The organism is Pseudomonas sp. CFBP 13602 (genome assembly GCF_014842725.1).
Lineage (GTDB): Bacteria > Pseudomonadota > Gammaproteobacteria > Pseudomonadales > Pseudomonadaceae > Aquipseudomonas > Aquipseudomonas baltica.
The window spans coordinates 173014-230079 of the sequence record NZ_JACYVT010000002.1; the positions used below are offsets into that span (position 1 = coordinate 173014).

A 57066-nucleotide genomic window follows, 5' to 3' on the forward strand; every position below is an offset into this window, starting at 1 on the left:
AACAGGGCCTGCCCGAGGATCGCCTGCTGTGGTGGACGGGTGACGAAAACCTGGTGAGCGTCGAGGGTGGCCGCAAGGCAACCGTCACCTTCACCATGAACAACAGCGAGATGAACGCCATTCGCCTGGCCAAGCTGACCGACGAGAACACCGACGCCGACTTCCTCGAGTACAGCCTGTACGGCCTGCCGCTGCAGACCCAGCAGACCTTCATGATCATGGTGATGATCCCGATCGGCGTGCTGGTGATTCTGATCCTGCGCAACCTGATCGGCATCCAGACGCTGGGCACCTTCACTCCAGTGTTGATCGCCCTGGCGTTCCGCGAAACCCAGCTGGGCTTCGGCATCATCCTGTTCACGGTGATCACCGCGCTGGGGCTGTCGCTGCGCTCCTACCTGGAACACCTGAAGCTGCAGATGCTGCCCAGGCTGTCCGTGGTGCTCACTTTCGTCGTGGTGCTGATTGCCGCGATCAGCCTGTTCAGCCACAAGCTGGGCCTGGAGCGCGGGCTGTCGGTGGCGCTGTTCCCGATGGTGATCCTGACCATGACCATCGAGCGCCTGTCGATCACCTGGGAAGAACGCGGCAGCGGGCATGCCTTGAAGGTCGCGGTGGGCACGCTGTTCGCCGCCTCCCTGGCGCATATCCTGATGAGCGTGCCGGAGCTGGTGTACTTCGTGTTCACCTTCCCGGCGATCCTGCTGATCCTGGTGGGCTTCATGCTCGCCATGGGCCGCTACCGCGGCTACCGGCTGACCGAACTGGTGCGTTTCAAGGCCTTTCTCAAGCAGGCCGACTCCTGATGTTCGGCCTGTGGAAAACCTGGAAAGCGCTGGAGGCCCGCGGCATCATGGGCATCAACCGGCGTAACGCCGACTATGTGCTCAAGTACAACCGGCGCAGCCTGTACCCCATCGTCGACGACAAGATCATCACCAAGGAGCGCGCCATTGCGGCGGGTATCCATGTGCCCGAGATGTTCGGAGTGATCTCCACGGAAAAACAGATCGATCGCCTCGACGAGATCATCGGCGGGCGCAGTGACTTTGTGGTCAAGCCGGCCCAGGGCGCTGGCGGTGACGGCATCCTGGTGGTCGCCGACCGCTTCGAGGAGCGCTTTCGCACCGTGTCGGGCAAGATCATCAGCCGCGAAGACATCGAGCACCAGATTTCCAGCATCCTCACCGGCCTCTATTCGCTGGGCGGGCACCGTGACCGCGCGCTGATCGAATACCGGGTGATCCCCGACCAGATCTTCAAGAGCATCAGCTATGAAGGCGTACCGGACATCCGCATCATCGTGCTGATGGGCTACCCGGTAATGGCCATGTTGCGCTTGCCGACCCGGCAGTCGGGCGGCAAGGCCAACCTGCACCAGGGCGCCATCGGCGTCGGCGTCGACCTGGCCACGGGCGTGACCTTGCGCGGCACCTGGCTGAACAACATCATCAGCAAGCACCCTGACACCACCAACGCCGTGGACGGTGTGCAGTTGCCCAACTGGGACGGCTTCATGCGCCTGGCCGCCGGCTGCTTCGAATTGTGCGGGCTGGGCTACATCGGCGTCGACATGGTCCTGGACCAGGAGAAAGGCCCGCTGATCCTGGAGCTCAACGCCCGCCCCGGGCTGAACATCCAGATTGCCAACGACTGCGGCCTGACCCTGCGCACCCAGGCCGTGGAAAAACACCTGGAAGCGCTGGCGGCCGAAGGCCTCGTGGAAACCGTCGAAGAGCGCACGCGCTTCGTCCAGGCACTGTTCGGTCATGTGCCCGCAGCAGTGACCTGAGCGCGGACGCCACGCCACCCGCACACGCGGCGCCCGGCTGCATTACAATCCCAGCCCCGCTACTGGCCACCGACCTATCATGCCAACCTGCTCGCTTCACGCCCTGCCCTACCTGGCCGACCCGGCGCCCTATTTCGCTGCGGTTCGCCACGCGCCTGGCGCGGTGCTGCTCGACAGCGCGCAGCCGATCGCCCAGCGCGGCCGCTTCGACCTGATCAGCGCCTGGCCGTTGCAGACCCTCGGCGTCCAGGCCGGTGAGTCCGGCCAACAGTACCTGCAACGGGCCCGTGTCGCGCTGGCCGAATTGGGCCAGGCGCAATTGCCCGACGGCTGCGAGCTGCCCTTCGCCGGAGGGCTGATCGGCTACCTGAGCTACGATTTCGGCCGCAGGCTGGAGACCCTGCCAGCGCCCAACCACGACGACCTCGACCTGCCGCACGCCAGCCTGGGCCTCTACGCCTGGGCGCTGATCAGCGACCATCGCCGGCAGACCAGCGAATTGATGTTCCATCCCGCGCTGGATGCAGGCGAACGGCAACGCTTGATCGACCTGTTCGCCCAACCGGCCGCGCTCGAAGCCCCGGCCTTCCGGCTGCACGCCTCGATGACACCGGACCGAACCGCGGAGCAGTACCGGCGTGCATTCGAAAAGGTGCAGGCCTACATCCAGGCCGGAGACTGCTATCAGGTCAATCTGACCCAGCGTTTTCGTGCCGCCTGCGCAGGCGACCCGTGGGCCGCTTATCAGGCCGTGCGCGCTGCCTGCTCTACGCCGTTTTCCGGCTACCTGCAGTTGGCTGGCGGCGCAGCCTTGCTGAGCTTTTCGCCAGAGCGTTTCATCAAGGTCACGGCTGGTCATGTCGAAACCCGGCCGATCAAGGGCACCCGCCCGCGCAGCCTCGACCGCGAAGAAGACGCGCGCCAGGGTCGCGAGCTGCTGGCCAGTGCCAAGGACCGCTCGGAGAACCTGATGATCGTCGACCTGCTGCGCAATGACCTGGGCCGAAGCTGCCGGATCGGCTCGGTGCGGGTGCCGCAGCTGTTCGCCCTGGAGAGCTATCCGAACGTTCATCACCTAGTCAGCGCCGTGACCGGTGAGTTGGCCGCGGACAAGGACTGTCTGGACCTGCTCGCCGGCAGTTTTCCCGGTGGCTCGATCACCGGCGCGCCGAAGATCCGCGCCATGCAGATCATCGACGAAGTAGAGCCAACCCAACGCGCCATCTACTGTGGTTCGTTGCTGTACCTGGATGTGCGCGGTGAAATGGACAGCTCCATCGCCATCCGTACCTTGCTGGTCAAGGACGGCCAGGTCTGCTGCTGGGGCGGTGGCGCGATCGTGGCCGACTCGCAGTGGCAGGCCGAATACGAAGAGTCGATCTTCAAGGTGAGCGTGCTGCTGGATACCCTCGCGGGGCTCTGAACCGGGTCATGTCGCCCGGTGTTTTTTTGTTACCATTGCGCCACATAGAGCGCCAAGCGCCACTTTGACCAGGAAGCCGCCTGATGAGCCAACCCTTCGATGTCGCCGACATGGCGACGACCTACGCGACCAAGTCCCCGCAGGACATTCTCAAGCTCGCCTTCGCCCACTTCGGCGACGACCTCTGGATTTCCTTCAGTGGTGCCGAAGACGTGGTGCTGGTGGACATGGCCTGGAAACTGAACAAGAACGTCAAGGTGTTCAGCCTGGACACCGGCCGCCTGCACCCGGAAACCTATCGCTTCATCGAGCGGGTACGCGATCACTACCAGATCACCATTGAACTGGTCTCGCCGGACAACGCGCTGCTGGACCCTTTCGTCAAGCAAAAGGGACTGTTCAGCTTTTATCGCGATGGTCATGGCGAGTGCTGTGGTATCCGCAAGATCGAGCCGCTGCGGCGCAAGCTGTCCACCGTCAGCGCCTGGGCCACCGGCCAGCGGCGCGATCAGAGCCCAGGCACCCGTAGCCAGGTAGCGGCGGTGGAAGTGGACGGCGCGTTTTCGACGGCCGAGCGCACGCTGTACAAGTTCAACCCCTTGGCGCAGATGAGCAGCGAAGAGGTGTGGGGCTACATCCGCATGCTCGAGCTGCCCTTCAATAGCCTGCACGAGCGCGGCTTCATCAGTATCGGCTGCGAGCCCTGCACGCGGCCGGTGCTGCCCAACCAGCACGAGCGCGAGGGGCGCTGGTGGTGGGAGGAAGCCACGCAAAAGGAATGCGGGCTGCACGCGGGCAATCTGATCGCCAAGACCTGAGCCACGCGACGCCGCTCGGGCATGGCATGCCTGGGAACGGCGACGCAATCAATGCTCGGGCAACTCGACACCTTCGAACAAGGCTTCCAGTTCCTGCTTGTTGTGGCACTGGATGGCCTTGGCCATGACCTCGCGGGTGAGGTGCGGCGCGAACTTCTCGATGAAGTCGCACATGAAGCCGCGCAGAAAGGTGCCACGGCGGAAGCCGATGCGGGTCACGCTGGATTCGAACAGGTGATCGGCGTCGAGCACCACCAGGTCGTTGTCGAGCTTGGTATCGACCGCCATCTTGGCCACGATGCCCACACCCAGGCCCAGTCGAACATAGGTCTTGATGACGTCGGCATCGGCGGCGGTGAACACTACCTTCGGCGCCAGGCCACGCCGCGAGAACGCTTCGTCGAGCTTGGAGCGACCGGTGAAACCGAACACGTAGGTGACGATCGGGTACTCGGCCAGCGCCTCGAGCGTCAGCTTCGGCACCTTGGTCAGCGGATGCCCCTGGGGCACCGCAATGCAGCGGTTCCAGCGGTAGCACGGCATCATGATCAGGTCGCCGAACGAGTCCAGCCCTTCGGTGGCAATGGCGAAGTCGACGGTACCGTCGGCGGCCATTTCGGCAATCTGCATCGGCGAGCCCTGATGCATGTGCAGGGCCACATCCGGGTACTGCTTGATGAAGCTGCTGATCACCGTCGGCAATGCATAACGGGCCTGGGTGTGGGTGGTGGCGATGGAGAGCGTGCCCTTCTTCTCGTTGGAGAACTCCTGGGCGATCTGCTTGATGCTTTCCACCTTGCGCAGGATCTCGCCGGCGGTGGTGATGATGCGTTCACCAGCCGGGGTGACGCGGGTCAGGTGTTTGCCACTGCGTGCGAAGACTTCAACACCCAATTCGTCTTCCAGCAGGCGGATCTGCTTGCTGATACCTGGCTGCGAGGTATACAGGCTTTGCGCCGTGGCGGAGACGTTGAGGTCATGATGCGCTACCTCCCAGATGTAGCGCAGTTGCTGAAGCTTCATATGAATCCCTCACACAGGAAAAACCGCCAGTCATCGGCGACGGGTTATAACTATATTAAAGGTTGTAACAATAAATCTAGAACTTTTTATTAAATTTGTAGGAAAAATAACCAACCCAGACTCATCCTCTGGGTCGGCTGCGGTGCTCGGTCAGGGGCACCATGTAGACCGGCACCGGGGACAGCTGCAGCACGCGGGCCGCAGTGCGTCCCAGGGGAACGTCAACCGTGGCACCGTGGCTGTGACTGCCGAATACCAGCAAGTCCACCGCCAGTCGCTGGGCCTGGTCGAGGATGACCTCGGCTGGATCCCCTTGCCTCACGCGCACGGCGCGGATCAAGGCCAGGCCTGGCTCGTCGTCGCCCAGGTCGCTGCGCAGGCTCTGCAGGACCTTCTCCTCGATCCCGGCCATGACGGTATTGAGCCCTTGATTGTGCAGGCGGTCGAGCGTGGACTCGTCCAGGTAACTTTGCAGCACCGATTCGGCGATCAGGCCCATCGGCTCCACGGCATGAATGACATACAGCTGCGCGTTGAAACTGCGCGCCAGGGCTACGGCGTGCTGCATGACGAACGGGGCATATACCCCCAGGTCAGTGGCGTACAGCATGGAGCGGATCATGCGACCTCCGAAGTGGCCAATGCGACAGGCATACTTGAGCGTAGCAGTGCCGCCCGCCGTGCACCGGTCGTCGGCGCATGGCAATGGCACAAATCCGTTGTCTGCATGCGCTCTAACGCGCTAAGGTTCGACTCCCCCGCCGCTCATAATCATGCTGTGCCTCGCCGTGCGGGGTTCGCTGGCGGCCGGCACCCGTGACCTGACGAGTAACACGATGGCTGACCTACCGATCGACGACCTTAACGTCGCTTCCAACGAAACCCTCATCACCCCTGCGCAGCTGAAGCGGGAAATCCCGCTCAGTGCCGCCGCGCACACCACCGTGGCCGCTGGCCGTGAAGTGGTGCGCGATATTCTCGATGGGCGTGACCATCGCCTGTTCGTGGTCATCGGCCCGTGCTCGATCCACGACATCGATGCAGCGCACGAATATGCGCGCCGGCTCAAGGCGCTGGCCGCCGAAGTCTCGGACACCCTGTACCTGGTCATGCGCGTGTATTTCGAAAAACCGCGCACCACGGTGGGCTGGAAAGGCCTGATCAACGATCCTTACCTGGACGACTCGTTCAAGATCCAGGACGGTCTGCACATCGGTCGGAAACTGCTGCTGGATCTGGCCGAAATGGGCCTGCCTACCGCGACCGAGGCGTTGGACCCGATTTCGCCGCAGTACCTGCAGGACCTGATCAGCTGGTCGGCCATCGGCGCGCGCACCACCGAATCGCAAACCCACCGTGAAATGGCTTCGGGCCTGTCCTCGGCAGTGGGCTTCAAGAACGGTACCGACGGCGGCCTGACCGTGGCCATCAACGCGTTGCAGTCGGTGTCCAGTGCGCATCGGTTTCTGGGCATCAACCAGGAAGGTGGCGTATCCATCGTCACCACCAAGGGCAATGCCTACGGCCACGTGGTGCTGCGCGGCGGCAACGGCAAGCCCAACTACGACTCGGTCAGCGTGGCGGTGTGCGAGCAGGCGCTGGAAAAAGCAGGCATCAAGGCCAACATCATGGTCGACTGCAGCCACGCCAACTCCAACAAGGACCCAGCACTGCAACCGCTGGTGATGGAGAACGTGGCCAATCAGATCCTGGAAGGCAACCAGTCGATCATCGGCCTGATGGTGGAAAGCCATTTGAATTGGGGCAGTCAGTCGATTCCCAAGGACTTGGGCGACCTGCAGTACGGCGTATCGGTCACCGACGCGTGCATCGACTGGGCCAGCACTGAAAAGACACTGCGCAGCATGCACGCCAAACTCAAGGATGTGTTGCCCAAGCGTAGCCGCTGAAGCCAAGGGCCGGGTCAATAGCTTCCACTGACCCGGCCTTGCGGCCTGCAGATGCAGCCTGGCTTTCTACAGCTTGGCCGCACGGCGCTGGTGGCGTTCCATGTAGCGCTCGACATAGGAGCACGACGGGATCACCGTGTAGCCATGGCTCTCGGCGTAGTCCAGAGCCTGCTCGGTAAGTGCCGCAGCGATGCCCCGGCCGCGCAAGGCATTGGGTACAAAGGTGCGGTAGATGTCCAGGGTCTGTTTGCCCAGGTCCATGTAGGTGAGGTACGCACGGTGGCCGTCGATATTGATTTCGAACTGGTGACCGGCCTGGTCGTGGTGGATCGAAAGCGCCTCGCTCATCGCGTTTCCTCGCGGGTCTTGGATTTAGACCTCTACCTTACCGCTCTTTGTACAACGAAGAAACAGTTGCGCAGGCCTGTGCTGATTTTGTCATCAAACGCAATCGTGATGCCTGCAACGGCAGCAAACAACATCAGCGTGCAGCCGAGTTGATTGTCTTCGCCGCAACTCATTTTCGACTTCCTGGCCACCCCTCAACTGCGTGCGGCCGAAGACATTTAAACCCTGCCTTAGTTCATGCATCAGGCAATTACGCGATGCACTTGCGCACGCCCCTAGGTTGCGCCCAACCAGCGCTAGACCGTGGTTTGCGGCTTACGTTCCGCACCTCGGGCATGGGTGGATTTTTTTTCATCTCTTGCGCTGCGTCCGTTTACTTACTACAAGTAATGAGTAGTATGTACGGCGGCTAGTTTCTCATTCATGAGAAATGGCTACTTAAAAGAATGTCCTTCGAAGGGGAACACAATGAACAATGCTCTGAAATTCTCTGCACTGGCCCTGGCCGCCGTTCTGGCTACCGGTTGCAGCAGCGCAACCAAAGAAACCGAAGCTCGCCTGACCGCTACCGAAGACGCCGCTGCGCGCTCGCAAGCCCGTGCCGACGAAGCCTACCGCAAGGCTGACGAAGCGCTGACCGCCGCTCAGAAAGCCCAGCAGACTGCCGACGAAGCCAACGAGCGCGCTCTGCGCATGCTCGACAAGGCCAGCCGCAAGTAACAGCCTTTTCCGAGGCTGTAAAAAAACCGACCCACTGGGTCGGTTTTTTTATGGGCGCAGCAACAGCCGACTAGGGTGCGGGCGGGCTGCCGGGCGCGCTGCTGATCATCGGGACACCCGCCCCGGCAATTTCGACCGGCAGGCCGTCTTCGGCGGCGACCACATCACGGACCACGTCCCAGTTCATCTTGATGTCCGGGGCGAAGTCGCGACGGTTGAGCAACGCATTGATGACGGCGGTGTGCCTGTCCAGGGTCACCGGATCACCCTTGTCGGTCAGTTGCGCGTGGGCTTCCAGGTACACCTTGCCGCCGCTCATGCCGAACTTGTAGGACTCGTTCATGATGCGCACGCCAGTTCCAACCGGCACCATGCTGGCCAGCTCCAGCACGTTGTCGTTGTACATGCGGAAGCAGCCATGACTGGTGCGCATGCCGATGCCGAACTGCTTGTTCGAGCCGTGAATCAGGTAGCCCGGCAGGCCGAGGGTGAATTTGAAAGGCCCCAGCGGGTTGTCCGGGCCAGCAGGCACCACATTGGGTAGCGGATCACCGTCTGCAGCATGCTCGGCCTTGATCGAGGCCGGCGGCGTCCAGGTCGGATTCGGGGTCTTGGCGATGATCTTGGTGTGCGCGATGGGCGAGCCCCACCCTTCCCGGCCAATCCCCAGCGGGTAGGTACGCACGACGTCCTCGCCCTTGGGGTAATAGTAGAGGCGGTACTCGGCCAGGTTGATGACGATGCCCTCGCGCGGACCCGGCGGCAAAATGAAGCGAGTCGGCAGGACAATCTGTGTACCGGCACCCGGCAGCCAGGGGTCGACGCCAGGATTGGCGGCGACCATTTCCAGATAGCCGAGGTCATTGGCCGTCGCGATGTCGGCGAAGGTGTCCTCGTACTTGGCGGTGATGGTCTGCACCTGGCCGATGATGTCTTCACCCGCAGGTGGCAACGGGAATTCCAGCGCCATGGCCGGCGTCGCTGCGAATGCGGCGGCCAGCAACAGGCTGCGGGTGAGGACGGAAAGGCTCGGCGGCATCCAGGAAATCCTTGGTCGAACTGAACGGGACAATGCCCCGATTGTACGCGCAGTTGCCGGGCGCGTGTAGACGGGGGCCGTCAGGACGCCGATCAGGGGATCGACTGCAGCTCGGGCCATACCGGTCGTGTGCCCTTGCGCTGGGCGAACAGGATGGCCCTGCACAGTTTGCACAGCCGTTGGTCACGAAAGATCAGCTTGTGCACTTCCAGCCAGCGCGGCTGGGCCGGGAGCAAGGTTCCACACAGGGTGCGGTCCACCGAACCGCCCAGTTCCAGCTGACGCGCAGCCAGGTGCACGCGACTTTCCTGGCAGGCGAACAGGTCCAGCTGATCGTCGGGCTCGATCAATTGATAGGCAAACAGGGACCAGGCGGGACGCGGCATCGGGGGCTCCAAACAGGGGGCGCCACATTAGCCGAAAGCCCGCGCGCAGAAAAGCGTCAAAGCAAGGGTTTGAGCGTCGGCCAGACGTTTTCCAGCAGTTTGCCCTGGGCGCCAGCCGTGGGATGCACGCCGTCGGCCTGCATCAGTGTCGGCACCCCGCCGACCCCTTCGAGCAGAAATGGCACCAAGGCCACTTTTTTCTCTTCTGCCAGCGTGTGATAGACCTGGGCGAACGACTGGGTGTAACGCGCGCCGTAGTTGGGCGGCAACTGCATGCCCAGCAACAGGACCTCGGCGCCGGCCTTGCGGGAGACCTCGATCATCGACGCAAGATTCTGTTGCAATTGCGTTACGGGCATCCCGCGCAGGCCATCGTTGCCACCCAGCTCGAGCACGACCAGGTCCGGCTTGTGCGCTGCAAGCAGCGCGGGCAGCCGCGCCGAGCCATTGGCCGAGGTGTCGCCAGTGATCGAAGCGTTGACCACCTTGTCGCTGAAACCCTGCTGTTCCAGGCGCTGCTCGAGCAGCGCGACCCAGCCGGCACGGGTATCCAGGCCGAAAGCCGCGCTGATACTATCGCCAACGATCAGTACCGTACCTGCCGCTGCACTCTGGGCGGCCAACATCAGGCCCAGGCCAGCACTCATCAACCACATTCGCATCGGGACTCTCCATGGGCGCAAGCATTCTTACAGCGCGGAACCTTAGCAAAGTGGTCACCAGCGCGGAAGGTGAACTGACCATTCTGCACGAACTCTCGCTGGAATTGGCCAAAGGCGACAGCCTGGCCATCGTCGGCGCATCGGGTTCGGGCAAGTCTACCCTGCTCGGCCTGCTGGCCGGCCTCGACCTGCCCAGTGCGGGCAGCGTGACCCTGGCCGGCCAGGACCTGGGCACCCTCGACGAAGACCAGCGCGCGCGGGTACGAGCCGAACACGTCGGTTTCGTGTTTCAGTCGTTCCAACTGCTCGACAGCCTCAATGCCCTGGAGAACGTGATGCTGCCGCTGGAGCTCGACGGCCGCAAGGATGCCCGAGAACATGCGCGCACGTTGCTCGAACGGGTCGGCCTGGGCCAGCGTCTGACCCACTCGCCCCGCCAGCTCTCGGGCGGCGAACAACAGCGTGTCGCCATCGCCCGCGCATTCGCGGCCGAACCGGACGTGCTGTTCGCCGACGAGCCCACCGGCAATCTCGACAGCCATACCGGCGAGCGCATCAGCGACCTGCTGTTCGAGCTCAACAAGGAACGCGGTACCACCTTGGTGCTGGTAACCCACGACGAACGCCTGGCGCATCGCTGCAACCGCCTGATCCGCCTCGATGCCGGGCGCCTCGTCGCGCCCCTGGAGCCCTGATGGCCGGCCTGCCGATGTTGCGACTGGTGGCCCTTGCCGCCCGTCAGCTGTTGCGTGATGCGCGTTCCGGCGAGCTGCGCGTGCTGTTCTTCGCCTTGCTGGTGGCGGTTGCTGCCAGTACCGCAATCGGCTACTTCGGAGCACGCCTCAACGGCGCGATGCAGTTGCGCGCCACCGAGTTTCTCGGCGCAGACCTGATCCTGCAGGGCAGCAGCCCGGCGCGTCAGGAGCAGATCGATGCAGGCATCAACGCTGGCCTGGATCATGCGCGGGTGGTGGAATTCGCCAGCGTGATTGCCGCCGACAGTGGTATCCAGCTGTCCAGCGTCAAGGCGGTCGATGAGGCTTACCCCTTGCGCGGCGAGCTCAAGAGCGCAGCGCAGCCGTATGGCGAGGAAACCGCCGGGGACGGGCCCAAGCCCGGCGAGGCGTGGGCCGAGTCACGGCTGCTGGCCGCGCTGAACCTGAAAGTGGGCGATACCCTGGATGTAGGCAGCAAGACCTTGCGCCTGGCACGGGTGCTGACTTACGAGCCGGACCGTGCCGGCAATTTCTACAGCCTCACGCCCCGAGTGATGATCAACCTGCAGGACCTGGCTGCGACCAATGTAGTGCAACCGGGCAGCCGGGTGACTTACCGCGAACTGTGGCGCGGCGCCCCCGAACGGTTGGCCGGTTATCAGAAGCAGCTGGAGCCGGGACTCGAACCCAACCAGCGCCTGCGTGATGCCAGGGACAGCAACCAGCAGATCGGCGGCGCCCTGGGCAAGGCCGAGCGCTACCTGAACATGGCGAGCCTGGTGGCAGTGCTGTTGGCCGGTGTGGCAGTGGCCATGTCGGCCAGCCGCTTCGCCGCGCGACGTTTCGATGCCAGCGCCCTGCTGCGCTGCCTCGGCCTGTTGCGGCGTGAGGTGATGCTGATGTTCTGCGTGCAGCTGGCCCTGCTGGGGCTGCTGGCGTGCCTGAGCGGCGCGCTGATCGGCTGGCTGGCGCAGCTGGTGCTGTTCCAGATGCTGCACGGACTGCTGCCAGCCGTGGTACCGGCCGGAGGGCTGTTTCCTGCGCTGGCCGGCATCGGCACCGGGCTGGTGGCGCTGGCCGGTTTCGCCCTGCCGCCCCTGGCGGCCTTGGGCGCGGTGCCGCCCTTGCGCGTGCTGCGTCGTGATTTGCTGCCAGTGCCGCCAAGCACCTGGCTGGTGTATGGCACCGCGCTGCTGGCGTTGGGCTTGATCATGTGGCGGTTGAGCCTGGACCTGGTGCTGACGTTCGCCCTGCTCGCCGGCGGCCTGTTGGCGGCGCTGATCCTGGGTGGTCTGTTGTTGCTGGCTTTGAAAAGCCTGCGCCGCCTGCTGGCGCGTTCACCCCTGCCATGGCGCCTGGGGCTCGGGCAACTGCTGCGCCATCCCCTGGCGGCTGCCGGACAGGCGTTGGCCTTCGGCCTGATCCTGCTGGCAATGACACTGATCGCACTGCTGCGCGGCGAGCTGCTGGACAACTGGCAGAACCAGCTACCCGAAGACGCGCCGAACTATTTCGCCCTGAACATCCTGCCGGACGAGCGCGATGCCTTTGCCGGCCACCTGCAGCAGGCCGGCGCACGCTCGGCGCCGCTGTACCCGGTCATGCCGGGGCGTCTGGTCGACATCAACGATGCACCAGTGCAGGAGCTGGTCGAAAAAGACTCGCGCGGTGAACGCGCGGTGCAGCGGGACCTGAGCCTGACCTGGGCCGAGCACCTGCCCAATGGCAACCGGATAACCGCCGGGCAATGGTGGAATGCGGCCCAGCGCTCTGACGTACCTGGCGTGTCGGTCGAAGAAGGGGTGGCGCAGAGTCTGCATCTCAAGCTTGGCGACCGTCTGACGTTCAATATCGGCGGCTCCAACCGCGATGCCGTGGTAACCAGCCTGCGCACGGTGGACTGGAACAACTTCCAGCCCAACTTCTTCATGATCTTCCAGCCTGGCACGTTCGACGACCTGCCGACCACCTACCTGACCAGCTTCTATATTGCGCCTGGTCATGATTCACAGGTGGTCGAACTGTCCAGGGCATTCCCGGCGGCCACCATTCTGGGGGTCGAGGCGCTGCTGGAACAGCTGCGCAGCATCCTCGCCCAGGTCACCCTGGCGGTGGAGTACGTGCTGCTGTTCGTGCTGGCAGCGGGCATGGCGGTGCTGTTTTCCGGGCTGCAGGCCACGCTGGACGAACGCATCCGCCAAGGCGCGCTACTCCGTGCGCTGGGTGCCGAGCGCAAGCTGCTGGTCAAGGCGCGGCGCATCGAGTTCGGACTGCTGGGCGCCGCCAGTGGTGTGCTGGCAGCACTGGGCAGCGAGTTGATCAGCTTCGTGCTGTATCGCTACGCCTTCGATCTGGTCTGGACGCCGCACCCCTGGCTGCTCTGCTTGCCATTGATCGGCGCGCTGCTGGTGGGGGGCGCCGGGGTGTTCGGCACCCGTCGAGCCCTCAACGCAAGCCCGTTGCAGGTGCTCAGGGAAGGCTGAAACGCCGCGGACGATTCAGCGCAGCGTGATGAGCCCCTGCCGGGCGATGCGCACGGCATGGGCAATCACTTCGTGGGCGTCTCGGGCCGACGGTGCCTGGATCACGGCCAGCTCGAAGCTGTTGTCGGGCAGGCTCTTCAAGGCACTGTGCTGGTCGATGAAACGCGCCACGAACGCACCGGGCTTGCCACGGCGACGCGGCCAGCCATCGAGGCTGCGCAGCAGGTTCGGCTGATGCTGGCCAACCAGCAGGATTCGGGGATTGCGCAGGGACGGGCTGGCCGGGATCGGCGCAAGGCAAACGATGGGACGGGGACAGTTCATGATGGTGTTCTCAGCCTCGACCGCTTCATGTGGGAGAGCTGGGCAGCGGTGGGAGGCATCACCGAACCAGCGCTTTAGCGGTATTTCGAGGGCTCGTGAAAACCCCCAGGCGCCCCGCAAGTAGCTGTCTAAATCGGCGCATGAGCGGTAATCCTAGTGAACGGGCAGGCACGAGTCAACCGCCTGACTCGCAGGGCTTGCGACGGATGCGCACCGGATTCAAGCAGGTTTGTAGGAAATCTGGTTTACGTACCAGAGCGCTTCGCCATCGGGGATCTGCACGACAATGTCGTCGCCCTCCTGCTTCTTCAGCAGGGCACGGGCCATGGGTGAGTCGATGGAGATATAGTCATTGCGGCCATAGATCTCGTCATAGCCAACGATGCGGAATGTCTTGCGCGCGCCTTCATCGTTCTCGATCTCGACCCAGGCACCGAAGAATACCCGCCCTTCCTGTTCGGACGAATAATCGACGACCTTGACGTCTTCCAGGCGCTTGCGCAGGTAGCGCACCCGGCGATCGATCTCGCGCAGCAGTTTCTTGTTGTACTGGTAGTCGGCGTTCTCACTGCGATCGCCCAGCGATGCTGCCCAGGCGACCTTCTGCGTAATCTCCGGACGATAGACGCGCCACAGATGATCGAGTTCGGCCCTCAATGCCTCGTGCCCTTCACGGGTAATGATGTTCGTTGCCAACACGGTCTCCAGCCAGGCTCAAAGCCGTAGCCTACAGCAAACGCCCTGCCCTGCCAGTACGCCGGGCGTTCAGCGAGCAGACGCCAGCTTGCGGGCGCCGGGCTCCAGTGAGTCGCGTTCGCGGGCGAATGCCAGGTAGTACTTGTTCACACTGTTGACATAGCTCACCGAGGCCATGCCCATCTGCTCCATGGCGATGCGTTCGGTCTGGAAAAACCATTGATCGGGGTTGAGGCCGCGGCGGCGGGCCTCCTTGCGCATTGCCTGCACCCGTTCAGGGCCCATGTTGTAGGCGGCCAGGGTGAAGGCCATGCGTTCACGTTCGTTGAGCTTGTTGCTGGAAAAGAACTTGCGGCGGATCATCGCCAGGTATTTGGCCCCGGCCTGCACGTTGTTGTCGAGGTTCTGGATGTTGCCCACGCCCACCCGCCGCGCCGCCGAGGGGGTGATCTGCAGCAGGCCGGTCGCGCCGCCACCACCACGGGCGGCCGGATCGAGCTTGGATTCCTTGAAGGCCAGCGCCGCGAGGTTGAGCCAGTCCATGTGCTGCTCGCGGGCGTGCCGCTGAAGCACCGGGCGCAGCTTTTCGAGGCGCTGGCGGTCGCTGCGGGCCAGTGGATAGTGAACCTTGTACAAGCCGCGGTAGACCTTGACGAAGGCGGCATCCTGGTCGCTCGGCGCCTTGTAAGAGGCCAGGAAGCGATCGACGCTGGCGCCCAGCTGCGGTGCGTCGCGGCGCACGTACCAGCTGACCGAGCCCGGTGCGCTGAGCACCACGCGACGGTCTACCCGCAGTCGCGGCATGACCTTGGCCCAACGCTCGGCGATGGGCAGTTCGACTACGGTCAACGGGTAGATCCCGGCTTGAACCATCTCCAGTACGTCTTCTGCGGCCAGGCTTGGGTCGACCCATTCGATGTCGATGGGCGCCAGCTTGCGCAACGCCAGTTTCTGGTTCAAGCGTTCGATTGCAGCGCCTGCGGCGCTGCCGTTGGACAGGGCCAGGGTCTTGCCGGCCAATTGTTCGACCCGTACGTAACGCCGCCCGCCTTTGCCGCCCACCAGCACGAAAGGCACATTGGCGACCACCGCATCGCTGGCCGCGACCTTGCTGGAAGGATGCAGCTCCATCAACTCGCCCGGCGCGACCAGGTCGCCTTCGCCGCGCTGCAGGGCGCCGAGCAGTTGCTCCTTGGCGCGCGGGATGATCTTGAGCTGCAGCGCCTGGCCTTTGCCGGCGTGAGCATTGAGATAACCTTGAAAAGCCTGCAGGCGGTGGTATTCGACGCCAATGGCCTGACCGCGAACCTGACCAGAGCTGTTGCGGCTCTGGTTGACCAGCACGCGCAATACCTTGCTCGACTGGATCTGCGCCAGGTCGCGGACCTTGGCCGGGTGCGCCGCCAGGGGAGGCCCCGCCGGACGAGCGGCGGCAGCCGAGGGCAGCCCGAGGGCCAGACAGAGCATGACAATCAGTGATCTAAGGCCCATGGTTCCCCGGCAATGTCCTGAGCAGCCCCTCACGGACCGCCACAACCTTTTGAAGTTCTTGGCTTTCTTGCCAATCGCCAAGCTCTGGTATGCTTTTCGCCTCCTGCTTCGAGGTAGCACCATGCAACTCATCGATATCGGCGTCAACCTTACCAACAACAGCTTCGCGCAGAAGCACGAGGCGGTCCTGCAGAGGGCCTACGAGGCGGGCGTCTGTCAGCTGGTGCTCACCGGGACCAGCGTCGAAGGCAGCGAACAGGCGCTGCAACTGTGCCAGCGGTGGGATGAGTCGGGCGAGCGGCTGTTCAGCACTGCGGGCATTCATCCACACAGCGCCAGCGAGTGGAACGGCGACAGCGCCGCACGCCTGCGCGACCTGCTGCGCCTGCCGCAGGTGAAGGCCGTAGGCGAATGCGGCCTGGATTTCAATCGAGATTTCTCGCCGCGCCCACAGCAGGAAAAGGTGCTGCAGGAGCATCTGGCCCTGGCCGTGGAGCTGCAGCTGCCGGTATTCCTCCACGAGCGCGACGCCCACCAGCGCCTGCTGGACATTCTCAAGGACTACCGCGACCACCTGCCTGCTGCCGTGGTGCACTGCTTTACCGGCGAGCGCCAGGCGCTGTTCGGCTATCTGGACCTGGACCTGCACATCGGTATCACCGGCTGGATCTGCGACGAGCGTCGCGGCACCCACCTGCACCCGCTGGTGGGCAGCATTCCTGCCGCGCGGTTGATGCTCGAGAGCGATGCCCCGTACCTGCTGCCGCGCACCTTGCGCCCCAAGCCCAAGAGCGGCCGCAACGAGCCGGCCTTCCTCACTGAGGTCCTGCGTGAAGTGGCCCTGCATCGCGGTGAAAGCGTGGCCGAACTGGCGCTGAGCACGACGGCCTGCGCGCGGACGTTTTTCGCCCTGCCTGAAATCCCCAGCGCCGCAGCTGGCCTCTATGGCGCCGATAGCGAAGCTTGATTCGCGGCCAATGCCAGGGCTGACTATTATCGTTCTCAACTGATCCGGACCAGGATAGAGCTGAACAATTCGCCGGTGGCAGGACTCTACAGCTCATGCCATCCAGAAATGGCTCAAGCGACATCGTCTTGTTGATCCAGGTCCCGTTGCACCGCGCCCAGGGAGCATTGAGCCATGAACGACACCACCGCATTGAAGATCGTCAACGACCCGAACAACGGCCTGCGTGTGTCGCGCGCCATTGCCCTGCCATTGCTGGCTCTTTCAGCCTTGATGCTGGTCGATGCCGCCGCCTGTGCCAGCATTGGCGAAGCGGCTATCGGTGTCATTGGCCTGGTCGCCGCGTTCGCTCTAGGCCGCGGCCAGCGTGAACCCAGCCAGGCCGAGCTCAGCCAAAAACTGTCACCGTCTGCCGGCTGATAGCCAGCAGCTCTCCCTCGGGGTTCCACATGGCCGCAGAGGTGTGCCCGTAGCCATCGCGGGCATGCTCGATCAGGGCCTGGTAGCGGCACCAGTCGCCGCTGCGCATTGCAGGCATCGGTTGAATGAACTCGATAGTCCAGGTCAGGCTGCTGCCAGGTGCAGGCTTGCTCAAATAGGGCAGCAATGCAGGCGGCCAGGCGTCGCCCAATACCAGTAACAACGCTTCGGTGATCGGCTCATCGCGATCATGCTCACGCAGCTGCATCCATCCGCCGATCCCGGCGACCGGCGTATTGCTGAATGGCAGCGCGCCGATTCCCCAGCGCATGTCCAGATGGCGAATGTACTCCGGCGTGACCCCAGGCAGGTAGGGCAACGCCGTGGATTGCTCCAGCGTTTTCATGGCCGGCACCGGCACTGCGCTGAGGGTGATCGCCGATTCGCGCGGTAGACCGAAGCTGGCCTGGACCACGGTCATGGTGCGTCCGTTCTGCACTGCCCGCGCCAGCACCGATGTGACCGCACTGCCCTCGCGCAATATTTCCACCTGTAGATCCATGGGGACTTCCAGTTCGGCTGGCCCCACGAACGTGATTGCCATCGAACGCACCGGCCGGCCAGGGACCTGCGCCGCCATGGCCTCGTGCAGCAAAGCGGCCATGAGCCCGCCGTAGCAGGCGCGACCCTGGCTCCATTCGCGAGGTACGGTAACGCTGTGGGGTGGACGTCGTGCGCTTGCCAGCAAGTCGCGAAGGTTCATGGGCCGGCCTTGGGGTGGTTGTCGATGGGCTTGATGGTAGACAGCTCGGCGTCAGCGCGCAGCTTTCATATCGGCCAATTTCCAGTTCAAGCGGTCGTCGAGGCATGCCGCGCTACGAAGTCACGCGCCCAGCCGTACGGCCCAGTTGCCGGCGCAAGCGGGTCAGCGCAGCACGCAATTGCTCGCGCGAAACCGGTCGACCACCATAGCGCTGGGCCATGAAGGCGTAGGCGAAGGTCAGGATGGCCTCGCTTTGCGCGGGCAAATGGACGGCTGCGCGCTCGGCGAAGGCCATGGCGCCCTCGCCGGCATGGCGCACCAGGCCACGACGGCGCAACAGGCGCTCGAACGCTGCGAACTCCTTGAGCTGCGGATCGACCCGCCGGCGCCAGGGCTTGAGCAGCCAGACACTGGCCAGCAGCATGAACGACAGCCCGCCGATCGGCAGCGCCCAGCGTTGCAGGCCCTGGAACCAGCGAGCGAGAAATTCGATCTGGCGCTCGCCCTGGTACTCCAGCACCCAGCGCTGCCATCCGTAGTTGAGGTTGTCCCATTGCAGGCGCAGGTCGTTGAGCCAGGTCAAATGAGGGTAGCGCAGCGGCGAAAAGGGTGAGCCGGCAAGGAATTCCTCGTCGGCCGACAGCGCCTGCTGCAGGCCCTGCTCGACCCGCGCCGGGGCCACCGCCGCAGTGGGATCGGCCCGTTGCCAGCCCGTGCCTGCCTGCCAGTATTCGACCCAGGCATGGGCTTCGAACTGGCGCACGGTCAGGTAATTGCCCGCCGGGTTGAGTTCGCCGCCCTGGTAGCCGGCCACCACCCGCGCGGGCACCCCTGCCACACGCAAGGCATAGACCATGGCCCCGGCGTAGTGGGCGCAGAAGCCGCGCCGGCTGTCGAACATGAATTCGTCGATACTGTCGCGGCCCAGTACTGGCGGATTGAGCGTGTAGTGAAAAGGCAGTTCGCGAAACTGCCGCAGCATTTCATCCACCAGTGCCTGAGGCGTGTCGAAACGGGCACGCAGACCCTGTGCCCACTGGCGCGTGCGCGGATCGCCCTGGGCCGGCAGTTGCAGCGCGGTGCGCAGCGCCGGGGCGGCCAACTGCGGCTCGCGAATCACCTGCGGCCACGACGTCACCGCGTACATCAGTGGCTGGTCGACCGGACGGCGGCGCTGCAGGCGGCCATCGCTCAACTGGCGCACGCCGGGCAGCGCGGTACGTGCCACGTCCAGCGCAAACAACCAGGGCTTGCCGCTGGGCTGCTGGATGATCTGATAATCCAGGGACGGACCCGTCGGCTGCCAATCCGCTGCCAGTTGGGTCTGGATCCACGGCGACTGGCTCCAGGTCCGGCCGTCGTAGACATCCAGGCTCAGGGCACGCCAATAGAGGTCGCGCTTGGCCGGTATGGCGCCGTCGAAGCTGGCACGAAAGGCTACTTCGCCGGACTGGCTGAGACTGGCGACGTCGGCCGGGCTCATGCTTTCCGACAGGCCGGTCACGCCCTGGCCCGGCTTGGGCAGCGGCAGCGACCAGAGCGGTTCCAGGCGTGGGAAGAACACGAACAACAGCAGCATCAGCGGCAGTGCCTGCAACACCAGGCTGCCCGCCAGTTTCAAGGTCGCCATGGGCCGGGCAATCAGCTGGGTCTGCTGCAGACCGATCAGGGCCGCCATTAAGGCCAGCAGCGGCAACACGCTGTAGAGCGCCCAGCCCAGGCTGGCATCGAACAGATAGGCCACTGCCAGACAGAACAAACCGAGGAAAATCACCACGCGGGCGTCGCGGGCAGTCTGCATCTCCAGCAGCTTGAGCAGGAACGCCGCCACCAGCAGCGCGGCGGTGGCCTCCAGGCCCACCCAGGTGCCGCTGGACAGATAGACGCCGGCGGCCACCGCGAGCATCAGCGCCACCTTGATCAGCCGCCCCGGATAGCGCGCACGCATGCGAAACACCTGCACGCGCCACAGCGTGCAACCCAACCACAAGCCCAGCAGCCACAACGGCACGTGCCACCACAGCGGTACCAGTACCAGCGATTGTGCCAGCAGCAGCCAGGTCAGGCTGACGCGCGGAATGGCGACGGGCGTACTCATGGCTGCTCTCCAAACAGCGCCAACGCCCGCAGGCACGCTTCGCGATGAGCATCGCCGCTGTCGGTGTCGAGGCGATTGCCGGGCAGCTGCAAGGCGAACGGTCGCTGCTCGCGGGACAGGGTCAGTACCCAGTAGCAGAGCCGCGACAAGCGCTGTTCGACATCGCCGCCCAGGGCCACGAAATCCAGGCACAGCTCCTGGCCGCGAAGGTCGGCGAAGTCCTTGACCAGCAGTCCTTCACCGCGCGACCAGGCCTTCCAGTGCATGCGCCGCCAGGAATCACCGGGCTGGTATGGCTTGAGGCCTTGGAAATCATCCACGCCCTGGCCGTGCAGACGCTGCGCCTGGTCTTCGATGTCGGCCGATTCGCTGTGCAGCGTTGGCACTTCGCCTTGCAGGGGCTGGGGATACACCAGCACGCGCTGGCCCAGATCGACCCAGGTCCAGGCCATCAGCACTCCCAATGGAAAGCTGGTTTCCACGCGCATGCGCGGTGCTACCAGCCAGCCGCGGCGCTCGGTAGGCAGGCTCAATTCCAGCGCCTGTACATGATCGGGGGCAACGTCGCTGCGTTGCAGTTGCCGGGCATCCCAGCCAACGCCAATGGCCTGGTGCTCCTTGCCGCCGCTTTCCAGGCGCAAGCCAAAGCGTGCCTGCTCGCCGACGAACACCGAAGTGGCGCCGTTGCCACTGACGAGCAACCCACTGAGGTTGCGATAGGTGTGCAGGATGGCCACGACGAACACAGCACCCAGGAGGAACACCAAGGCGTAGGCCAGGCTGTTCTGGTAGTTGATCGCGGCGAGGAATATCAGCAGCAAGACGACGATGTAGCCCGTTCCGCTGCGGCTGGGGACGATGAAGATTCGGCGCTGATCCAGCTCGATGCGCGGCGCCGCTGGCAGCCGACGCACCTGCCAGCGCCGCCAGCGCTCGGCCAGCAGACGCTTCACAGCGCAGGCACCTCCCGCAGCAGCCACTGCACCAGCGCCCCGCCACCTTGTCCGGCGGGGTCGGCGCGCTCGCGCAGGCGATGACTGGCCACCGACGGCAGCACGGCTTGCACGTCCTCGGGAATCACGTAGTCGCGGCCGATCAGCAACGCCCAGGCCTTGGCGGCAGCAAGCAGCGCCAGACTGCCACGCGGCGACAGCCCGTAGGCAAACTGGGGCTGGCTGCGGGTAGCTTCCACCAGGCGCAGTACGTAATCCACCAAAGCGTCGCTGGCGCGTACCGCACGCGCCTGGGCTTGCAGCGCGGCCAACTGCGCATGATCGAGCACCGCGTTCATGCGCGGCAGCAGATCGCGTCGCGCTTCGCCCATCAGCAGGGCTTTCTCTGCGGCCTTGGCCGGATAGCCGAGCGAGAGGCGCATGAGAAAGCGGTCCAGCTGCGATTCGGGCAGCGCGAACGTGCCGCCCTGGGTCGTGGGGTTCTGCGTGGCGATCACGAAAAAGGGCTGAGGCAGTGGCCGGGTGGCGCCTTCGATGGTGACCTGGCCTTCTTCCATCGCTTCGAGCAAGGCACTCTGGCTTTTCGGGGTGGCGCGGTTGATTTCGTCCGCCAGCACCAGTTCGGCGAAGATCGGCCCGGGGTGGAACACGAAGCGCCCGCTGTCCTTGTCGAACACCGAAGTGCCGAGGATGTCGCTGGGCAATAGATCGGAAGTGAACTGGATGCGCTGGAAACTCAGGCCCAGCACCTTGGCCAGGGTGTGGCTCAGGGTAGTCTTGCCCATGCCGGGCAGGTCCTCGATGAGCAGATGACCGTCGGCGATCAGACAGGTCATCGCCAGGCGAACCTGGGTTTCCTTGCCCAGCAAGACTTCGTTGACCGCTTGCAGGCACTCATCCAGTCGACTGCGCATGGCAGACACTCCTTGTCGATACTACGTCTGCAGAACGCGCCCGGCGCCTTGCGGCGACCTTGGGCGACTACCGTACTTCAACGTCCGGCGCGTGACTCACGAATGTAGAACCGCGCCTTCTCGGCCTTGCTGGTGCAACCTTCGAAGGCTTCGAACTGTTGCTGGGTCTTGGCCCCGGTGAGCAGGGACAGGGCCTTGGAATAGCTGACGGTTCCGGCCAGGCCCTCGGCTTTGGCCAGATCGAGTTCATGCCACGCACCATCGAGCTGGGTGGCGCAGCTGTCGCGGTAGGCGGTCTTGCCAGCACAACCACTCAAGGCCAGTGCCACCAGTGGCACACAGATCCAGGCTTTCATCGATGACACCTCGGGAAAAACATCAGGGTAATGCTGGGTCAGACGGTATGCCATCTAAAAAGTGCCGTTGTGTGGGTCCGTTGAGTGGCCTCCAGTGATGCGCGTCCATGTGGGAGCGGGTTCTACCCGCGAAGGCGTCGGTACTGGCACTGCCGGATTCGAATGTAAATCCGGGATTGATGTTGTGAGAGCTGGCGTCTTCGCGGGTAGAACCCGCTCCCACAGAGGGATGAGTGTCTATCAGGAAGTGGCGCGTCAGTCGGGGCTTGCCAGTCGGTAGCCTACGCCAGGCTCGGTGACGATGAAGCGCGGCGCGGCTGGGTCGTCGTCCAGCTTCTGGCGCAGGTGGCCGACGACGATGCGCAGGTAGTGGGTGTCGTCGACATGGGTGGGGCCCCAGATATCCTTGAGCAGCTGCTGCTGGGTGATGACGCGCCCTGGATGGCGCGCCAGTTGTGCCAGCACTGCATATTCCTTGCGGGTCAGGGCCACCGGCGCGTCGTTGAGGATGACTCGGCGCAACGCCAGGTCGACCTGCAGAGGCCCCAATTGCAAGGCAGACTCCAAGGTTTCGCTGCCGCTGGACTGACGCAACAGCGCACGGACTCTGGCGAGGAACTCCTGAATGCCGAAGGGCTTGGTCACGTAGTCGTTGGCGCCACCGTCCAGGGCCTGGACCTTCTGCGCCTCGCTGGCGCGGACCGAAAGCACCAGTACCGGCACGGCACTCCACTGGCGCAATTGCTCGAGCACCTGCTGGCCGTCCATGTCCGGCAGACCGAGGTCCAGCACCACCAGGTCGGGGCGCATCAGCGCGGCCTGGCTCAGGCCCTCGGCGCCAGTGCCCGCTTCGATCACCTTGTAGCCCTGTGATGCCAGGCTGATGCGCAGGAACTTGCGAATCTGCGGCTCGTCGTCGATGACCAGAAGCGTGTTGGCCAGGGCGTTGCTGGCCCCAGAGGTGCTGGAAAGGTTCATGCTCAGGTGTCCGGGTCTGCGCCCGGTTGAGCGCGCAGTGGCAAGCATAAGGCGATGCAGGTGCCTTGGCCATCAATGCCGCTGGTCACTTCGACACGACCGCCATGGGCGCCAACCATGCCCTGACAGATCGCCAGGCCCAGCCCCGTGCCCTGCCCGCCCCGATCACCCCGAGCAGCGGTGTAGAACATGTCGAATATCTTCGCCCGCTCGGCTTCGGGAATGCCGGGGCCCTCGTCGCTGACCGCCAGCACCAGGCTGTCGTCGCGCACGCTGGCCGACACCTGCAGGCGCCCGCCGAGCGGCGAGAACCGAGCGGCATTCTCCAGCACATTGACCAAGGCCTGCTCGATCAGCGCCGCATGCACATGCAGCAAGGGCAGTTGCGCAGGCACCTGCACCTGGACCTGCAACGGCGCCAGGGGTGCGCGCAGCCGAGCCACGGCGCTGGCGACGATATCGCCGGCTGCCACCCAGTCCCGAGCCAGCTTGAGGGCGCCGTGGCCCAGGCGCGTCATGTCCAGCAGGTTCTGAATGTAGCGGTCCAGGCGCTCGGCTTCGTCACGGGTGACTTCGAGCAAGGCCTGGCGATCGTCCGGCGCCAGCGCCGTGCCCAGGGCCAGCAGGCTGTCGATACTGCCGCGCATGGCCGTCAGCGGTGTGCGCAGGTCATGGGACACCGAGGCCAGCAAGGCACTGCGCAACTGTTCGGTTTCACCGTGCAGGCGCGCCGCCTCCAGATCCTGGGCCAGGTTGGCCCGCGCCAGGGCTTGGGCCACCGGCTGCACCAACGCCTCGAGCAAGCGTCGACCATGGCCGTCGAGCCGCCCAGGCTGTCGTTCGCTCACCGCCAGCAGCGCCAGCACCTGCCCTTCCAGGGTCAGCGGCAACCACCACCAGCGCCCGGCGGGCAACGTCGCCGTGCCCAGCCCAGCCGGCTGGGCATGGTTGCCGGCCCACTGCGCGGCGGCCAGTTCGGTGGTCGAGAACTGCGCTGTGCTGCTGTGAGCCACCTTCCAGCCCTGCTCGCCGCGCTCGAGCAGACAGATGTCCAGCCCAGGCCAACCGTGCAAGTGCTGCGCCGCCGCGCTGAACACCGCCTGGCGGTCGGTCGCCGCCGCCAGCAGCCGGGACAGTTCCAGCAGTTGCGCGGTGTGCGCCTGGGTTTCGCGCAGGGCACTGAGCTGCTGACGCTGGCGTGCCGCCAGATTGCCCGTGAGCGCCGCCATCAACAGAAAGAACAGCAGGGTCAAGACGTCTTCCTGACGCTGGATACTCAGGGAAAAGTTGGGCGGAATGAACAGGAAGTCGTACGCCAGGAACGACAGCGCCGCGCAGCTCAGCGCCGGCCCCGGGCTGCTGCGTACCGCCACCAGCAGCACTGCAGCGAGAAATACCAGAGAGATATTGGGCAGGTCCAGCACCTGCGCCACCGCCCAGGCCAGCCCGCTGGCCAGCAGCGTGGCGGTCAGCGCCAGGACATATTCGCGCCAGCGTCCAACGGGCCGTGCACGGCGTGGTTGCGGCGCATGTTCTTGAGTCCGCGCCAGTACGTTGATCTCGATGCCGCTGGGCTGGCGCAGCAAGCGCTCGGCCAGGCCCGCGCCGAAGCGGCGTCGACGCGACTGGCCGACCAGCACCAGATTGGCGCGACGGTCGGCGGCATGCTGCAGCAAGGTCCTGGCCACTTCCGCATCGCGCAGCTCCACCACCTCGCCGCCCAGGCGTTCGGCCATCTGCTGGGCCAGCTGCAGGCGCTGGCGCGCCGCTTCGTCGAGCAGCGCGCCGTTATCCACATGGACCACGGACCAAGGCAGATGGCGGCGACGCGCGACGCGGCTGGCGTGGCGCACCAGGCGCTCGGCCTGCTCGTCGCCGGCAATGCCCACCAGCAGCCGTCCCCGGACGCTGGGAGCCTGCTGGCCGAGGCTGCGATAACCTTCGTGCAGATCGTCGTCGACCTGGGCCGCCGCGGTTTGCATGGCCAGCTCGCGCAGGGCGCTGAGGTTGGTCTGGGTGAAGAACGCGTCGATGGCCGCCCGCGCCTGCTCGGGCACGTACACCTTGCCCTCGCGCAGGCGTTCGAGCAGTTCGCGCGGCGGCAGGTCGATCAGCAGCAGATCGTCGGCTTCCTGCACCACCCAGTCGGGCAGGGTTTCGCGCACCTGCACGCCAGTGATCGTCTGGACCTGGTCATTCAGGCTTTCCAGGTGTTGCACGTTGACCGTGGTGTAGACGTCGATACCGGCGGCGAGCAGCTCCTGCACGTCCTGCCAGCGCTTGGCGTGGCGGCTGCCGGGGGCATTGCTGTGCGCCAGTTCGTCGACCAGCACCAGGGCCGGGCGGGCAGCGAGCACCGCGTCCAGGTCCATTTCCTCCAGCATCACGTCGCGGTACTGGCAACGCAGCAGCGCCTGCTGAGGCAGGCCGACCAGCAGCGCTTCGGTTTCTGCACGACCGTGGGTCTGTACCACCGCGGCCAGTACGGTGATGCCCTGACGCTGACGGGCATGGGCGGCCTGCAGCATGGCGTAGGTCTTGCCGACGCCGGGGGCGGCCCCCAGGAACACTTTCAAACGCCCACGCCCAGCGCTGGGCAAGGCGGCCAGCAAGGCATCGGCGCGGCCGGAATCACTCATGGCGCAGGCTCGTCATCATCGGGACTGCGACGGTAGCCGATCCAGCGCCTGGTTCAAAGCCAGTACGTTGACCACGGCCGGGCCGATGAGGGGAGATTCGGTATGTGCCTGCACCAGCGCGCGCAGGGCTGACTCGGCCAGGCCGCGCTCGCGCGCCACCCGTGGCACCTGGTAGTTCACCGCCGCCGGTGGCAGATGAGGGTCCAGGCCACTGGCCGAGGTGGTCAACAGCGCCAGCGGAACAGGCCCCTGCTGTGCATCGAACTGTTCATCGGCCTGCGCCAGCACGCGCGTGCCCAGCGCGGGATTGCTCGGCGCCAGGTTGCTCGCCCCGCTGGCGAGGGTTGCGTAGTCCGCCGCCGAAGGCCGTGAATGGAACCAGCGCTCGCCCGTGAAGGCCTGCGCGAGCAAGGTCGAGCCACGCACCTCGCCCTGCGCGTCACGCACCAGGCTACCGTTGGCCTGGGCGGAAAACGCCCATTGCCCGACTGCCCATACCAACAGCGGATAGGCCGCGCCAGTGAGCAGGGTCATCGACAGAATCAGGCTCAAGGCCGGACGCAACAAACTGTTCATCTTTCAAGCTCCAGGGTCAGACCAGGTGCAATGCGGTGAGGACGATATCGATGGCCTTGATGCCGATGAAGGGCACCACCAGACCACCCAGGCCATAGATCAGCACGTTGCGCCGCAACAACTGCGCAGCACTGTTGGCCTGCACCCGCACACCGCGCAGGGCCAGGGGGATCAACACGATGATGATCAAGGCGTTGAAAACGATGGCCGAAAGGATCGCGCTCTGCGGACTGGCCAGGTTCATTACGTTGAGCACGCCCAGGGACGGGTACACCGCGGCAAAGAGTGCCGGCAGGATGGCGAAATACTTGGCGACGTCGTTGGCGATGGAAAAGGTGGTCAGCGCGCCGCGGGTCACCAGCAGTTCCTTGCCGATGCGCACGATGTCCAGCAGCTTGGTCGGGTCGCTGTCCAGGTCGACCATGTTGGCCGCCTCGCGTGCGGCCTGGGTACCGTCGTTCATTGCTACGCCGACGTCAGCCTGGGCCAGCGCCGGTGCGTCGTTGGCGCCATCGCCGCACATCGCCACCAGCCGCCCATCGGCCTGTTCCTGGCGAATGCGCGCCAGTTTCTTCTGCGGCGTGGCCTCGGCCAGCACATCGTCGACGCCGGCTTCGGCGGCGATGGCCGCAGCGGTGAGCGGGTTGTCGCCGGTCACCATGACGGTGCGGATGCCCAGCTTGCGCAATTGTTCGAAGCGCTCGCGAATGCCCGGCTTGACCACATCCTTCAAGTGGATCGCCCCCAGCAATTGCTTGTCTCGGCCCACCAGCAAGGGCGTGCCGCCACTTTGCGCGATGCGCTCGATGTGGTCGGCCAGTGCGGCCGGAAGCTGCGCCCTGGACTGGCCGATGTAGGCCAGCAGCGAGTCGACTGCGCCCTTGCGGTAGCACTGCTGGTCGAGGTCGACGCCGGACAGGCGCGTCTGCGCGCTGAACGGCACCGACTGCCAGCGCTCGGCGGGCGGCTCGTCGACGCTGAACAACGGACGGATGAACTCGACCACCGAACGCCCTTCCGCCGTTTCATCGCCCAGCGAAGCCAACAGCGCACCTTCGGCCATTTGCGCATCGCTGACGCCGGGGGCGGCGTACAAAGCGCTGCACCGGCGGTTGCCGAAGGTAATGGTGCCGGTCTTGTCGAGCAGCAGCACATGGACGTCGCCGGCCGCTTCCACCGCGCGCCCGGACTTGGCCACGACGTTGAGCCTCACCAGGCGGTCCATGCCGGCGATGCCGATGGCCGACAGCAGGCCGGCGATGGTGGTCGGAATCAGCGTCACCAGCAGCGCCAGGAGGAACACCAGGGGCAAGCTGTGCCCGGAGAAGCGGGCGAAGGGCTGCAGGGTCACCACCACCAGCAGGAAGACCATGGTCAGGCCGATGAGCAGGATGTCCAGCGCCACTTCGTTGGGGGTCTTCTGGCGCTTCGCACCTTCCACCAGCGCAATCATCCGGTCCAGGGTCGATTCGCCGGGGTCGGTGCTGATCTCGATCAGCAGCCAGTCGGACACCACCAGGGTGTTGCCGGTGACCGCCGAGCGATCGCCGCCCGACTCGCGGATCACCGGCGCCGATTCGCCCGTGATGGCGGCTTCGTTGACCGCAGCGATGCCCTCACGCACCTCGCCGTCGCCGGGGATCATCTGCCCGGCTTCGACCCGCACCACATCGCCCTTGCGCAGCACAGTGGCGGCGACGGTTTCGAAACTGCCGTCGGCGCACTGTCGGCGTGCCTGCAAGCCCTGGCTGCCCGCTTTCAAGCTGTCGGCGCGCGCCCTGCCGCGGCCCTCGGCCAAGGCTTCGGCAAAATTGGCAAACAGCAGGGTAAACCACAGCCACACGGCGATCTGTACGGCGACCGCGGCTGGCACCGCCGGGTCGGGCAGCAGGCACAGGCCGGTGGTCAGTACGGCGCACAACTCCACCACCAACAGCACAGGGCTGCGCAGCAGTCGCCGCGGGTCGAGCTTGACGAAGGCCTGCAGCAGCGCCGGTCGCCACAAGGCACTCAGGGTGGCCCCGGCGGGCGGTGATGGTTGCGTGGCAGCGGCAACGGTCGATCGGTTCATTGTCCAGGCCTCAGAAATGCAGGTTCAAGTGCTCGGCGATCGGCCCCAGGGCCAGCACCGGCAGGAAAGTCAGGCCGCCCACTATCAGCAGGGTCACGGTCAGCAGGGTGATGAACAGCAGGCCATGGGTGGCGAAGCTGTCGGCGCTGGGCGCACTGGCGTTCTTGCTGGCCAGCGCCCCGGCCAGGGCAAGTACCGGCAGGATGTAGCCGAAGCGCCCGATCAGCATGCCCAGGCCCAGCATCAGGTTGTGAAAGGCGGTGTTGGCGGACAGGCCGGCGAAGGCCGAACCGTTGTTGGCGCTGGCCGAGGTGTAGGCATACAGCAACTGCGTGAAGCCATGGGGCCCCGGATTGCTCACGGCGCTCGCCGGCCCCGGCAGGCTGACGGCGATGGCGCTGAGCACCAGCACGCCGACCGGCATCACCAGCAGGCTCGCCACCAGCCAGCGGACCTCGCGTGCCTGCAGCTTCTTGCCCAGGTACTCGGGGGTTCGACCGATCATCAGTCCGGCCAGGAACACGGTCAGCAGCACGTTGAGCAGCATGCCGTAGAGACCGGCGCCAACCCCGCCGAAAATCACCTCGCCGAGCATCATGTTGACCAGAGCGACCATCCCGGAGAGCGGATTGAGGCTGTCGTGCATGGCATTGACCGAACCGTTCGAGGCGGCCGTGGTGGTCACCGACCAGAGCACACTGGCCGTGGTGCCGAAGCGGCTTTCCTTGCCTTCCAGCGGGGCCGCCTGCTCGACCATGGCGCTGGCCAGCAGCGGGTTGGGTTGCTGCTCGGCATACAGCGACAAGCCGATGCCCAGCAGTAACAGGGTCAGCATGCAGGCCAGAATCGCCCGGCTCTGGCGCAGGTCCTTGACGTAATGACCGAAGGTGAAAACCAGGGCGGCCGGGATGGTCAGAATGGCTGCCAATTCGAACAGATTGCTCCACGCCGTGGGATTCTCGAACGGATGCGCCGAGTTGACCCCGAAGAATCCGCCGCCGTTGGTGCCCAACTGCTTGATGGCGATCTGGCTTGCAGCCGGGCCGAGCGGGATGGTCTGCGCGTTGCCTTGCAGGGTCAGCGCGTCCACGTACGGGGCGAACGTCTGCGGCACGCCCTGCCATAGAAGGAACACGGCCAGCAGCAGCGCCAGCGGCAGCAGGCCATACAATGTGGCGCGGGTCACATCGACCCAGAAGTTGCCAAGAGTACTGGCCGAGCGCCGGCTGATGCCGCGACACAGCGCTACCAGCACGGCCAGGCCGGTTGCGGCGCTGAGGAAATTCTGCACACCCAGCCCGGCCATCTGGCTGAGGTAGCTGAGCGAGGTTTCGCCGCTGTAGGCCTGCCAGTTGGTGTTGGCCATGAAGCTGACGGCGGTGTTGAACGCCAGGGTCCACTCCTGGCCAGGCAGGTGCTGGGGATTGAGCGGCAGGTAGCCTTGCAGCATGAGCAGGGCGAACAACACGCCGAACCCGGCCAGATTGAAGGCGAGCAGAGCCAGGGCGTAGCGCTGCCAACTCTGCTGCTGTTGCGGGTCGATACCGGCGAACCGGTAGCAAAGCCTTTCCACTGGCTGCAGCGGTACGCTGAGCCAGGTGCGCTGGCCTTCCATGACTTTGTAGTAGAAACGTCCGAGCCAGGGCGCGGGCAGCAACACCAGGGCGAGGAAGGCCGCTATCAGTGCGAAATCGTGACTGTGCATGACCGACTAGCCTCCACTGGCGCGCAAGAGGGCGACGAGCAGGTACACGAACAAGCCGATGGCCAGCAGCAGGAACAGGCCGTCCAGAACAGACATGAGCAATATCTCCAGGCACGGCGGGCGCCGCTTGTCGACATTCTCCGGGGCCTGGGCGTAAAGGCGCGAGATCGATACCCAGGCGTCGCCGTAAAGAACGCGTAAAGATCGGTGGGTCACATCCTGCCAAGCGCGGCGCATGGGAACGTCGGGGCCGAACGGCTATCATGGCGGCCTTCCCTGCCCCCTGGAGCCTTCATGCGCCTGTTCCACACCTCCGACTGGCACCTCGGCCAAAGCCTGCACGGTCAGGAGCGCGACTTCGAACACGCAAGCTTCCTGCGCTGGTTGCTGCGCCAGCTCGCCGAGCGCCGACCCGACGTGCTGCTGGTGGCAGGCGATATCTTCGACACGGTCAACCCGCCCGTGCGCGCCCAGGAGCGCTTGTACAACTTCATCGTCAGCGCCCATGAGCAACAGCCGCAGCTGACCATCGTGATGATCGCCGGCAACCATGACTCGGGTTCGCGCATTGAACTGCCCGGGCCGTTGATGCGCCGCCTGCGCACCCACGCGCTGGGCCGGGTGATGTGGCTCGAGGATGGCCGCCTCGACAGCGAACGGCTGTTGCTGCCGCTGCCCGATGCCAAGGGCGAAGTGCAAGCCTGGTGCCTGGCCCTGCCCTTCCTGCGCCCTGCGGAAGTGACCGGCGCAGCCCTGGGCGAGGATTACCTGCAGGGCATCGCCCGTGTGCACGAAATGCTGATTGCCGCCGCCAATGCCCGACGCTCGTCGGGGCAGGCGCTGATTGCCATCAGCCATGCGCACATGGCCGGCGGTTCGGTGTCGATGGAGTCCGAGCGCAGCCTGGTGATCGGCAGCGCCGAGGCCCTGCCGGCCAGCCTGTTCGATGCCAGCATCAGCTACGTTGCCTTGGGCCATCTGCACAAGCCGCAGAAGGTCAACGGCGAATCGCGCATTCGCTACAGCGGTTCACCCATTCCACTGTCGTTCTCGGAAATCGAATACCCGCATCAGATCCTCGAGATCGAATGCGCTGGCGAGCAACTGATGAGTGTGGAACCGATCCTCATCCCACGCGCCGTCGACCTGCTGCGCATCGGCCCGGCGCCCTTGCCGCAGGTGCGCGAACAGTTACAGCAACTGCCGGACGTGGACCTGTTGGCCGACCTCCTGGGCTACCCCTGGCTGGAAGTGCGAGTGGTACTCGACGAGCCACAACCGGACCTGCGCCAGCACATCGAAACCGCCCTGCAAGGCAAAGCCGTGCGTCTGGTGCGGATCGCCGCCGAGTACGCCGGGCGCGCCAACGCCGACAACGAAGACGTCGGTGCCTTGATCGAACTGGATCAGCTCAGCCCCCACGAACTGTTCAGCCGCGCGTGGCTGGACAGTTATGGCAGCGAGGTGGACGAACATACCCTGGATGACTTTGCTCGGTTGTTGCAGGAAGTGCAGTTGGAGGGCGAAACCCCATGAAGATCCTGGCCATTCGCCTGAAGAACCTGGCCTCGCTGGCCGGCCCGTTCGAATTGGATTTCACTGCCGAACCACTGGCCAGTGCTGGTCTGTTCGCCATTACTGGCCCCACCGGCGCGGGCAAGAGCACGTTGCTCGATGCCCTGTGCCTGGCCTTGTTCGGCGCCGTGCCGCGCCTGGGCAACGCGTCGCAGAGCGCCAAGGTGCCGGACGCCGATGGCGAGATCGGCAGTTACGACCCGCGCACCTTGCTGCGTCGTGGTACCGGGGCAGGCTACGCGGAAGTGGATTTCCTCGGCGTCGACGGTCGTCGCTATCGCGCGCGCTGGGAAGCCAACCGCGCACGGGACAAACCCGGCGGCAAGTTGCAGAACAGCCGGCAGTCGCTGCGCGACCTGGACAACGACCAGCTACTGGCCAGCCAGAAAGGTGAATACAAGCAACTGCTCGAGGCTCGCCTGGGGCTCAACTTCGAACAGTTCACCCGTGCGGTGATGTTGGCGCAGAGCGAGTTCAGTGCCTTTCTCAAGGCCGATGACAACGAGCGCAGCGAGCTGCTGGAAAAGCTTACCGACACGGCGCTGTACACCCGCCTGGGCAAGCGCGCCTTCGAAAAGAGCCGCGACGCCCGCGAGCAGCTCAAGCACTGGCAAGACCAGGCCACCGGCATCGCGCCACTGGCGGTCGAGGCCCGTACGGCCCTGGACCTGGAGTTCCAGAGCGCCAGCGAGCAACTGCGCCAGCAGCAAGCGCGCCTCAAGGAGGTGGAACGGCAGCAGCAGTGGCACCGCGAAGACCAGCGCCTGACCGACGACTGCCAGGCGGCACGGCAGCAGGTGGAAGACGCGTCCCAGGCGTGGGAAGCAGGCGCCGAGCAGCGTTTGCAACTGCACATGCTCGAACAACTGGCACCGCAACGCTACCTGTTCGGCCGCGAGCAGGAAGTGCACACCCAACTCCTGCCCTTGGCCGAACGCATCGAGCTGTCGCGTTCGCGGCAGCAACAGCAAGCGCTGCGGCGCCAGCAACTGGACGAGCAACGCGAACAGGCCGAGCGCACGCTGCAACAGGCGTTGGCGCAACAGGCCGAAGCGCAGCCCCGGTTGCAGCAGGCCTTCGACGAGCAGTCGAACCGGAGCCGATTGCAGGCCGAGCTCGAACCCCTGAATCCGGCGCTGGCCGAAGCCGAGCGGCAGCTTTCGTCCGGGGCGCAGGCGTTGCTGGGCATGGAGCAGCAACAGGCCGAGACTGGCAAACGCCTGCAGCAGGTCGCCGACTCGCTCGAACGCAGCGCCGAGCTGGCACCGCTGGCCACCACCTGGAGCGCCTACCTGCCACGCCTGCAGCACGTGGTGACGCTGAGCAGTCGCCTGCGCCAGGGTCAGACCGAGCTGCCAGACTTGCAGGCTCAGGCACACGCCACACAGACGAGCCTGGAAGCGCATCAAACGGACCTTGCCCGCGTCTTTCAGCATGCCCCGTGCGGCGTCGAGGAGCTGCCTGAGCGCTTGCAGCAACTGACCCAACGTCTGCAACAGCAACGCCTGGCGCTGCGCGGTGTACAGGAACTGGAACGGCTGTGGCAGCGGCGCAACGCTGTCCAGGAACGTCTTGAACAAGGACGCCAGCAGCAGGCCACCTTGCTGGCCCGGCGCGAGCAACTGACCGCGCAGGGGCTGGAGGTCCGCGCGGCCCACGAACAGGCCGAGCAAGCCCTGACGTTGACCCTGCAACTGCTCGAACGCCAGCGCCTGGCGCGCAGCGAAAGCGTCGAACAGTTGCGCGAACGGTTGCAGCCCGAACAGCCCTGCCCGGTCTGCGGCAGTGTCGAACACCCCTATCACGCTCCCGAGGCGCTGTTGCAGGCGCTATCGGCCCACGATGACGATGAAGAGCAACGCGCGCGCGCTGCGCTGAAGCCGCTGTCCGAACGCCTGATCGAGCTGCGTACCGAAGTCGGCGCGCTGATCGAGCAGCACAAGCAGCTCAAGGCGCAGGAGCAACAATTGCTCGACCAGCCGGATGGCGCCGAGTTGGCCCGGCATCCGCTCTACCCTGCCCTTGCCGACGCCGAGCAGGCGGATGACTGGCTGCGCGACACCGTGGCCAGCCACACGCGCCTGATCGATGAGGATGAACGGCAGCAGAACAGCCTGCTGGCCTTGCAACAGCAGGCAACCACCTTGCAGCGCGCCGTGACGCAAGCCGGGGAAACCAGCCAGCAGGCGCGGCAGACGCTGCAGGCGCATCAGGCCCACGTTGACGCCGACCAGCAACGGCTCGACGAAGAGCTGCAGGCGTTGGCCAGCCAGTTGCCCGCCGCTCGCCTGCAGGCCCTTCGCGAGCAACCGGCACAGACGTTCATGGCGCTGGAGCAGAGCATCGGCGAGCGTCTGGCACAGATCGAGCAACGGGACGAGGAACAGGCCGAGTTCGACACCCGCGCGCGCCGCATCGAGCAGGCCCGCAGCGAGCATGCGCGGCACCGAACCGACTGCGAGCAGCAACGCCTGCGGGTCGCGGCACTGTCCACGCACCTGCAGACCTGCGAAGCACGGCTGCGCGAATTGCTGGGCGAGCATGCCCAGGCTGCCGCCTGGCAGACGGCCTTGCACGATCAGGTCGAAACGGCGCGCGAGCAGGAACGGCAAGTCGACCGCCAGCAACAGGATCTACGAACCCAGACAGTGCAGACCGCCAGCGTCCTGGAGGCCGACACTCAGCAGCAGGCCCAACTGCAGCGAGCCCTGGCCGACGTGCAGCAAGCTCTGCACGCCTGGCGCGAGCAGCGTCCGCAACTGGACGACGATGGGTTGCGGGCACTGCTCGCCATCGATGAACCCCAGGTCGATGCGCTGCGCAGCCGCCTGCAAACCACGGAAAGGGCCTTGGAACAGGCGCGCATCCGCTTGCACGAACGCGAACAGCGACAGCAGGCCCATCGCGCAGAGCTCGACGCGATCGCCAGCGCCGAAGCACTGGACGCACAACACGCCGCCCTGCTGCTGGACGCCGAACGGCAGGAACATCACTGCGCCGAACTGCGCGCCCGGCAGACCGAAGACCAGCGCCGGCACGGTGCCAACCAGGCCCTGCAGACGCAGATTGCCGAGGCTGATGCGCTCTACCAGCGCTGCGCGCGACTGGCGGCGCTGATCGGCTCGGCCGAGGGTGATCGCTTCCGCAAGATTGCCCAGGCCTACAACCTCGACCTGCTGGTGCACCACGCCAACGTGCAACTGCGCCAGCTGGTGCGGCGCTACCGGCTCAAGCGCGGCGGCAGCATGCTCGGGTTACTGGTGCTGGACACGGAAATGGGCGACGAACTGCGCTCGGTGCATTCGTTGTCGGGCGGGGAAACGTTTCTGGTTTCACTGGCATTGGCTTTGGGCCTGGCGTCGATGGCCTCGAGCACACTGCGCATCGAGTCGCTGTTCATCGACGAAGGCTTCGGCAGCCTGGACCCCGAGTCGCTGCAGCTGGCCATGGACGCCCTCGACGGCCTGCAGGCGCAGGGACGCAAGGTAGCAGTGATTTCCCACGTGCAGGAGATGCACGAGCGCATTCCGGTGCAGATTCAGGTGCGGCGCCTGGGCAACGGCTTGAGCAGCGTGCAGGTGACAGGCTGAGTCGGCGTTCCCCCGGTTGCGCATACTGCCGCGCAGCCGGGGGTCAACGGCCGACCATCATCGGGTCAGGAATTTAACGTCCGAGGGGGCATCCTGCGCGAAGCGCTGCACTGTCTCACCCAGCTTGCCGGTGCTCGCATCGCGCCTGAGCACGGTGATCTGGTTGCTTTTCTGGTTGGCGATCAACAGGAAGTGGCCGGTAGGGTCGAGGGTGAATTCACGCGGATGATCGCCGTCCACGTCACGACGCTGGATTTCCTCGAGCTGGCCATTGCCGGCTGCAACGCTGAACACCAGCATCTGATTCGCCGTGCCGCGGTTGCTCACATAGAGAAAGCGGCCATCGGCCGACAGGTGCAACGCGCCGCTGGCGCTTTGCTTGCCGGCCGTGCCCAGTTCGAGCAGTTGCTGGCGTACCAGGTTGCCGTCCCTGACGTCGAACATGGCCAGTTGGCCGCTCATTTCCAGGGTCAGGTAGGCGTGCTTGCCATCGCGACTGAACAGCAGGTGACGCGGGCCACTGCCGTCCGGCAGCTGGACCGAGGCAGGTTGCGCCGGCACCAGTGGGCGCTCGGCAGACTCGGGCTGGTAGCGGTACACGTACACCCGGTCAGCGCCCAGGTCGCTGGCATAGACGTAGTTGCCAGAGGGCAGCGATACCACCGAATGCACATGCGGCCCGGCCTGACGCTCGGGATTCACCTGGCTGGCAACGTGCTTGAGCTGTTGCACCACCTCGCTGAGCGTGCCGTTCTCGGCCACCTTGAACACGCTCAGGCTGCCACCTGGATTGGCGTTCACGGCATAGTTGGAAACGAACAGGTAGCGCCCGTCCTGGCTCAGGCTGGAATGGGTCGGTTCATCGCCCCGGGTGGCCACCTGGCTGACCTGGCTGAGTTCGTGGGTGTTGCCGTCCACTGTGAAACTGCTGACTTTGCCGACCACTTCTTTCTGCCCGGGGCCGTTTTCGTTGACCACGAACAGACGCCGCTGATCCTGGGACAAGGTCAGCCAGGAGGGGTTGGAACTCTTGAATGTTTGCCGTGGCTGCGCCTCGATCTGGCCGGTAGCGCTGTCGAAGGCATAGCGGTAGATGCCTTCGCTGGCGCCTTGGGTATAGGTGCCCACCAGCAGGTCGTATTTTTCGGCTGCGCCGGCGTGCAGTGAGGTCAGGACCAAACCGTTGACAAGCATAGATAGCAGAACTCGCTTCATGAAGGTCTCTCCGAGCCTGTTGTGAGTGGCCGATTTTTCGTGGCACCGAGTGTTGTAGCGGCAGCAGGAGCGAACGTGGATCGGACTCTAGAGACCGCCGCGTTCAAGCCTGGGTTTCATCTTCTTCGTCGCGGGCCGAAAACGCGCTGAGGCACGTCAGTTGGTGAGACACGCCGGCCTGGCTGATGACGAAGCTGTTCGGTTCGGCGCCGGGCTGGGCGGCCTGCTGTTCTTGCAGGGTGAACTGCCAGCGCTTGAGTTCGCGGCCGTCCATGCACTGGATGTGCAGGGTGTGCTCCTCGTCGAAGGAAAAATCGAAGGCGTGCAGGGTGTCGATCAGCAGCATGTCGCAGGTTTGCAGCGCGATAGGCAGACTCATGGTCGGATCTCCGGGGGTGATATCCGACCATGATAACCGCGATGCGCGCCTCTGGCCTGCTCGCCAGTACGCGCTACAGGATGCCCACGTTGCCCGGTGCGAAAGCGGCCTCGGCCTGGCCGATGCTGTTCACCAAAGGGGCGCCGAAGGCGGGCAGGCTGATTTCGAACTGGTCACCCAGCTGGGTGACGACGCCGTCGGCGAACGACAGCGTGGCGGTGCCGAAGAAATGCACATGCACGTCGCCAGGATTGAGAAACTGCGCGTACTTGAAATGGTGGTACTCGAGGTTGTCGAAGCTGTGGCACATGTTCGCTTCGCCACTGAGGAATTCCTTCTCCCAGATCACCTCGCCAGCCCGGCGGATACGGCTGGTGCCGGCAAGGTGCTCGGGCAGCTCACCCACGCGCAGCTCGGGGCCGTAGCTGCAGCTGCGCAGCTTGGAATGGGCGAGGTAAAGGTAGTTCTTGCGCTCCATCACGTGGTCGGAGAACTCATTGCCCAGGGCGAACCCCACGCGATACGGCCGTCGATCCGGTCCGATCACGTACAGCCCACCCAGCTCGGGCTCTTCGCCGGCGTCCTCGGCAAACGGCGGGACCGGGAATGCCTGGCCGGGCCGCACGACAATGCTGCCATCGCCTTTGTAGAACCACTCCGGCTGCACGCCAGGCCGGCCTGCAGCAGGCTTGCCGCCCTCCACGCCCCACTGGAACACTTTCATGCTGTCGGTAACGGCGGCGTCACCGCTTTGCTGGTGCATTTTGTCGCGGGTGGCGGCGCTGCCCAGGTGGGTCAGGCCGGTGCCGGTCACCAGCATATGGGCCGGGTCGGGGTGATCCAGAGGCGCGAGAACGCGACCCTGTTCGAGCAGCTGCGCGTAGTCATGCTGTTCACCCAGGCCACACCCGTCCACCGCCTGGGCCAGGCCGTGGCCTGCGGCAATGGCGTTCATGGCCAGGTCGCGGACACTGTGGGCGCCGCGCACTTCGTGCACGCGGTCGCCATCGACCAACCCCACCCGACGTTGCCCGTCTTTCAATTCGAATTGCACCAGATGCATGATCGCTTCCTCTTGCTGAATTCAGGTACGGGCGCTGGCGGCGAACGCATCGGCCGGCAGCACGTGGCGGCGCTCCAGGAGCTGGTAGACCACTGCGGTCAGCAGTAGCCCGAACACCATCACGCCGCTGAGAAAATACAGGCCGCTGGCCAGGTTGCCGGTGTACTCCTTGAGTGCGCCGATCACGAACGGCCCGATGTAGCCGCCCAGGTTGCCCACCGAGTTGATCAGGGCAATACCCGCCGCCGCACTGGCACCGGCGAAGAAGCGGCCCGGCAGGGTCCAGAACACCGCCGTGCAGGAGAACAGGCTGAACGCTACCAGGCACAAAGCCGCCAGCTGCGCCGCCGGCACACTCAGCCAGGCGCTGAGGAACAGGCCGACTGCGCCCAGCACGTACAGCACGGCCAGGTGACCGTAGCGGTCGTTGAGGCGATCGGAACTGCGCGGGATGAGCAACAGACCGACGATGCCGAATACATAAGGCACCGACGACACGAAACCGGTGGTCAGGTCACTGCCGCCGAACTGTTTGATCAGGGTCGGTAACCACAGGCCCAGGCCATAGATGCTCAAGGTCACCGGCAGGTAGAACAGCGCCAGCAACAACACGCGAAAATCCTTGAGCGCGTGCAGTGGGTTGCCATGCCGGGTCTGCCGATAGGCCTGCATGTCCTTCTCGAGTTCGTCGGCCAGCCAGTTCTTTTCCTCCTGGTTCATCCATTTGACCTGCTGCGGGCCGTCGGGCAGCCAGCGCAGCACCGGCCAGGTGAGGAGGATGGCCGGGGTGCCGATGACGATGAACAGCCATTGCCAGCCATGCAGGCCCAGTACGCCGTCCATGCCCAGCAGCGCACCGGACACTGGCCCGGTGATCATCATGGCGATGGGCTGGGACAGGATGAACAGGCCGAGGATCTTGCCGCGATGACGGACCGGAAACCACTGCGTGATGTAGTACAGCACGCCGGGGAAGAAGCCCGCTTCGGCAGCGCCCAGCAGAAAGCGCATGACATAGAAGCTGTGCGGCCCCTGCACGAAGGCCATGCCGATGGTGATGGCGCCCCAGGTGATCATGATGCGCGCGAACCAGCGGCGTGCGCCGAAGCGTTCGAGCATCAGGTTGCTGGGAATCTCCAGGAGGAAGTAGCCGATGAAGAACAAGCCGGCACCCAGGCCGTAGGCCGCATCGCCGATGCCCACGTCTGCGCCCATGTGCAGCTTGGCGAAGCCCACTGCGGAGCGATCCACGTAGGCGATCAGGTACAGCAGAATCAGGAACGGAATCAATTTGAAGGTGATGCGGCGTATAAGCCCCAATTCCTGGCTCATGGGATCGATCTCCACTTTCTTGTTCTTATGGTCGTTGACGTGCGACGGCTGTACGGACACTCGCCGGTGTCTCGCTGAAACCTGCAGCCCTCATTGAAATCGACTTTATAGTATTACTATTTACTGCACAAGCTCTTCCAATCGTCGTTTCAATGGCCTATTTTTAGGGAATACACAAAAACAAGTCTTACAATAAGAGAGCCACCATGCCTGATAACAAAACGCCCCTGCGCTCGGCCCAATGGTTCGGTACGGCAGACAAGAACGGCTTCATGTACCGCAGCTGGATGAAGAACCAAGGCATCGCCGACCACCAGTTCAACGGCAAGCCGATCATCGGCATCTGCAACACCTGGTCCGAGCTGACGCCGTGCAACGCCCACTTCCGTACCATCGCCGAACACGTCAAGCGGGGCGTGATCGAAGCCGGTGGTTTTCCGGTGGAATTCCCGGTGTTCTCCAATGGCGAGTCCAACCTGCGGCCCACGGCGATGCTGACCCGCAACCTGGCGAGCATGGACGTCGAGGAAGCCATTCGCGGCAACCCGATCGACGGCGTGGTGCTGCTCACCGGCTGCGACAAGACCACCCCTGCCCTGCTGATGGGCGCGGCGAGCTGCGACGTACCGGCCATCGTGGTCACGGGCGGGCCGATGCTCAACGGCAAGCACAAGGGCCGCGACATCGGTGCCGGCACCATCGTCTGGCAGATGCATGAGTCGTACAAGGCCGGCCAGATCAGCCTGGACGAATTTCTCTCCGCCGAAGCCGGCATGTCGCGCTCGGCCGGTACCTGCAACACCATGGGCACGGCCTCCACCATGGCCTGCATGGCCGAGGCACTGGGCACCTCGCTGCCGCACAACGCGGCCATTCCGGCGGTGGATTCGCGCCGCTACGTGCTGGCGCACATGTCCGGCATGCGGGCGGTGGAGATGGTCCGCGAAGACTTGCGCCTGTCCAAGATTCTGACTAAAGAGGCGTTCGAGAACGCCATCCGGGTGAATGCGGCCATTGGCGGATCGACCAATGCGGTGATCCATCTCAAGGCGATTGCCGGGCGTATCGGCGTCGAGCTGGAGCTCGACGACTGGACCCGGATCGGCCGTGGCACGCCGACCCTGGTGGACCTGCAGCCCTCCGGGCGCTTCCTGATGGAAGAGTTCTACTATGCCGGCGGCCTGCCAGCCGTGCTGCGACGCCTGGGTGAAAACGGCCTGATTCCTCATCCAGATGCCTTGACGGTCAACGGTCAGTCACTGTGGCAGAACGTGCAGCATTCGCCGATCTATGGCGAGGACGAGGTGATCCGCGCCATCGACAACCCATTGGTGGCCGACGGCGGAATCTGCGTGCTACGCGGTAACCTGGCGCCGCTGGGGGCAGTGCTCAAGCCCTCGGCCGCGACCCCGGCGCTGATGACCCATCGCGGCCGCGCAGTGGTGTTCGAAAACTTCGACATGTACAAGGCACGCATCAACGATCCGGACCTGGACGTGGACGCCAGCTCCATCCTGGTCATGAAGAACTGTGGACCCAAGGGTTATCCAGGCATGGCCGAGGTCGGCAACATGGGCCTGCCGGCCAAGCTGCTGGCACAGGGAGTGACCGATATGGTGCGCATCTCGGATGCGCGCATGAGCGGCACGGCCTACGGCACGGTGGTGCTGCACGTGGCGCCGGAAGCGGCCGCCGGGGGCCCACTGGCAGTGGTTCGCGAGGGTGATTTCATCGAGCTGGACTGCGCCAGCGGGCGGTTGCACCTGGACATCTCCGACAGCGAGCTGCAGGCCCGCCTGGCCGATTGGCAGGCACCGGCGCAATCGTTGCTGGTGGGCGGCTATCGGCAGCTGTACATCGACCACGTGATGCAGGCAGACCAGGGCTGTGATTTCGATTTCCTGGTCGGCTGCAGGGGGTCCGAGGTGCCGCGGCATTCGCACTGACCCCCCGCCCCGCCGGCCTGTAGGAGCGGCCAGTGGCCGCGAAAAGAGCACCGCGGTGTGACAGGTATACCGCGGTGAATTTTTCGCGGCCGATGACCGCTCCTACGGAATAGGCGGTGATTGGGCATAAAAAAACCCGACTCCAGGTCGGGTTTTTGCATCGCAGTCAAGCAGGCTGGAAGCTTACTTGGCGCGACCTTTGTACGAACCGCCTTCACGGGTGTCGATCTCGATCATGTCGCCGATCTCGATGAAGTCCGCAACGCTCAGCTCGGTACCGTTCTTCAGTTTGGCAGGCTTCATCACCTTGCCCGAAGTGTCGCCGCGAGCGGAACCTTCGGTGTAGTCGACCTGGCGCACGATGGTGGTCGGCAGCTCGACGCTGACCAGACGCTCTTCGAAGAACACGGCTTCGCAGACGTCGGTCATGCCTTCTTCGACGAACGGCAGAACGGCCTCGATGTCTTCGGCGTTCAGTTCGTACATGGTGTAGTCGGTGGTATCCATGAACGTGTAGCTGTCACCGCTGATGAACGACAGGGTCGCTTCCTTGCGGTCCAGGATCACGTCGTCCAGCTTGTCGTCGGCACTGTAGACGGTTTCGGTCTTGTAGCCGGTCAGCAGGTTCTTCAGCTTGGTCTTCATGATCGCGCTGTTACGGCCCGACTTGGTGAATTCAGCTTTCTGAACCAACCAAGGGTCGTTGTCGATACGGATCACGGTACCGGGTTTCAGTTCTTTACCAGTTTTCATTACGAATATCCGAATTTGGATGGTGATTTACAAAAATCTAGGCCGCGTATCATAGCCAATTTCGGTAAAACTGCACCAGCGTCGTTGCAAGATCAGGCTGAGTGGCCTGTGTGGCGCACCATTGCCGCGCGTGCGCGACCAGTTCCGGCCAGTGCCGAATGGCCTCGCGCCATGCCGGGCCGATGTCGGCGCCCTCCACGCTCTGGTTCCAGGCCCGCCACAGCCCGCGCAACGCGGCGTAGGCTGCGGGCGAGAGGCCCTGGCCGTAGCGATCGAGAAACGCCTCGAGTTTTTCCCAGTGCGCGTATTCCTCCTGGACATAGATATGCCAGACCATCGGTGCGGCGGCCCACTGGGCGCGAACGAACGAGTCCTCACCGCGCACGGCATTGAAATCGCAGCACCACAGCAGCCGGTCGTACTCGCTCTGACGGACGAACGGCAGCACCTGCACCTTCAGGCTGCCCCGTTGTACCTGGCTGCCGACGTCCAGCGATGCCTCGCCCAACCATTGGCGCACGTCGGCCAGCACTCGGCCTTCGGGGACCAGCAGGTGGTTGCTGCGCGTGTCATCGGCCAGGGCATCCAGCCACGACCCCAGCCCGCTGTGCTCATAGGCGAACAACGACAACAGGCGGGCATCGGGCTGGGGCTCGACGCCCAGCCCGGCCAGAAACGTCTGCCGTGCTGCGGGATCGGCTTCGAAGGCCTTGCGGTGCTCGACCAGGCAGGCTTCGCGCAGCAAACCGCCGGTACCGGTGGTGAAGCCGGGAAAGAAGAAGAACTTGCGCAGCCCACCCGGCTGCGGCGACGGCAGGCCATGGCAGCCATCGACCCAGGTTTCGGCGCTGAGGTAATCAAGGTTCAACCACAACGGGGACCGGCTGCGCGCTGCCATGGCGTCGACGTATTCAGGAGGCAGCTTGCAGGCGAAGGCACCTACCACCACATCGGCAACCTCGGTGGCCTGCCATTCGCCGCGCCAATGGCGGACTTCCACGCCGTCGTGCCACTGCTGCGGCTGTTCGGCGCTGGCGGCAGGCCACAGACGGGCGAATGGCACCAAGTCGTCGACCCACAGGCGCACCTGCATACCGTGTTCGACCTGCAGTTGGCGGGCCAGGCGCCAGGTGATGCCGATGTCGCCGTAGTTGTCCACGACCGTGCAGAAAATGTCCCAGGTGGCCTTCATGGCTGACTCCAACGCAAACGTTTACACAAAGCCGGCTATTGTCCGCATAAACGTCCGCGCACAGAAGCACTAAAGGCGGTTCGTGCGACAATTGCCCGCTCGTTCCCACCGTCAGTCCAACCATGAACAAACCTGCCCTGTTGCAAGCCATCATCGAACGCCTGACCGTTGATCTGGACGTGGCTCAGCGTGCCGCGCAGACGGCCTATGAAACCGCCACCCATGAAGAGAACGTGGCCGAGAACAAGTACGACACGCTCGGGTTGGAGGCGTCCTACCTGGCCACCGGGCAAGCGCGGCGCATGGAAGAGATTCGCCACGGGTTGGCGAAATTTCGTGCACTGCAGTTGCGTGATCTTCAGGCAGGGATCGAACTGGGCGCACTGGTGGCGCTGGATTCGGAAAGCGGTGTGCGCCAGTGGTTTTTCCTGGGGCCTGATGCGGCGGGGTTGAAGCTGGATTTCGAAGGCTGCACGGTCATGGTCATCACCCCGCGCTCGCCCTTGGGGCAAAGCCTGTTGGGCAAGAGCGTGGATGACGAAGTCAGCATGGCGGGCAATGTTCAGGTCATTGCCCAGGTGATTTGACGCCCGGCGCAAGTAGATACACCGCGTGAACCGTTGACGCGGCTTGCCTGGTACACCGCGTGCAACATTGACGCTGCGATCCCCTGTAGCAGCGGCGCAAGCCGCGTCCGGCCTCAACGCGGATTGTCTGATACACCGCATGCGCCGCCGACGCGGCTCGCGCCGCTGCTACAGGGATGGTGCAAGCCGCGTCTGTGTGCAACGCGGTTTGTTTGGCACACCGCGTGCAACATTGACGCTGCGATCCCCTGTAGCAGCGGCGCAAGCCGCGCCCGGCCTCAACGCGGTTTGCCTGAAATACCGCATGCGCCGCCGACGCGGCTCGCGCCGCTGCTACAGGGATGGTGCAAGCCGCGTCTGTGTGCAACGCGGTTTGTTTGGTACACCGCGTGCAACATTGACGCTGCGATCCCCTGTAGCAGCGGCGCAAGCCGCGTCCGGCCTCGACGCGGTTCGCCGGGTACACGGCGTGGGGGTTACTTCTTTTCGGGCAGCGCGTAGGCGATCACGTAGTCACCGCGATCCGGCGACTGGCGCGCACCACCGGCGGTGATGACCACATATTGCTTGCCGGTCTTGGGCGAAACGAAGGTCATCGGGCCGCCCTGGCTGCCAACCGGCAGGCGAGCTTTCCACGCCTCTTCACCCGTCGCCGAGTTGAACGCACGCAGGTAGTAATCCTGGGTACCGGCAATGAACACCAGGCCGCCCTGTGTCGACAGCGTGCCGCCCAGCGTCGGCATACCGATGGGCAGCGGCAGGTGCATTTTCACACCCAGCGGCCCGGTATCTTCCACGGTCCCCACTGGCACCTGCCAGGCAACTTTCTGGGTCTTCATGTCGATTGCGGTCAAGGTACCGAACGGCGGCGCCTGGCACGGAATGCCGGCGATGGACAGGAAGCGGTTCTTGTTCACCGCATACGGCGTGCCCTTGAGCGGTACCGCGCCCATGCCGGTGTTGAGCGCTTCGCCACCCGAAGACGCCTTGGCATCCTTCTGCTGAGGCACCATCTGTACCCACAGGCCCAGACGCATGTCATTCACGAAGATAAAGCCATGCACCGGATCGGTCGACAGGCTGCCCCAGTTCATCCCACCCAGAGACCCCGGGAAGCTGAGCGACACATCGGTACCCGGCGCGGTGTACAGACCTTCATAGCGCATTTTCTTGAACGAGATCCGGCACAGCATCTGGTCGAACGGAGTCGCACCCCACATGTCCGACTCGGTCAGGTGTTGCGCGCCGATCTGCGGCATGCCCACCGACAACGGCTGGGTCTTGGCATAGGGTTCGCCAGGAATGTCCGAGCCCTTGACTGGAATGTCCTGCACGGCGGTCAGCGGTTGACCGGTCGCGCGGTCCAGCACATAGATCTGCCCCGCCTTGGTGCCGATCACCACTGCCGGCACACTGCTGCCGTCAGGCTTGGGGAAATCCATCAGGGTTGGCTGCATGGGCAGGTCGAAGTCCCAAAGGTCGTTGCGCACGGTCTGGTAGACCCACTTCTCTTCACCGGTGGTCGCGTTCAACGCCAGGATCGAAGCACCGTAGCGGTGATTCAACGGCGTGCGCTCGACACCGTAGATATCGGTCGACGAACTGCCCATGGGCAGGAACACGGTGTTCATCTTCGGATCGTACGACATCGGTGCCCAGCTGTTGGGCGTGCTGCGCACATAGGTGTTGTCGCCGGTCGGCGCCTGCTTGTCCTCGGGGTTGCCCGGATCGAACGCCCAGCGCATTTCGCCAGTGACCACATCGAAACCGCGGATTACACCGCCCGGCATGTCGGCCTGGACGTTGTCGGCGACACGACCACCGACCACTACCGTGGTACCGGCCATCAACGGCGCGGAGGACAACTGATAGTAGGAATCCGGGACATTCCCCAGGCCCGCTTTCAGGTCCACCTGACCCTTGTTGCCAAAACCTTCACAGAACTCGCCCGTGTCGGCATCCACGGCAATCAGGCGAGCATCGATGGTGTTGGTCAACAAGCGACGCTGGCAATTGGCACCCGGCGCGACCGCAACGGCCTTGACCGGCGTATTGCCTTCGCTCGACTCCACCACCGCACTGCTGGCGTCGAAGTAGGCCAGGCCACGGCAACGCTGCCAGACCGCAGCCTGAGCATTGATCTGGTTTTTCCACAGCTCTTTGCCGGTGTCGGCGTTCAGCGCAATGATGTTGTTGTGCGGAGTGCAGATGAACACCTTGTCACCCACCTGCAGCGGCGTGGCCTGGTCTTCAGCGCCGTTGCCATTGCTGATGGCGACGTCACCGGTGTGGTAGGTCCAGGCTGGAACCAGATCGGCGACGTTGTCGCGATTGATCTGGTCGAGAGCGGCGAAGCGGTTGCCGCCTTCATCGTTGCCGTAATGGGCCCAGTCCTTCTGCGCGTTGGCCGGCGTGACCTGGGTCAGGCCTGGGCCTTCGCCGGTCGGGGCGACCGAGGCATGCGGCACGAACATGCCGGCGGCGCCCGCCATGACGGCCACGGCCAGCAGCGCGCCGAGCGCATAGCCGGCGCGACCGCCGTTCAGCCCGTTGGCGCGACGCAAGGTCGGATAGGCCAGTGCCACCACCAGGCTCAGCACCCCAAGCGCGAACAGACGGGAAATCTGCGGCCAGAAGTTGAGCCCGGCGTCGACCAGCGCCCAGATCACCGACAGCACCATGACCGCTGCGAACAGCCATGCGCCGAGCAGGCGCGACTTGAACAGGGCAATGGCGGCGACGGTCATGCCCAGGCCAGCCAGCAGGAAATACCAGCTGCCGCCCAGGGTGGCCAGGTAGCCACCGCCAGCCAGGTAGAGCAGTCCGAATACGAGTACGCCCAAGGCAGCGACCCAGATGGGCCAGCGGCGCACCGCTGGTGAAGGTTGAGGCTTAGTCATGTTGCATGATCCTGTTGACGCATGAACGTTTCTGGAAGGTTGAGCAAAGTGTAGGCAAGCCTGTGCGACATGCTTGTCGGGACGATCTCGGTGAGTACTTCCACGACCTGCACGGCCTCCCGGCCGTGTTCCACAAAGGACTGCCGGATGCCGCCACAGCATTAACTAATTAGTTAGTTACGCAACGATATCAAAAAAAACCGGCAGCTGCGACAAATCGCCCTAGCGCTGGCCGGTGAAACACTGTTGCGCAGGTTGTAACGCTGCCTCGGGTTTGCCCCACGGCACCCGCGATCAAGGCACATCCTTGAAGAACGCATGACCGCCCAGCACCAGCGTACAGGTCGCTCCGGCTGTCCAGGCCGGTGGCCTGGGCAAGCGCAACGCATGGTAATGCGTGGCCCCGTCGGTGGGGTCCGCCGTACCGCCGGCGATGACCTGTTCGGCCACCATCAGTGCCTGGGCCCATTGCGCCTGCGCAATGGGCAGAGCGCCGCTGACACAGGGGTAATTGGGATCATCAGGGTTCCAGCAGCTGAACTGCCAGGGTTTATGGCACACGCCGATGTAGCCCTCGCCCCACCAGGATCGGCGGTTGGCATCATGCACACGGTTGCGGATGACCCACGCCACCGCTATCTGCCCGGCGATGCCCTCGCCACGGGCCTCCCCCCATAGCGTTCGCGCAACGACGTCGTGTACCTGCTGAATGTGTGTCATGGTGATCTCTGCATATGAATGGCCAAGGCGACAAGGCTGGGCGAAGCGTCGTGGCAGTCCCGATTGCCTTGCCTGCGTGGCCAGATTGCTGGGCTCCGCGAGGGTTTGCCAGCCGGTAGCGATTCCCCGCCTGCCAAGTCGTGGCTGCAGTTTCCCGTGGCGAGGGTCGATGCCAAAGGCTTGAGAATTGGCGGCATTGGCTCTACAAATGTCATCGCCATGCCCGGTCCGTCGCCCCGCGCCGACCTGCCCTCGATAGACCATCCCATCACGGAGTCCCATTGCCGATGCACGCACCCGACGACGACCTGGATACCGGTGCCCACACCTCCGGCTGGGGACTGAGCCGTCTGCATGCCGCGACATCGGTCAGGTGGGTGGCCAAGCTGTTGTCGTGGGTGGCCCTGCTCACCGGTGCCACCGCGCTCTGCGAATACCTGCTGGGCCAGCCATTGCTGGGCTATCTGGTGCCGGGCCTGATGGGCATGTCGCCGTTGACCGCCATGGCGCTTTGCGCTCTGGCGCTGTCCAGCCTTCTGGGACGTCGCGCGCGACCCAGCTGGTTGCTTGCCGGCCTGGCTTCGAGCAGCGCATTCGCCTTGCTGGGCACACACCTGTTGCTCGGTGCAGACGTCTTGAGCCCGGCGCTGAACGCCTGGCTGTTTCCGCCTTCGGCGCTCCTGGTCGGTAGCGTTTCGCCGGCCACGGCGAGCTGCCTGGCTTTGCTGGGCGTGGCCCGCATGGCCCAGTTGGCTGGCCGCCACAAAGCCTGCGATGTGCTTGCCCTGCTCGCCTTCGGCCTGGCCGGCATCGGCCTGCTGGGCTATGCCTACGGCGTCAAGGATTTGTACTCGGTGCTGCTGTTCAATGCCATGGCGGTCCACACCGCTGCAGCGCTGGCCTGCCTGGCTGTTTCAACGATGCTTTTTCAGGCCGATCAGGGTTGGCTGAACGTGGTCACGCTGAGCAACCGTGCAGGCGCAGTCACCCGTCGGCAATTGCTGCTCACGGCCATCCTGCCAGTGATCGGCTGGCTGTTGCTGTCGGCCATCAATGCCCGCGCCATCGGTGCGCCCGCCGCCCTGGCCCTGGTGGTGGCGACGGTGTTTCTGCCGCTGGTCATCCTGATCATCAAGGACGGCCGGGTCACGGCGCGCCTGGACCTGCAACGGCAGAAGCAGCGTCGCCTGGAAACCACCATCAGGCAGCGTCTGGAACTGGAGCTGGATCAGAAGCGCGCCGAACTGGAACAGGAGTCGGCGCAACGCATCGTCGCCGAACAGGTGATGAACCGCGCCCAACGCCTGGATGCAATCGGACAACTGACGGGCGGCATCGCCCACGATTTCAACAACCTGCTGATGGGTATTTCAGGCAACCTCGAGCTGCTGCATCGCCACGTCGAGAGCGATCCCAAGGCCTCGAAGTACGTGACACGGGCCACCCTGTCCACGGAAAAGGGCATTCGCCTGACCGGGCAACTGCTGGCGTTCTCGCGCACGCAACGGCTGAACGTATCGGCAGTCAGCCTTGCCGACACCGTCACTGCGGCCTTCGAACTGGTTGGCAACGCGCTGGGCCCCGACATCAATATCGACATGCAGACGCCCGACCGTAGCCTGTTCGTCAGCACCGACCCCCTGCAATTGGAAATGGCCATACTCAACCTCGCCCTGAACGCCAGGGACGCGATGCCCGACGGCGGCTGGTTCACCGTCAAATGCTCGCCGACCGCTCCGCCGGGTACACCGCCCAGCGTATCGATCCGGGTCAGTGACAGTGGTACCGGCATGTCCGCGGAAGTGCTGGCCAAGGCGTGCGAGCCGTTCTTCACCACCAAGGAATCGGGCCGTGGCACCGGGCTGGGCCTGGCGCAGGTCTACGGCCTGTGCCGTCAATGTGGCGGCGACCTGAAGATCACCAGTGAACCGGGCCAAGGCTCGACCTTCGAACTGGTACTGCCCATGGCCGAGCGTCCACGCGCGAATTCCATCAACCCGCAGCCGACCAGCGTCACGGTGGCGCTCGCCCCTCTCGCCCAACCGGTGCTGGTGGTCGACGATGACGATGCAGTGCGCACGGTGCTGGTCGACGATCTGCGGGTGCGGGGCTATCAGGTGCTCGAAGCCGATCGTGGCGGCAAGGCCCTGGCGATACTGGGCAACACGCGCTGCGCCGCGGCGGTCATCGATTTCCTGATGCCCGAGATGAACGGCGCCGAATTGGCGCGCAAGGCACGCCAACTCGTCCCGCAGTTACCGATCATCTTCATCAGTGGCTATGCCGACACCCTTGCACTGGATGCCATCGCCGGCGCCGTGGTGCTGCGCAAGCCGTTTGAACTCGACGAGCTGGACCGACTGGTCAGGGAGTTGGCCGGCGTGTCTGGGTCGGACGCCTGACGGCGACGGACAACATTCGGCCGATTTGCGATCCACGACAATGTGCCGAAAAGACTGGCAAGCCGCCCATTTCAAAAAAATCGGAACCTTCCGCCAAACAGGGCGACCTAAACACAGCGTACGTACCATGCCTACGCCATGGCTGCCTCTTGGGTCTGAGCCAGACCGTCCACCAAGGAGATTTTGAAATGACCGACGCTCATAAAGAAACGATCAAGGTACTCAACGACCTCATCGAAACATCGAAAGATGGTGAGGCTGGTTTCAAGGATCTCGCAGAAAACACCAACAACCCTGAGCTGAAGGCAGTCTTCGCAGCCGCCGCTTCCGACACCGCCAGCGGTGCTGCAGAACTGCAGAACGAAGTACGCAAGCTGGGTGGCGAACCCGAAACCACCACCAGCGTTGCAGGCGATCTGCACCGTCGCTGGGTTGACCTGAAGTCGGCCATCACCGGCAAGGACGACGTCGCACTGCTCAACGAAGCAGAGCGCGGCGAAGACGTTGCCAAGAAGAGCTACACCAAAGCGCTGGAAAACCATGACGTGACCCCTGAGGTACGCGCCGTGATCCAGAAGCAGTTCGATGGCGTCATGCGCAACCATGACAAGATCAAGGCACTGCGTGACGCAGCTCGCGCTCAGAAATGAGTGAGGGGCTTGGGCGGCTGCCAAGGCCGCCCGAGCCGTGCTTTTCCCGCAACGCCCCCCGCCTTGACAACCTCCCCGCCGCTACCCGATCGACTCAACGTGTCACATAGCCCATGACTGGGGCCGGTACTTTGACGTCGCCCTGAAAGCGATGCCATTCCTTGTCGATTTCCTTGTAGCTCATGAACACACTCACCCGCTTGGCGTCGGCCAGATCGGTATTGGTCATGGACTGGGTGTAGCGCGTCGGCACGAATGCCACCGTGATACCGACTACCGAGCCATCATCCGCATACACCGGACCACCCGACATGCCCATGGCACTCGGACCGTCGTGGATGGAATAGAGCACGCCATCGTTGAGGTTGCTGAGCAGCAACTTGCCTTCCTTAACCTTGCCGCTGCCTTTGACGGGCATCAACAGTGGACTGAAGCCGACGGCGGTGACGTTTTCACCGACCGACGCCTGACGCCAGTGAGGAGCCGTCGGAGCCTTGCGCTTGATAAAGACCACATCGCCACGACCACGGTGCGCAACGTCACTGAGGTAAGGGGTGTGCTTGGCAGAAACGGCGTAGTCCTCGTTCCATTGCACGGCCGAGGCCTGATACAGAAGAGGGGCGGGAAGACTCGAGGTGACCATGAAAGCGTCTTTGTAGGCGGCATCGCTGACAAAGGGAGTTGGCATGCCATTGCAGCCGGAAAGAAGCAGGCCGAACATCAGGCAGATAGATCGATTCATCGTGTTCCAGTGTAGCAATCCCATTTCTGGGACTATAAAAGCAACCTTGCTTGCGTGGTTCTCATCCCTCTGGATGAGAATGGATTCGCTTGCGCGAGCGTTTGTAAAGACCCTGGAAACCGGCGCGTTAATGGGTGCGCTACGCGGTGTTCCAGGCCGCCATTGTTCCCTGGCGATCCTGTCGGATCGTGACTGACAGCGTGATCGGGTGTTGGTGGGCATGATCGCGAAGCATTGCGAGCCTTCGAACGACACGTCCGGCCAACCAAAACCACAACGCTCCAAAATTCAGGACGTAGTGGCCGATGATGCCATTATGACATCACCCATCTTTCACCGGCAACCGAAATAATGGCACATGGCCATTTCTTTTGCTTGCACAGTGAGAGGGGTATCGGACGGGTCGAGGAAGTCTTTAATGTCACTATGCTACTACTGTGACGTGGTTCCGATATCGCTGTCAGACGCCAGCATGGCTCTTGCGCCGCACACCTACCCCCAAGGGGGCACATCGACGAAGCGCGATTCGATCCAGGCCTTGAATGCCAGGACGGTCGCCGCAGGGAACTTCGCAGAGGGTCGTATCAGGTAGATTCCGCCCACCGAGTCCAGTCGCCATTCGGGCAGTACCTGAACCAGCTCACCCGATGCCAGTTGGCGGCTCATCAGCCATTCGCCGGCCCCCAGAATGCCCGTGCCGGCCATTGCGGCGCTGAGCAGGGTTTCGCTGTCGTTGGATGTCAGTGTGCCTTGCGTCGTCACGCTTTCCTGACAGCCTGCGCGGTGCAGTTTCCATTCCGGAAACGAGGCCAGCCCGCTGAAGCGCAGGCAGTTGTGCTGGATCAGATCTGCGGGCGTCAGCGGCATGCCGCAGCGTTCCACGTACGCAGGAGACGCACAGAGAATGCGGCGGTGCTCGCAGAGCTTGTTGGCAATCAATCGGCTGTCGTCCAGCTCGCCGATGCGCAGGGCCAGGTCATAGCCTTGCTCGATGATGTCGACGACGTGCTCGCTGTAGTCGGCAACGATCGACACACCGGGGTGTGCGCTCAAGAACTCGGGCAGCAACGGGGCCACCCACAGGCGCCCCATGGCCGCTGGCAGCGCCAGGCGCAGGACCCCGCGCACCTGAGAAACGCCTGACGTGGCCTGCTGCTCGGCTTCGACGATCTGGCTCAGGGCTGAGCGCAGGCGCTGTTCCAGCTTGGCGCCGACTTCGGTAATCCGGACCTGGCGAGTGGAACGCTCCATGAGGCGCACGCCCAGCCGCTTTTCCATGGCGGCCAGACGCTTGGAGATCACCGTAGGGTGACGCTGGAGCAAGCGACCGGCAGCGACGAACGAGCCTTGGCTGGCCACGGCCAGGAAGGCGGCGATCTCGTCGCTGTGCTGACTGTCGAGCAGGTCCGGGGTCATGGGGCGAGAATGATCGCCCCGGCGGACTGACCCGATTCGAGCGCCTCATGGGCGCGAGCCGCTTCGATCAAGGGGTAGGTCTTCCAGATCCGCGGGGTGATGATGCCCGCCTCGACCGCCGCCAGCACGTCGGCCGCGCGCTCCTGGTACTCGGCTGTGGACGCGGTGTGCGCAACGATGGAAGGTCGGGTCAGGAACAGCGACCCCTTGCCGTTGAGAGTCGACAGCTCGACCGCGCCGGGCGCACCCGACGATGCGCCGAACGACACCATCAGGCCGCGCGGACGCAGGCTGTCCAGCGACGCTTCGAAGGAGATACGGCCAATCGGGTCGTAGACCACATCGACCTTGCGCCCCTGGGTGAGCTTGGCCACGTCCGCGGCGAGCGTGGCCGCATCGAATACCAGCACCTCGTCGCAGCCCACCGCCTTTGCCCGCTCGACGCTCTCGGGTTTGGACACCACACCGATGACGTACGCCCCCAGGTGTTTGGCCCACTGCCCCATGATCTGGCCCAGGCCGCCGGCGACGCCGTACAGCAGCATCGTCGTACCGGGGCCTACCGGGTAGGTGGATTTCAACAGGTACTGTGCAGTGATGCCTTTGAACAACACGGCCGCGGCCTGCTCGAAGCTGACCCCGGCCGGCAGCTTCACCAGCCGTTCGGCCGGATAGAGCCTTTGCGCCGCATAGCCGCCCAAGGGCCCGGTGGCATAGGCGACGCGGTCGCCTGGCTGCACGTTGGTCACCCCTGGCCCCACCGAGATCACGGTGCCCGCGCCTTCCAGGCCCAAGCCGGACGGCAGCGGTACCTTGACCGCACCATTGCGCTGGGTGACATCCAGGTAGTTCACGCCCACGGCCGCCTGCTGCAGCCACGCCTGCCCTTCGCCCGGCGCCTGCTCGACCACGGTGTCTTCACACAGCACGGAGGAATCACCGGGTTGATTGAAACGGATCACTGCGGCCATGTCGTTCTCCAGTCGGTCAATAGTGCCGAAGAGTATGGAAACGCGCCCAGCGTTACACAAGACGGTGAATCTGCAGTATATACCTGCACTGGGTGCAGCAATGATCAGATGACGATTGACCTGTTGTGCCCGGACCGATTGCCTGTCGTTGCGGGTTTGTTTACCGTTCAGGCCACTGGTCGACACTCGGTGCATCGCTCACAGGGACACGTCATGGCTGTAGTTGCAGACAAAGGCACGACTTCCATAGGCCTGGTGCACGAAGCCCTGCACGGTGCAATGCAGCGCGGATTCGACATCCAGCCGGTGCTGCGAGACGCGGGCATCGACCCAGGGTTGCTTGACGCGCCCCAGGCCAGAGTCTCCGCAGTCGCGTTTTCTCGACTCTGGATTGCGCTGGCCAACGCGCTGGACGACGAGTTCTTCGCCATCGACAGCCATCCGCTGCGCAGAGGCAGCTTTCGGCTCATGTGCCATGTGGCCCTGGGCTGCCACTCGCTGGAGCAGGCGCTGCGGCGGATCCTGATGTTTCTGCGCAGCGCCCTGGACGACGTCTACGGCGAGCTGACGTACGAAGACGACTCGGCGGTGCTGGTCATTCACGACCACGGCGTGGAAAGACGCCTGTTCAGCTATGGCACCTGGCTGATCCTGGTGCACGGACTGCTCTGCTGGCTGGGCGGCCGGCGCTTGCCTATCCAAAGCATCGGCTTCCGGCCGGCCCAACCTTTGGACGACAGCGACTACCGCCTGCGCTTTTGCGAGTCGCTGGTGTTCGGTGTCGCCCAGACCACCGTCCGGTTCGATCGCAGCCTCCTCGCCCTCAAGGTTGTGCAGACACCCGCAACCCTCACACCCTTCCTGGAAGAGTCGCCCGGCAATTTGCTGGTCAAGTATCGGAACGATGAAAGCACGGGAGCGAAGGTTCGTCAGAAGCTGCGCGGTGTGGATCCGGAGGACTGGCCCGAGTTCGACCGGTTGGCGAAATCGCTGGGCACTTCGAGTTCGACACTACAACGACGGTTGCACATCGAAGGCTTGAGCTACCAGCGGCTGAAAGACGATCTTCGTCGGGACATGGCCATCCATCTGCTGGGCCGTGAAGAGCTGACGGTCGTGGAAGTCGCACTGCAAACCGGTTTTCAGGATGCCAGTGCCTTCCATCGCGCGTTCAAGAAGTGGACGGGCGTCAGTCCCGGTTGCTATCGCCGCAACGAAGCCGATGAAACGTAGGCCTCGTTGCTCCCCCTTCTGAAAGATTCACGATCCGTCCCTTTCCTGTCCCCCCCCGGACTGTCCAAACACCCCAATCAGAACGACGACTTTGGACATGGGCGTAGCCCATGCCGGCGCCTACGATAGCCGAACCCCAGCCATGGCCGCTGCCCATGGCCTGGCCGGCAGAACACCTGTGCACTTCAAAACAAAAATAAAACCGAAGGAGACACGCTATGCAACCCGTGAACGTTTTCGCGCTGGCAAAGGATTCAAGGTTCAACCGCTTCCATGGCCTGATCCTGTTCTGGTGCGTGCTCATCCTGATCATCGACGGCTATGACCTCGCCGTTGTGGGTGCGGCACTGCCGGCCATCATGAAGGACATGAACATCGAGGCGACCAGTGCCGGCATCATGGCCGGCTCGGCGCTGTTCGGCACCATGCTCGGGGCAATTTTTCTCGGCACGCTGGCCGATCGCATCGGTCGGCCGAAGATGACGGCCATCTGCGTTGCGCTGTTCAGTCTGTTCACTGCGGGTGCCGGGCTGACCAACGACCCCATCAGCTTCAGCGTCATGCGTTTCATCGCAGGGCTGGGCATTGGCGGTGTGCTGCCGATCTGCACCGCGCAAATGGGCGAGTTTTCGCCATTGAAACTGCGCACCCGCCTGGTAACGCTGGTATTCGCCGGTTATTCCGTGGGTGGCATCCTGGTCGCCCTTACCGCAAAACAGCTGATCGAAAGTCACGGCTGGCAATGGGTGTTCTACGTCGCGGGCCTGCCCGTGATCCTCATCCCGTTCATTCTCAAGAGCATGCCTGACTCCATCGGCTACATGCTCAAACAGGGCCAGCAGGACGCACTCAGGGAGGTGGCGCGAAAGCTCGATCCCGGCAACATGATTCCCGACGATGCGGTGATGGCCGGCAACCCGGAGATCCTCGACAAACAGGATTCCCCGGTGCGCAACCTGTTCGCCGATGGCCGCGGTTTCAGCACGGTCATGATCTGGGCGGCATTCATGACCGGGTTGTTCATGGTCTACGCGCTGAACTCCTGGCTGACCAAGCTGATGGCCATGGCGGGTTTCAGCCTGGGATCGGCGCTGAATTTCGTGATCGTGTTCAACGTCGGTGCCATTGTCGGCGCGCTGGGCGGTGGCTGGCTGGGCGACAGGTTCAACATCAAGCGTGTGCTGGTGTGCTTCTACATCGTCGGCGCCCTGGCGCTGGTCATGCTCGCCTACACCCGCTCGCCGGGCCTGCTCTACGCCGTGGTGTTCACGGTCGGCGCATCGACCTTGGGTACGCAACTGCTGGCCTACGCCTACGCCGGCGATTTCTACCCTTCGACCATCAGGGCCACCGGCGTCGGCTTTGCATCGGGCGTGGGCCGCATAGGCGCCATCGTGGCCCCGGTACTGATCGGTTGGTTGATCTCGATGCACTTGCCGCTGGAGCAGAACTTCATGGCCATCGCCCTTGCCGGGCTGATCGGCGCGGCGGCGGTTTCGCTGATCAATCAGTCCCTCGCCGATTCTTCCCAGGCACGCTCGACCCGCCGCGCGCCATCGGCCACCGACAGTGCGGCCTTGAATCCTGCAACCTCCAAATCCACCTGACTGGGGGCACTTATGAATCGACTGTCTCAACCGCCGTCAAGCCCCGCCCTGGTTGTGGAGGCTGTGGACTGGGCGATCAGGTCTCGGCGCAGCATCAGGGCTTTTCTTCCCGACCCCGTGGCCCAGGAAGACGTGGAAAGCATCCTCGATGTCGCCCGGTTCTGCGCGACGGGCGTGAACATGCAGCCTTGGCGTGTACACGTGGTCACCGGCGACGCCAAACGGCAGCTGTCCAACGCCATAGCGGATATAGACAACGATCCCGCCCATGCCAACCAGCTGCTCGACCCCTACGAGTACTACCCCAGAGAGTGGGTGACGCCCTATGCGGACAGGAAAAAGAAAGTCGGCTGGGAGCTGTACGGGCTGCTGGGCATCGCCAAGGGCGACAAGCAGCGCATGCATGAGCAGCACGGCCGCAACTACCGGTTCTTCGATGCGCCGGTAGGCCTGCTGTTCACCATCGACCGCGTGCTCCAGCAAGGAAGCCTGCTGGACTACGGCATGTTCCTGCAAAGCGTG

51 protein-coding genes (2 of these 51 cut by a window edge) are annotated in these 57066 nt (G+C 64.2%); 19 read left to right on the top strand and 32 right to left on the bottom strand.

What is annotated here, in order from left to right; translation table 11 throughout:
* The 4 genes from rloB to IFU31_RS03920 form a co-directional block, all read left to right on the top strand.
* Window positions 1-806: the 3' portion of an osmotic stress tolerance membrane protein RloB gene (rloB, locus tag IFU31_RS03905; RefSeq protein ID WP_122476074.1), read on the top strand. Its footprint begins 730 nt before the window's first position; 806 of the gene's 1536 nt are visible here — the last part of the coding sequence; its start codon lies beyond the left edge, outside the window; its stop codon occupies window positions 804-806.
* Complete coding sequence (locus tag IFU31_RS03910) at window positions 806-1792, top strand: alpha-L-glutamate ligase-like protein (protein WP_192102343.1); 987 nt, start codon at window positions 806-808, stop codon at window positions 1790-1792. Before rloB ends, IFU31_RS03910 begins: the two co-directional genes overlap by 1 nt.
* 79 nt (window positions 1793-1871) lie before the next feature.
* A complete protein-coding gene (pabB, locus tag IFU31_RS03915; RefSeq protein ID WP_192102344.1) occupies window positions 1872-3215 on the top strand; it encodes an aminodeoxychorismate synthase component I in 1344 nt (447 codons plus the stop codon).
* Window positions 3216-3298: 83 nt separating this feature from the next.
* Window positions 3299-4033, top strand: a complete 735-nt coding sequence (locus IFU31_RS03920) for a phosphoadenylyl-sulfate reductase (protein WP_192102345.1) — start codon at window positions 3299-3301, stop codon at window positions 4031-4033.
* A 48-nt stretch (window positions 4034-4081) separates the two neighbouring features.
* Here IFU31_RS03920 and cysB read toward each other — a convergent pair whose 3' ends face one another.
* Complete coding sequence (gene cysB, locus IFU31_RS03925) at window positions 4082-5056, bottom strand: HTH-type transcriptional regulator CysB (protein WP_043185743.1); 975 nt, start codon at window positions 5054-5056, stop codon at window positions 4082-4084.
* A gap of 121 nt (window positions 5057-5177) precedes the next feature.
* Window positions 5178-5678, bottom strand: a complete 501-nt coding sequence (locus IFU31_RS03930) for a universal stress protein (protein WP_122476081.1) — start codon at window positions 5676-5678, stop codon at window positions 5178-5180.
* Between the two features lie 214 nt (window positions 5679-5892).
* On the opposite strand from IFU31_RS03930, the gene IFU31_RS03935 reads away from it, so the two are divergent.
* Window positions 5893-6966 carry a 3-deoxy-7-phosphoheptulonate synthase gene (locus IFU31_RS03935; RefSeq protein WP_122476765.1) on the top strand — a complete coding sequence of 358 codons (1074 nt, stop codon included), beginning with the start codon at window positions 5893-5895 and terminating at the stop codon, window positions 6964-6966.
* A gap of 66 nt (window positions 6967-7032) precedes the next feature.
* Here the strand turns inward: IFU31_RS03935 and IFU31_RS03940 are convergent, their stop codons facing one another.
* On the bottom strand, window positions 7033-7314 hold the full coding sequence (locus IFU31_RS03940) for a GNAT family N-acetyltransferase (protein WP_122476082.1): 282 nt from the start codon (window positions 7312-7314) through the stop codon (window positions 7033-7035).
* A 32-nt stretch (window positions 7315-7346) separates the two neighbouring features.
* On the bottom strand, window positions 7347-7487 hold the full coding sequence (locus tag IFU31_RS03945; RefSeq protein ID WP_192102346.1) for a hypothetical protein: 141 nt from the start codon (window positions 7485-7487) through the stop codon (window positions 7347-7349).
* Between the two features lie 295 nt (window positions 7488-7782).
* Here IFU31_RS03945 and IFU31_RS03950 point away from each other — a divergent pair, with 295 nt between their 5' ends.
* On the top strand, window positions 7783-8034 hold the full coding sequence (locus IFU31_RS03950; RefSeq protein WP_122476084.1) for an Lpp/OprI family alanine-zipper lipoprotein: 252 nt from the start codon (window positions 7783-7785) through the stop codon (window positions 8032-8034).
* Between the two features lie 70 nt (window positions 8035-8104).
* Here the strand turns inward: IFU31_RS03950 and IFU31_RS03955 are convergent, their stop codons facing one another.
* From IFU31_RS03955 to IFU31_RS03965, 3 genes are all read right to left on the bottom strand, one after another.
* Window positions 8105-9073, bottom strand: a complete 969-nt coding sequence (locus tag IFU31_RS03955) for a L,D-transpeptidase family protein (RefSeq protein ID WP_122476086.1) — start codon at window positions 9071-9073, stop codon at window positions 8105-8107.
* Between the two features lie 92 nt (window positions 9074-9165).
* Entirely contained in the window at window positions 9166-9459 is a 294-nt protein-coding gene (locus IFU31_RS03960; protein WP_122476088.1) for a hypothetical protein, read from the bottom strand.
* A gap of 56 nt (window positions 9460-9515) precedes the next feature.
* A complete protein-coding gene (locus IFU31_RS03965; RefSeq protein ID WP_122476089.1) occupies window positions 9516-10121 on the bottom strand; it encodes an arylesterase in 606 nt (201 codons plus the stop codon).
* An 11-nt stretch (window positions 10122-10132) separates the two neighbouring features.
* Between IFU31_RS03965 and IFU31_RS03970 the strand changes: the two genes are divergently transcribed.
* Complete coding sequence (locus tag IFU31_RS03970; protein WP_192102347.1) at window positions 10133-10816, top strand: ABC transporter ATP-binding protein; 684 nt, start codon at window positions 10133-10135, stop codon at window positions 10814-10816.
* Complete coding sequence (locus tag IFU31_RS03975) at window positions 10816-13320, top strand: ABC transporter permease (protein WP_192102348.1); 2505 nt, start codon at window positions 10816-10818, stop codon at window positions 13318-13320. The genes IFU31_RS03970 and IFU31_RS03975 overlap by 1 nt, the downstream gene beginning before the upstream one ends.
* A 15-nt stretch (window positions 13321-13335) precedes the next feature.
* Here IFU31_RS03975 and IFU31_RS03980 read toward each other — a convergent pair whose 3' ends face one another.
* The 3 genes from IFU31_RS03980 to IFU31_RS03990 form a co-directional block, all read right to left on the bottom strand.
* The gene (locus tag IFU31_RS03980) at window positions 13336-13644 is read right to left on the bottom strand and encodes a class I SAM-dependent methyltransferase (protein ID WP_122713797.1); all 309 of its coding nucleotides are present in this window, start codon (window positions 13642-13644) and stop codon (window positions 13336-13338) included.
* Window positions 13645-13863: 219 nt separating this feature from the next.
* The gene (greB, locus tag IFU31_RS03985; protein WP_192058102.1) at window positions 13864-14340 is read right to left on the bottom strand and encodes a transcription elongation factor GreB; all 477 of its coding nucleotides are present in this window, start codon (window positions 14338-14340) and stop codon (window positions 13864-13866) included.
* Window positions 14341-14409: 69 nt separating this feature from the next.
* A complete protein-coding gene (locus IFU31_RS03990; RefSeq protein WP_122476097.1) occupies window positions 14410-15831 on the bottom strand; it encodes a transglycosylase SLT domain-containing protein in 1422 nt (473 codons plus the stop codon).
* A gap of 121 nt (window positions 15832-15952) precedes the next feature.
* Here IFU31_RS03990 and IFU31_RS03995 point away from each other — a divergent pair, with 121 nt between their 5' ends.
* Together IFU31_RS03995 and IFU31_RS04000 are read left to right on the top strand one after the other, a co-directional pair.
* On the top strand, window positions 15953-16798 hold the full coding sequence (locus IFU31_RS03995; RefSeq protein ID WP_192053132.1) for a TatD family hydrolase: 846 nt from the start codon (window positions 15953-15955) through the stop codon (window positions 16796-16798).
* A gap of 174 nt (window positions 16799-16972) precedes the next feature.
* Entirely contained in the window at window positions 16973-17218 is a 246-nt protein-coding gene (locus IFU31_RS04000; RefSeq protein ID WP_122476099.1) for a hypothetical protein, read from the top strand.
* On the opposite strand, the gene IFU31_RS04005 is transcribed toward IFU31_RS04000, so the two are convergent.
* The 11 genes from IFU31_RS04005 to IFU31_RS04055 all read right to left on the bottom strand — a co-directional run bounded on the left by IFU31_RS04005 (window position 17187) and on the right by IFU31_RS04055 (window position 30367).
* Complete coding sequence (locus IFU31_RS04005; protein ID WP_185794447.1) at window positions 17187-17981, bottom strand: acyl-CoA thioesterase; 795 nt, start codon at window positions 17979-17981, stop codon at window positions 17187-17189. The two genes, IFU31_RS04000 and IFU31_RS04005, sit on opposite strands and share 32 nt — an antisense overlap.
* Before the next feature lie 112 nt (window positions 17982-18093).
* Window positions 18094-20079 carry a transglutaminase TgpA family protein gene (locus IFU31_RS04010; RefSeq protein WP_192102349.1) on the bottom strand — a complete coding sequence of 662 codons (1986 nt, stop codon included), beginning with the start codon at window positions 20077-20079 and terminating at the stop codon, window positions 18094-18096.
* Window positions 20076-21059 (bottom strand): DUF58 domain-containing protein, encoded by a 984-nt coding sequence (locus IFU31_RS04015; protein ID WP_446731017.1) that lies wholly within the window; start codon window positions 21057-21059, stop codon window positions 20076-20078. The genes IFU31_RS04010 and IFU31_RS04015 overlap by 4 nt, the downstream gene beginning before the upstream one ends.
* Window positions 21029-21946 (bottom strand): AAA family ATPase, encoded by a 918-nt coding sequence (locus IFU31_RS04020; protein WP_122476106.1) that lies wholly within the window; start codon window positions 21944-21946, stop codon window positions 21029-21031. Before IFU31_RS04020 ends, IFU31_RS04015 begins: the two co-directional genes overlap by 31 nt.
* 77 nt (window positions 21947-22023) lie before the next feature.
* On the bottom strand, window positions 22024-22302 hold the full coding sequence (locus IFU31_RS04025; protein WP_122476107.1) for a hypothetical protein: 279 nt from the start codon (window positions 22300-22302) through the stop codon (window positions 22024-22026).
* Window positions 22303-22557: 255 nt separating this feature from the next.
* Window positions 22558-23280 (bottom strand): response regulator, encoded by a 723-nt coding sequence (locus IFU31_RS04030; protein ID WP_192053124.1) that lies wholly within the window; start codon window positions 23278-23280, stop codon window positions 22558-22560.
* A 2-nt stretch (window positions 23281-23282) separates the two neighbouring features.
* Window positions 23283-25919 carry a sensor histidine kinase gene (locus IFU31_RS04035; RefSeq protein WP_192102351.1) on the bottom strand — a complete coding sequence of 879 codons (2637 nt, stop codon included), beginning with the start codon at window positions 25917-25919 and terminating at the stop codon, window positions 23283-23285.
* Window positions 25920-25934: 15 nt separating this feature from the next.
* Window positions 25935-26495 carry a potassium-transporting ATPase subunit KdpC gene (kdpC, locus tag IFU31_RS04040; protein ID WP_192102352.1) on the bottom strand — a complete coding sequence of 187 codons (561 nt, stop codon included), beginning with the start codon at window positions 26493-26495 and terminating at the stop codon, window positions 25935-25937.
* Between the two features lie 16 nt (window positions 26496-26511).
* Entirely contained in the window at window positions 26512-28566 is a 2055-nt protein-coding gene (gene kdpB / locus IFU31_RS04045) for a potassium-transporting ATPase subunit KdpB (RefSeq protein ID WP_192102353.1), read from the bottom strand.
* Between the two features lie 10 nt (window positions 28567-28576).
* Entirely contained in the window at window positions 28577-30271 is a 1695-nt protein-coding gene (gene kdpA / locus IFU31_RS04050; RefSeq protein WP_122476115.1) for a potassium-transporting ATPase subunit KdpA, read from the bottom strand.
* Window positions 30272-30277: 6 nt separating this feature from the next.
* Window positions 30278-30367 carry a potassium-transporting ATPase subunit F gene (locus tag IFU31_RS04055; protein WP_082223535.1) on the bottom strand — a complete coding sequence of 30 codons (90 nt, stop codon included), beginning with the start codon at window positions 30365-30367 and terminating at the stop codon, window positions 30278-30280.
* A gap of 198 nt (window positions 30368-30565) precedes the next feature.
* Between IFU31_RS04055 and IFU31_RS04060 the strand changes: the two genes are divergently transcribed.
* Window positions 30566-31807 carry an exonuclease SbcCD subunit D C-terminal domain-containing protein gene (locus IFU31_RS04060; RefSeq protein WP_192102354.1) on the top strand — a complete coding sequence of 414 codons (1242 nt, stop codon included), beginning with the start codon at window positions 30566-30568 and terminating at the stop codon, window positions 31805-31807.
* Window positions 31804-35436, top strand: coding sequence for an AAA family ATPase (locus tag IFU31_RS04065; RefSeq protein WP_192102355.1), 3633 nt, complete (start codon window positions 31804-31806; stop codon window positions 35434-35436). Before IFU31_RS04060 ends, IFU31_RS04065 begins: the two co-directional genes overlap by 4 nt.
* A 57-nt stretch (window positions 35437-35493) precedes the next feature.
* Here the strand turns inward: IFU31_RS04065 and IFU31_RS04070 are convergent, their stop codons facing one another.
* From IFU31_RS04070 to IFU31_RS04085, 4 genes are all read right to left on the bottom strand, one after another.
* The gene (locus IFU31_RS04070) at window positions 35494-36651 is read right to left on the bottom strand and encodes a lactonase family protein (RefSeq protein ID WP_192102356.1); all 1158 of its coding nucleotides are present in this window, start codon (window positions 36649-36651) and stop codon (window positions 35494-35496) included.
* A 103-nt stretch (window positions 36652-36754) separates the two neighbouring features.
* Window positions 36755-37030 carry a DUF5629 family protein gene (locus IFU31_RS04075; RefSeq protein WP_122476122.1) on the bottom strand — a complete coding sequence of 92 codons (276 nt, stop codon included), beginning with the start codon at window positions 37028-37030 and terminating at the stop codon, window positions 36755-36757.
* A gap of 73 nt (window positions 37031-37103) precedes the next feature.
* Window positions 37104-38093, bottom strand: coding sequence for an AraD1 family protein (araD1, locus tag IFU31_RS04080; protein ID WP_192102357.1), 990 nt, complete (start codon window positions 38091-38093; stop codon window positions 37104-37106).
* A gap of 21 nt (window positions 38094-38114) precedes the next feature.
* Entirely contained in the window at window positions 38115-39425 is a 1311-nt protein-coding gene (locus IFU31_RS04085) for an MFS transporter (RefSeq protein WP_192102358.1), read from the bottom strand.
* A gap of 206 nt (window positions 39426-39631) precedes the next feature.
* On the opposite strand from IFU31_RS04085, the gene IFU31_RS04090 reads away from it, so the two are divergent.
* Complete coding sequence (locus tag IFU31_RS04090; RefSeq protein WP_192102359.1) at window positions 39632-41371, top strand: IlvD/Edd family dehydratase; 1740 nt, start codon at window positions 39632-39634, stop codon at window positions 41369-41371.
* A gap of 183 nt (window positions 41372-41554) precedes the next feature.
* Here IFU31_RS04090 and IFU31_RS04095 read toward each other — a convergent pair whose 3' ends face one another.
* Both IFU31_RS04095 and earP read right to left on the bottom strand, forming a co-directional pair.
* Complete coding sequence (locus IFU31_RS04095) at window positions 41555-42124, bottom strand: elongation factor P (protein ID WP_049858924.1); 570 nt, start codon at window positions 42122-42124, stop codon at window positions 41555-41557.
* A 49-nt stretch (window positions 42125-42173) separates the two neighbouring features.
* Window positions 42174-43316 carry an elongation factor P maturation arginine rhamnosyltransferase EarP gene (gene earP, locus IFU31_RS04100; RefSeq protein ID WP_192102360.1) on the bottom strand — a complete coding sequence of 381 codons (1143 nt, stop codon included), beginning with the start codon at window positions 43314-43316 and terminating at the stop codon, window positions 42174-42176.
* Window positions 43317-43438: 122 nt separating this feature from the next.
* Here earP and IFU31_RS04105 point away from each other — a divergent pair, with 122 nt between their 5' ends.
* A complete protein-coding gene (locus IFU31_RS04105; RefSeq protein WP_185794432.1) occupies window positions 43439-43903 on the top strand; it encodes a GreA/GreB family elongation factor in 465 nt (154 codons plus the stop codon).
* Between the two features lie 476 nt (window positions 43904-44379).
* Here the strand turns inward: IFU31_RS04105 and IFU31_RS04110 are convergent, their stop codons facing one another.
* A complete protein-coding gene (locus IFU31_RS04110) occupies window positions 44380-46803 on the bottom strand; it encodes a glucose/quinate/shikimate family membrane-bound PQQ-dependent dehydrogenase (RefSeq protein WP_192102361.1) in 2424 nt (807 codons plus the stop codon).
* A gap of 294 nt (window positions 46804-47097) precedes the next feature.
* Complete coding sequence (locus IFU31_RS04115) at window positions 47098-47523, bottom strand: cell wall hydrolase (protein ID WP_192102362.1); 426 nt, start codon at window positions 47521-47523, stop codon at window positions 47098-47100.
* 287 nt (window positions 47524-47810) lie between these two features.
* Here IFU31_RS04115 and IFU31_RS04120 point away from each other — a divergent pair, with 287 nt between their 5' ends.
* Both IFU31_RS04120 and IFU31_RS04125 read left to right on the top strand, forming a co-directional pair.
* On the top strand, window positions 47811-49925 hold the full coding sequence (locus tag IFU31_RS04120; RefSeq protein WP_192102363.1) for an ATP-binding protein: 2115 nt from the start codon (window positions 47811-47813) through the stop codon (window positions 49923-49925).
* Window positions 49926-50113: 188 nt separating this feature from the next.
* Complete coding sequence (locus IFU31_RS04125; protein ID WP_122476136.1) at window positions 50114-50575, top strand: PA2169 family four-helix-bundle protein; 462 nt, start codon at window positions 50114-50116, stop codon at window positions 50573-50575.
* A gap of 94 nt (window positions 50576-50669) precedes the next feature.
* Here the strand turns inward: IFU31_RS04125 and IFU31_RS04130 are convergent, their stop codons facing one another.
* The 3 genes from IFU31_RS04130 to IFU31_RS04140 all read right to left on the bottom strand — a co-directional run bounded on the left by IFU31_RS04130 (window position 50670) and on the right by IFU31_RS04140 (window position 53704).
* Window positions 50670-51317: a serine protease gene (locus IFU31_RS04130; RefSeq protein WP_192053093.1), complete on the bottom strand. Its 648-nt coding sequence runs from the start codon at window positions 51315-51317 to the stop codon at window positions 50670-50672.
* 492 nt (window positions 51318-51809) lie between these two features.
* Entirely contained in the window at window positions 51810-52733 is a 924-nt protein-coding gene (locus tag IFU31_RS04135; protein ID WP_192102364.1) for a LysR family transcriptional regulator, read from the bottom strand.
* Window positions 52730-53704 (bottom strand): quinone oxidoreductase family protein, encoded by a 975-nt coding sequence (locus IFU31_RS04140; RefSeq protein WP_192102365.1) that lies wholly within the window; start codon window positions 53702-53704, stop codon window positions 52730-52732. Before IFU31_RS04140 ends, IFU31_RS04135 begins: the two co-directional genes overlap by 4 nt.
* A 213-nt stretch (window positions 53705-53917) precedes the next feature.
* Between IFU31_RS04140 and IFU31_RS04145 the strand changes: the two genes are divergently transcribed.
* The 3 genes from IFU31_RS04145 to IFU31_RS04155 all read left to right on the top strand — a co-directional run.
* Window positions 53918-54937, top strand: a complete 1020-nt coding sequence (locus IFU31_RS04145) for an AraC family transcriptional regulator (protein ID WP_192102366.1) — start codon at window positions 53918-53920, stop codon at window positions 54935-54937.
* Between the two features lie 218 nt (window positions 54938-55155).
* Entirely contained in the window at window positions 55156-56544 is a 1389-nt protein-coding gene (locus IFU31_RS04150; RefSeq protein WP_122476145.1) for an MFS transporter, read from the top strand.
* 12 nt (window positions 56545-56556) lie between these two features.
* Window positions 56557-57066, top strand: partial view of a nitroreductase gene (locus IFU31_RS04155; protein WP_122476147.1) — the 5' portion only. The gene runs 231 nt beyond the window's last position; only the first 510 of its 741 coding nucleotides appear in the window; its start codon is at window positions 56557-56559; its stop codon lies beyond the right edge, outside the window.

Bases quoted from the DNA above. Each gene is read 5' to 3' on its own strand.
- IFU31_RS03910 (WP_192102343.1), top strand. From the start codon at position 806: ATGTTCGGCCTGTGGAAAACCTGGAAAGCGCTGGAGGCCCGCGGCATC.
- pabB (WP_192102344.1), top strand. From the start codon at position 1,872: ATGCCAACCTGCTCGCTTCACGCCCTGCCCTACCTGGCCGACCCGGCG.
- IFU31_RS03920 (WP_192102345.1), top strand. From the start codon at position 3,299: ATGAGCCAACCCTTCGATGTCGCCGACATGGCGACGACCTACGCGACC.
- cysB (WP_043185743.1), bottom strand. From the start codon at position 5,056: ATGAAGCTTCAGCAACTGCGCTACATCTGGGAGGTAGCGCATCATGAC.
- IFU31_RS03930 (WP_122476081.1), bottom strand. From the start codon at position 5,678: ATGATCCGCTCCATGCTGTACGCCACTGACCTGGGGGTATATGCCCCG.
- IFU31_RS03935 (WP_122476765.1), top strand. From the start codon at position 5,893: ATGGCTGACCTACCGATCGACGACCTTAACGTCGCTTCCAACGAAACC.
- IFU31_RS03940 (WP_122476082.1), bottom strand. From the start codon at position 7,314: ATGAGCGAGGCGCTTTCGATCCACCACGACCAGGCCGGTCACCAGTTC.
- IFU31_RS03945 (WP_192102346.1), bottom strand. From the start codon at position 7,487: ATGAGTTGCGGCGAAGACAATCAACTCGGCTGCACGCTGATGTTGTTT.
- IFU31_RS03950 (WP_122476084.1), top strand. From the start codon at position 7,783: ATGAACAATGCTCTGAAATTCTCTGCACTGGCCCTGGCCGCCGTTCTG.
- IFU31_RS03955 (WP_122476086.1), bottom strand. From the start codon at position 9,073: ATGCCGCCGAGCCTTTCCGTCCTCACCCGCAGCCTGTTGCTGGCCGCC.
- IFU31_RS03960 (WP_122476088.1), bottom strand. From the start codon at position 9,459: ATGCCGCGTCCCGCCTGGTCCCTGTTTGCCTATCAATTGATCGAGCCC.
- IFU31_RS03965 (WP_122476089.1), bottom strand. From the start codon at position 10,121: ATGCGAATGTGGTTGATGAGTGCTGGCCTGGGCCTGATGTTGGCCGCC.
- IFU31_RS03970 (WP_192102347.1), top strand. From the start codon at position 10,133: ATGGGCGCAAGCATTCTTACAGCGCGGAACCTTAGCAAAGTGGTCACC.
- IFU31_RS03975 (WP_192102348.1), top strand. From the start codon at position 10,816: ATGGCCGGCCTGCCGATGTTGCGACTGGTGGCCCTTGCCGCCCGTCAG.
- IFU31_RS03980 (WP_122713797.1), bottom strand. From the start codon at position 13,644: ATGAACTGTCCCCGTCCCATCGTTTGCCTTGCGCCGATCCCGGCCAGC.
- IFU31_RS03990 (WP_122476097.1), bottom strand. From the start codon at position 15,831: ATGGGCCTTAGATCACTGATTGTCATGCTCTGTCTGGCCCTCGGGCTG.
- IFU31_RS03995 (WP_192053132.1), top strand. From the start codon at position 15,953: ATGCAACTCATCGATATCGGCGTCAACCTTACCAACAACAGCTTCGCG.
- IFU31_RS04000 (WP_122476099.1), top strand. From the start codon at position 16,973: ATGAACGACACCACCGCATTGAAGATCGTCAACGACCCGAACAACGGC.
- IFU31_RS04005 (WP_185794447.1), bottom strand. From the start codon at position 17,981: ATGAACCTTCGCGACTTGCTGGCAAGCGCACGACGTCCACCCCACAGC.
- IFU31_RS04010 (WP_192102349.1), bottom strand. From the start codon at position 20,079: ATGAGTACGCCCGTCGCCATTCCGCGCGTCAGCCTGACCTGGCTGCTG.
- IFU31_RS04020 (WP_122476106.1), bottom strand. From the start codon at position 21,946: ATGCGCAGTCGACTGGATGAGTGCCTGCAAGCGGTCAACGAAGTCTTG.
- IFU31_RS04025 (WP_122476107.1), bottom strand. From the start codon at position 22,302: ATGAAAGCCTGGATCTGTGTGCCACTGGTGGCACTGGCCTTGAGTGGT.
- IFU31_RS04030 (WP_192053124.1), bottom strand. From the start codon at position 23,280: ATGAACCTTTCCAGCACCTCTGGGGCCAGCAACGCCCTGGCCAACACG.
- IFU31_RS04035 (WP_192102351.1), bottom strand. From the start codon at position 25,919: ATGAGTGATTCCGGCCGCGCCGATGCCTTGCTGGCCGCCTTGCCCAGC.
- kdpC (WP_192102352.1), bottom strand. From the start codon at position 26,495: ATGAACAGTTTGTTGCGTCCGGCCTTGAGCCTGATTCTGTCGATGACC.
- kdpB (WP_192102353.1), bottom strand. From the start codon at position 28,566: ATGAACCGATCGACCGTTGCCGCTGCCACGCAACCATCACCGCCCGCC.
- kdpA (WP_122476115.1), bottom strand. From the start codon at position 30,271: ATGCACAGTCACGATTTCGCACTGATAGCGGCCTTCCTCGCCCTGGTG.
- IFU31_RS04055 (WP_082223535.1), bottom strand. From the start codon at position 30,367: ATGTCTGTTCTGGACGGCCTGTTCCTGCTGCTGGCCATCGGCTTGTTC.
- IFU31_RS04060 (WP_192102354.1), top strand. From the start codon at position 30,566: ATGCGCCTGTTCCACACCTCCGACTGGCACCTCGGCCAAAGCCTGCAC.
- IFU31_RS04065 (WP_192102355.1), top strand. From the start codon at position 31,804: ATGAAGATCCTGGCCATTCGCCTGAAGAACCTGGCCTCGCTGGCCGGC.
- IFU31_RS04070 (WP_192102356.1), bottom strand. From the start codon at position 36,651: ATGAAGCGAGTTCTGCTATCTATGCTTGTCAACGGTTTGGTCCTGACC.
- IFU31_RS04075 (WP_122476122.1), bottom strand. From the start codon at position 37,030: ATGAGTCTGCCTATCGCGCTGCAAACCTGCGACATGCTGCTGATCGAC.
- araD1 (WP_192102357.1), bottom strand. From the start codon at position 38,093: ATGCATCTGGTGCAATTCGAATTGAAAGACGGGCAACGTCGGGTGGGG.
- IFU31_RS04085 (WP_192102358.1), bottom strand. From the start codon at position 39,425: ATGAGCCAGGAATTGGGGCTTATACGCCGCATCACCTTCAAATTGATT.
- IFU31_RS04090 (WP_192102359.1), top strand. From the start codon at position 39,632: ATGCCTGATAACAAAACGCCCCTGCGCTCGGCCCAATGGTTCGGTACG.
- IFU31_RS04095 (WP_049858924.1), bottom strand. From the start codon at position 42,124: ATGAAAACTGGTAAAGAACTGAAACCCGGTACCGTGATCCGTATCGAC.
- earP (WP_192102360.1), bottom strand. From the start codon at position 43,316: ATGAAGGCCACCTGGGACATTTTCTGCACGGTCGTGGACAACTACGGC.
- IFU31_RS04105 (WP_185794432.1), top strand. From the start codon at position 43,439: ATGAACAAACCTGCCCTGTTGCAAGCCATCATCGAACGCCTGACCGTT.
- IFU31_RS04110 (WP_192102361.1), bottom strand. From the start codon at position 46,803: ATGACTAAGCCTCAACCTTCACCAGCGGTGCGCCGCTGGCCCATCTGG.
- IFU31_RS04115 (WP_192102362.1), bottom strand. From the start codon at position 47,523: ATGACACACATTCAGCAGGTACACGACGTCGTTGCGCGAACGCTATGG.
- IFU31_RS04120 (WP_192102363.1), top strand. From the start codon at position 47,811: ATGCACGCACCCGACGACGACCTGGATACCGGTGCCCACACCTCCGGC.
- IFU31_RS04125 (WP_122476136.1), top strand. From the start codon at position 50,114: ATGACCGACGCTCATAAAGAAACGATCAAGGTACTCAACGACCTCATC.
- IFU31_RS04130 (WP_192053093.1), bottom strand. From the start codon at position 51,317: ATGAATCGATCTATCTGCCTGATGTTCGGCCTGCTTCTTTCCGGCTGC.
- IFU31_RS04135 (WP_192102364.1), bottom strand. From the start codon at position 52,733: ATGACCCCGGACCTGCTCGACAGTCAGCACAGCGACGAGATCGCCGCC.
- IFU31_RS04140 (WP_192102365.1), bottom strand. From the start codon at position 53,704: ATGGCCGCAGTGATCCGTTTCAATCAACCCGGTGATTCCTCCGTGCTG.
- IFU31_RS04145 (WP_192102366.1), top strand. From the start codon at position 53,918: ATGGCTGTAGTTGCAGACAAAGGCACGACTTCCATAGGCCTGGTGCAC.
- IFU31_RS04150 (WP_122476145.1), top strand. From the start codon at position 55,156: ATGCAACCCGTGAACGTTTTCGCGCTGGCAAAGGATTCAAGGTTCAAC.